Source organism: Streptomyces sp. NPDC001668, assembly GCF_042893155.1.
Taxonomy (GTDB): domain Bacteria; phylum Actinomycetota; class Actinomycetes; order Streptomycetales; family Streptomycetaceae; genus Streptomyces.
Genome location: NZ_JBIAUQ010000002.1, coordinates 399,137 through 455,540, shown reverse-complemented (window position 1 = coordinate 455,540; position 56,404 = coordinate 399,137). Strand labels below are relative to the sequence as shown.

At 72.4% G+C, this 56,404-nt stretch carries 47 protein-coding genes (2 of these 47 cut by a window edge); 18 read left to right on the top strand and 29 right to left on the bottom strand.

Translation table 11 applies throughout. The features are described from left to right. On the bottom strand, nucleotides 1-446 hold the 5' portion of the coding sequence (locus tag ACFYZ8_RS07485; protein WP_388531520.1) for an aldo/keto reductase. Its footprint begins 385 nt before the window's first position; 446 of the gene's 831 nt are visible here — the first part of the coding sequence; the start codon lies at nucleotides 444-446; its stop codon lies beyond the left edge, outside the window. Nucleotides 447-654: 208 nt separating this feature from the next. Between ACFYZ8_RS07485 and ACFYZ8_RS07480 the strand changes: the two genes are divergently transcribed. Continuing rightward, the gene (locus ACFYZ8_RS07480; RefSeq protein ID WP_388531522.1) at nucleotides 655-1,620 is read left to right on the top strand and encodes a TauD/TfdA dioxygenase family protein; all 966 of its coding nucleotides are present in this window, start codon (nucleotides 655-657) and stop codon (nucleotides 1,618-1,620) included. Nucleotides 1,621-1,666: 46 nt separating this feature from the next. Here the strand turns inward: ACFYZ8_RS07480 and ACFYZ8_RS07475 are convergent, their stop codons facing one another. The 4 genes from ACFYZ8_RS07475 to ACFYZ8_RS07460 all read right to left on the bottom strand — a co-directional run bounded on the left by ACFYZ8_RS07475 (nucleotide 1,667) and on the right by ACFYZ8_RS07460 (nucleotide 6,111). Then, complete coding sequence (locus ACFYZ8_RS07475) at nucleotides 1,667-2,398, bottom strand: alpha/beta hydrolase (RefSeq protein WP_359037697.1); 732 nt, start codon at nucleotides 2,396-2,398, stop codon at nucleotides 1,667-1,669. Between the two features lie 70 nt (nucleotides 2,399-2,468). Further along, nucleotides 2,469-3,497 (bottom strand): LLM class flavin-dependent oxidoreductase, encoded by a 1,029-nt coding sequence (locus ACFYZ8_RS07470; protein ID WP_388532124.1) that lies wholly within the window; start codon nucleotides 3,495-3,497, stop codon nucleotides 2,469-2,471. Between the two features lie 91 nt (nucleotides 3,498-3,588). Further along, nucleotides 3,589-5,097 carry a metallophosphoesterase family protein gene (locus ACFYZ8_RS07465; RefSeq protein WP_388531523.1) on the bottom strand — a complete coding sequence of 503 codons (1,509 nt, stop codon included), beginning with the start codon at nucleotides 5,095-5,097 and terminating at the stop codon, nucleotides 3,589-3,591. Nucleotides 5,098-5,217: 120 nt separating this feature from the next. Beyond that, the gene (locus ACFYZ8_RS07460; RefSeq protein WP_359037693.1) at nucleotides 5,218-6,111 is read right to left on the bottom strand and encodes an MHYT domain-containing protein; all 894 of its coding nucleotides are present in this window, start codon (nucleotides 6,109-6,111) and stop codon (nucleotides 5,218-5,220) included. A gap of 237 nt (nucleotides 6,112-6,348) precedes the next feature. Between ACFYZ8_RS07460 and ACFYZ8_RS07455 the strand changes: the two genes are divergently transcribed. After that, nucleotides 6,349-7,131, top strand: coding sequence for an SDR family oxidoreductase (locus ACFYZ8_RS07455; RefSeq protein WP_388531525.1), 783 nt, complete (start codon nucleotides 6,349-6,351; stop codon nucleotides 7,129-7,131). 58 nt (nucleotides 7,132-7,189) lie between these two features. Here the strand turns inward: ACFYZ8_RS07455 and ACFYZ8_RS07450 are convergent, their stop codons facing one another. The 3 genes from ACFYZ8_RS07450 to ACFYZ8_RS07440 form a co-directional block, all read right to left on the bottom strand. Next, on the bottom strand, nucleotides 7,190-7,891 hold the full coding sequence (locus ACFYZ8_RS07450) for a 2-phosphosulfolactate phosphatase (RefSeq protein ID WP_389049760.1): 702 nt from the start codon (nucleotides 7,889-7,891) through the stop codon (nucleotides 7,190-7,192). A 163-nt stretch (nucleotides 7,892-8,054) separates the two neighbouring features. After that, nucleotides 8,055-8,816, bottom strand: a complete 762-nt coding sequence (locus tag ACFYZ8_RS07445; RefSeq protein ID WP_388531529.1) for an ABC transporter permease — start codon at nucleotides 8,814-8,816, stop codon at nucleotides 8,055-8,057. Then, on the bottom strand, nucleotides 8,803-9,687 hold the full coding sequence (locus tag ACFYZ8_RS07440; RefSeq protein WP_388531530.1) for an ABC transporter ATP-binding protein: 885 nt from the start codon (nucleotides 9,685-9,687) through the stop codon (nucleotides 8,803-8,805). Before ACFYZ8_RS07440 ends, ACFYZ8_RS07445 begins: the two co-directional genes overlap by 14 nt. A 45-nt stretch (nucleotides 9,688-9,732) precedes the next feature. On the opposite strand from ACFYZ8_RS07440, the gene ACFYZ8_RS07435 reads away from it, so the two are divergent. After that, nucleotides 9,733-10,434 (top strand): TetR/AcrR family transcriptional regulator, encoded by a 702-nt coding sequence (locus ACFYZ8_RS07435; RefSeq protein WP_359037683.1) that lies wholly within the window; start codon nucleotides 9,733-9,735, stop codon nucleotides 10,432-10,434. Here ACFYZ8_RS07435 and ACFYZ8_RS07430 read toward each other — a convergent pair. Further along, nucleotides 10,412-10,627 (bottom strand): 4-oxalocrotonate tautomerase family protein, encoded by a 216-nt coding sequence (locus ACFYZ8_RS07430; RefSeq protein ID WP_359037681.1) that lies wholly within the window; start codon nucleotides 10,625-10,627, stop codon nucleotides 10,412-10,414. The genes ACFYZ8_RS07435 and ACFYZ8_RS07430 overlap by 23 nt on opposite strands. Nucleotides 10,628-10,770: 143 nt before the next feature. Here ACFYZ8_RS07430 and ACFYZ8_RS07425 point away from each other — a divergent pair, with 143 nt between their 5' ends. Next, complete coding sequence (locus ACFYZ8_RS07425) at nucleotides 10,771-11,634, top strand: helix-turn-helix transcriptional regulator (protein WP_388531531.1); 864 nt, start codon at nucleotides 10,771-10,773, stop codon at nucleotides 11,632-11,634. Nucleotides 11,635-11,704: 70 nt separating this feature from the next. On the opposite strand, the gene ACFYZ8_RS07420 is transcribed toward ACFYZ8_RS07425, so the two are convergent. Next, on the bottom strand, nucleotides 11,705-12,499 hold the full coding sequence (locus ACFYZ8_RS07420; protein ID WP_388531532.1) for an SAM-dependent methyltransferase: 795 nt from the start codon (nucleotides 12,497-12,499) through the stop codon (nucleotides 11,705-11,707). A 139-nt stretch (nucleotides 12,500-12,638) separates the two neighbouring features. Next, a complete protein-coding gene (locus ACFYZ8_RS07415; RefSeq protein ID WP_388531533.1) occupies nucleotides 12,639-13,982 on the bottom strand; it encodes a DEAD/DEAH box helicase in 1,344 nt (447 codons plus the stop codon). Nucleotides 13,983-14,143: 161 nt separating this feature from the next. Here ACFYZ8_RS07415 and ACFYZ8_RS07410 point away from each other — a divergent pair, with 161 nt between their 5' ends. Further along, nucleotides 14,144-16,219, top strand: coding sequence for a prolyl oligopeptidase family serine peptidase (locus ACFYZ8_RS07410; RefSeq protein WP_388531535.1), 2,076 nt, complete (start codon nucleotides 14,144-14,146; stop codon nucleotides 16,217-16,219). On the opposite strand, the gene ACFYZ8_RS07405 is transcribed toward ACFYZ8_RS07410, so the two are convergent. Then, nucleotides 16,216-16,971, bottom strand: coding sequence for a dienelactone hydrolase family protein (locus tag ACFYZ8_RS07405; protein WP_388531537.1), 756 nt, complete (start codon nucleotides 16,969-16,971; stop codon nucleotides 16,216-16,218). The genes ACFYZ8_RS07410 and ACFYZ8_RS07405 overlap by 4 nt on opposite strands. Nucleotides 16,972-17,094: 123 nt before the next feature. Beyond that, nucleotides 17,095-17,715 carry an L-threonylcarbamoyladenylate synthase gene (locus ACFYZ8_RS07400; RefSeq protein ID WP_359037669.1) on the bottom strand — a complete coding sequence of 207 codons (621 nt, stop codon included), beginning with the start codon at nucleotides 17,713-17,715 and terminating at the stop codon, nucleotides 17,095-17,097. Between the two features lie 345 nt (nucleotides 17,716-18,060). Between ACFYZ8_RS07400 and ACFYZ8_RS07395 the strand changes: the two genes are divergently transcribed. Beyond that, entirely contained in the window at nucleotides 18,061-19,593 is a 1,533-nt protein-coding gene (locus ACFYZ8_RS07395; RefSeq protein WP_388531539.1) for a helix-turn-helix domain-containing protein, read from the top strand. A 250-nt stretch (nucleotides 19,594-19,843) separates the two neighbouring features. Beyond that, the gene (locus ACFYZ8_RS07390) at nucleotides 19,844-20,080 is read left to right on the top strand and encodes a hypothetical protein (protein WP_359037665.1); all 237 of its coding nucleotides are present in this window, start codon (nucleotides 19,844-19,846) and stop codon (nucleotides 20,078-20,080) included. Nucleotides 20,081-20,908: 828 nt separating this feature from the next. Here ACFYZ8_RS07390 and ACFYZ8_RS07385 read toward each other — a convergent pair. Next, nucleotides 20,909-21,652 (bottom strand): CbtA family protein, encoded by a 744-nt coding sequence (locus tag ACFYZ8_RS07385; protein WP_388531541.1) that lies wholly within the window; start codon nucleotides 21,650-21,652, stop codon nucleotides 20,909-20,911. 16 nt (nucleotides 21,653-21,668) lie between these two features. Continuing rightward, the gene (locus tag ACFYZ8_RS07380) at nucleotides 21,669-21,887 is read right to left on the bottom strand and encodes a CbtB-domain containing protein (protein ID WP_037712826.1); all 219 of its coding nucleotides are present in this window, start codon (nucleotides 21,885-21,887) and stop codon (nucleotides 21,669-21,671) included. A 251-nt stretch (nucleotides 21,888-22,138) separates the two neighbouring features. Here ACFYZ8_RS07380 and ACFYZ8_RS07375 point away from each other — a divergent pair, with 251 nt between their 5' ends. Next, nucleotides 22,139-22,720 (top strand): histidine phosphatase family protein, encoded by a 582-nt coding sequence (locus ACFYZ8_RS07375; protein ID WP_388531543.1) that lies wholly within the window; start codon nucleotides 22,139-22,141, stop codon nucleotides 22,718-22,720. A 15-nt stretch (nucleotides 22,721-22,735) separates the two neighbouring features. Here ACFYZ8_RS07375 and ACFYZ8_RS07370 read toward each other — a convergent pair whose 3' ends face one another. Beyond that, the gene (locus ACFYZ8_RS07370; protein ID WP_388531544.1) at nucleotides 22,736-23,620 is read right to left on the bottom strand and encodes an alpha/beta fold hydrolase; all 885 of its coding nucleotides are present in this window, start codon (nucleotides 23,618-23,620) and stop codon (nucleotides 22,736-22,738) included. Between the two features lie 120 nt (nucleotides 23,621-23,740). Between ACFYZ8_RS07370 and ACFYZ8_RS07365 the strand changes: the two genes are divergently transcribed. Both ACFYZ8_RS07365 and ACFYZ8_RS07360 read left to right on the top strand, forming a co-directional pair. Next, nucleotides 23,741-25,720, top strand: coding sequence for a BTAD domain-containing putative transcriptional regulator (locus ACFYZ8_RS07365; protein ID WP_388531546.1), 1,980 nt, complete (start codon nucleotides 23,741-23,743; stop codon nucleotides 25,718-25,720). Nucleotides 25,721-25,797: 77 nt separating this feature from the next. Continuing rightward, entirely contained in the window at nucleotides 25,798-28,785 is a 2,988-nt protein-coding gene (locus ACFYZ8_RS07360; protein WP_388531548.1) for a glycosyl hydrolase, read from the top strand. 15 nt (nucleotides 28,786-28,800) lie between these two features. Here the strand turns inward: ACFYZ8_RS07360 and ACFYZ8_RS07355 are convergent, their stop codons facing one another. Next, nucleotides 28,801-29,556 (bottom strand): class I SAM-dependent methyltransferase, encoded by a 756-nt coding sequence (locus tag ACFYZ8_RS07355; protein ID WP_388531550.1) that lies wholly within the window; start codon nucleotides 29,554-29,556, stop codon nucleotides 28,801-28,803. Between ACFYZ8_RS07355 and ACFYZ8_RS07350 the strand changes: the two genes are divergently transcribed. Further along, nucleotides 29,533-29,985, top strand: coding sequence for an NAD(P)H-dependent oxidoreductase (locus ACFYZ8_RS07350; protein WP_359037651.1), 453 nt, complete (start codon nucleotides 29,533-29,535; stop codon nucleotides 29,983-29,985). The two genes, ACFYZ8_RS07355 and ACFYZ8_RS07350, sit on opposite strands and share 24 nt — an antisense overlap. Here ACFYZ8_RS07350 and ACFYZ8_RS07345 read toward each other — a convergent pair. Together ACFYZ8_RS07345 and ACFYZ8_RS07340 are read right to left on the bottom strand one after the other, a co-directional pair. Further along, a complete protein-coding gene (locus tag ACFYZ8_RS07345; RefSeq protein ID WP_359037649.1) occupies nucleotides 29,982-30,695 on the bottom strand; it encodes a response regulator transcription factor in 714 nt (237 codons plus the stop codon). The two genes, ACFYZ8_RS07350 and ACFYZ8_RS07345, sit on opposite strands and share 4 nt — an antisense overlap. Nucleotides 30,696-30,745: 50 nt before the next feature. Beyond that, nucleotides 30,746-32,041, bottom strand: coding sequence for a histidine kinase (locus ACFYZ8_RS07340; protein ID WP_359037647.1), 1,296 nt, complete (start codon nucleotides 32,039-32,041; stop codon nucleotides 30,746-30,748). A gap of 217 nt (nucleotides 32,042-32,258) precedes the next feature. Here ACFYZ8_RS07340 and ACFYZ8_RS07335 point away from each other — a divergent pair, with 217 nt between their 5' ends. Further along, nucleotides 32,259-32,951 (top strand): ABC transporter ATP-binding protein, encoded by a 693-nt coding sequence (locus ACFYZ8_RS07335; RefSeq protein WP_388531553.1) that lies wholly within the window; start codon nucleotides 32,259-32,261, stop codon nucleotides 32,949-32,951. Then, on the top strand, nucleotides 32,948-35,296 hold the full coding sequence (locus ACFYZ8_RS07330; protein WP_388531555.1) for an FtsX-like permease family protein: 2,349 nt from the start codon (nucleotides 32,948-32,950) through the stop codon (nucleotides 35,294-35,296). The genes ACFYZ8_RS07335 and ACFYZ8_RS07330 overlap by 4 nt, the downstream gene beginning before the upstream one ends. A 3-nt stretch (nucleotides 35,297-35,299) precedes the next feature. On the opposite strand, the gene ACFYZ8_RS07325 is transcribed toward ACFYZ8_RS07330, so the two are convergent. Continuing rightward, entirely contained in the window at nucleotides 35,300-36,469 is a 1,170-nt protein-coding gene (locus tag ACFYZ8_RS07325) for an alanine--tRNA ligase-related protein (protein ID WP_388531557.1), read from the bottom strand. Nucleotides 36,470-36,677: 208 nt separating this feature from the next. Next, entirely contained in the window at nucleotides 36,678-37,049 is a 372-nt protein-coding gene (locus tag ACFYZ8_RS07320) for an ANTAR domain-containing protein (RefSeq protein ID WP_388531559.1), read from the bottom strand. 206 nt (nucleotides 37,050-37,255) lie between these two features. Between ACFYZ8_RS07320 and ACFYZ8_RS07315 the strand changes: the two genes are divergently transcribed. Next, complete coding sequence (locus ACFYZ8_RS07315; RefSeq protein WP_388531561.1) at nucleotides 37,256-38,215, top strand: helix-turn-helix transcriptional regulator; 960 nt, start codon at nucleotides 37,256-37,258, stop codon at nucleotides 38,213-38,215. Nucleotides 38,216-38,310: 95 nt separating this feature from the next. Further along, nucleotides 38,311-40,023 carry a hypothetical protein gene (locus ACFYZ8_RS07310; RefSeq protein WP_388531563.1) on the top strand — a complete coding sequence of 571 codons (1,713 nt, stop codon included), beginning with the start codon at nucleotides 38,311-38,313 and terminating at the stop codon, nucleotides 40,021-40,023. A gap of 98 nt (nucleotides 40,024-40,121) precedes the next feature. On the opposite strand, the gene ACFYZ8_RS07305 is transcribed toward ACFYZ8_RS07310, so the two are convergent. From ACFYZ8_RS07305 to ACFYZ8_RS07280, 6 genes are all read right to left on the bottom strand, one after another. After that, entirely contained in the window at nucleotides 40,122-40,763 is a 642-nt protein-coding gene (locus tag ACFYZ8_RS07305; RefSeq protein ID WP_388531564.1) for a cutinase family protein, read from the bottom strand. Nucleotides 40,764-40,844: 81 nt separating this feature from the next. Beyond that, nucleotides 40,845-42,077 (bottom strand): helix-turn-helix domain-containing protein, encoded by a 1,233-nt coding sequence (locus ACFYZ8_RS07300; RefSeq protein ID WP_359037631.1) that lies wholly within the window; start codon nucleotides 42,075-42,077, stop codon nucleotides 40,845-40,847. A gap of 122 nt (nucleotides 42,078-42,199) precedes the next feature. After that, on the bottom strand, nucleotides 42,200-43,123 hold the full coding sequence (locus ACFYZ8_RS07295; protein ID WP_388531566.1) for an alpha/beta hydrolase: 924 nt from the start codon (nucleotides 43,121-43,123) through the stop codon (nucleotides 42,200-42,202). Nucleotides 43,124-43,139: 16 nt separating this feature from the next. Further along, the gene (locus ACFYZ8_RS07290; RefSeq protein ID WP_388531568.1) at nucleotides 43,140-47,117 is read right to left on the bottom strand and encodes a beta-ketoacyl synthase N-terminal-like domain-containing protein; all 3,978 of its coding nucleotides are present in this window, start codon (nucleotides 47,115-47,117) and stop codon (nucleotides 43,140-43,142) included. After that, nucleotides 47,114-48,826 (bottom strand): fatty acyl-AMP ligase, encoded by a 1,713-nt coding sequence (locus ACFYZ8_RS07285; protein WP_388531570.1) that lies wholly within the window; start codon nucleotides 48,824-48,826, stop codon nucleotides 47,114-47,116. The genes ACFYZ8_RS07290 and ACFYZ8_RS07285 overlap by 4 nt, the downstream gene beginning before the upstream one ends. 24 nt (nucleotides 48,827-48,850) lie before the next feature. Continuing rightward, on the bottom strand, nucleotides 48,851-50,392 hold the full coding sequence (locus tag ACFYZ8_RS07280; RefSeq protein WP_388531572.1) for an acyl-CoA carboxylase subunit beta: 1,542 nt from the start codon (nucleotides 50,390-50,392) through the stop codon (nucleotides 48,851-48,853). 513 nt (nucleotides 50,393-50,905) lie between these two features. Here ACFYZ8_RS07280 and ACFYZ8_RS07275 point away from each other — a divergent pair. The 3 genes from ACFYZ8_RS07275 (at nucleotide 50,906) to ACFYZ8_RS07265 (ending at nucleotide 53,703) form a co-directional block, all read left to right on the top strand. Further along, nucleotides 50,906-51,340 carry a DUF485 domain-containing protein gene (locus ACFYZ8_RS07275; RefSeq protein WP_359037621.1) on the top strand — a complete coding sequence of 145 codons (435 nt, stop codon included), beginning with the start codon at nucleotides 50,906-50,908 and terminating at the stop codon, nucleotides 51,338-51,340. After that, nucleotides 51,334-52,926 carry a cation acetate symporter gene (locus tag ACFYZ8_RS07270; RefSeq protein WP_388531574.1) on the top strand — a complete coding sequence of 531 codons (1,593 nt, stop codon included), beginning with the start codon at nucleotides 51,334-51,336 and terminating at the stop codon, nucleotides 52,924-52,926. The genes ACFYZ8_RS07275 and ACFYZ8_RS07270 overlap by 7 nt, the downstream gene beginning before the upstream one ends. A gap of 108 nt (nucleotides 52,927-53,034) precedes the next feature. After that, nucleotides 53,035-53,703 carry a YceI family protein gene (locus ACFYZ8_RS07265; RefSeq protein WP_388531576.1) on the top strand — a complete coding sequence of 223 codons (669 nt, stop codon included), beginning with the start codon at nucleotides 53,035-53,037 and terminating at the stop codon, nucleotides 53,701-53,703. 73 nt (nucleotides 53,704-53,776) lie between these two features. Here the strand turns inward: ACFYZ8_RS07265 and ACFYZ8_RS07260 are convergent, their stop codons facing one another. Both ACFYZ8_RS07260 and ACFYZ8_RS07255 read right to left on the bottom strand, forming a co-directional pair. Beyond that, the gene (locus ACFYZ8_RS07260) at nucleotides 53,777-55,174 is read right to left on the bottom strand and encodes a cytochrome (protein WP_388531578.1); all 1,398 of its coding nucleotides are present in this window, start codon (nucleotides 55,172-55,174) and stop codon (nucleotides 53,777-53,779) included. A gap of 158 nt (nucleotides 55,175-55,332) precedes the next feature. Then, nucleotides 55,333-56,404, bottom strand: the 3' portion of a protein-coding gene (locus ACFYZ8_RS07255) for an arabinogalactan endo-beta-1,4-galactanase (RefSeq protein ID WP_388531580.1). Its footprint extends 50 nt past the window's final position; 1,072 of the gene's 1,122 nt are visible here — the last part of the coding sequence; the start codon falls outside the window, past its right edge; it ends in the stop codon at nucleotides 55,333-55,335.

The window sequence follows — 56,404 nt, the reverse complement described above, 5'->3', positions numbered from 1 at the left end:
CGCTCGATGTGCGCCGGGGTGAAGTTGGAGACCCCGATCGACCGTACGAGGCCGTCCTCACGCAGCTTGATCATGGCCTTCCACGAGTCGACGTACTTGTCCACCCGGGGCAGCGGCCAGTGGATCAGATACAGGTCCACGTACTCCAGGCCGAGACGGGCGCGGGACTCCTCGAAGGAGGCCAGGGTCTCCTCGTAGCCGTGGTGGCGGCCGGGCAGCTTCGTGGTCACGAGGATCTCCTCGCGCGGGACACCGCCGGTGGCCACACCACGGCCGACACCGGTCTCGTTGCGGTAGTTCGTCGCCGTGTCGAGGAGCCGGTAGCCGCTCTCCAGAGCGGTGGCGACCGCCCGCTCCGCCTCGGCGTCGTCCATCGGCCAGGTGCCCAGACCGAGGGCGGGGATCTTCGTACCGTCGTTGAGCGTGTGCGTCGGGATGCTCATCACGTCCGGACCTTCCCTTGACTGCGTTGTCCTTCCAGCCTCACGGATACGGTGACCACACGGGACGTCGTCCGGCTCGTCGGCGTGTCGCACAGGGCCGTCCGCGTCGTGTTCACGTTGCGGGAACGGCCGTGCTGGGCAGTCAACCATGGGTCAGGTGCCTTGCGGGGCGCGGACCTCGGACAGATGCCGGCGGACAGACGGAGCACGCATGACGAGGGACCAGGGCACGGCGGAGCGGGACGCGGGCATCGAGGTGAGCCCGGTGGCCGGGCACATCGGGGCCGAGATCACGGGGGTCGACCTGTCGGCAGAGCTCGACGATTCGGTGGTCGCCGCGATCCGGGCCGCGGTGCTGCGCTGGAAGGTGGTGTTCTTCAGGGGGCAGAAGCTCGACCACGCGGGGCACATCGCCTTCGCCCGCCGGTTCGGCGAGCCCGTCGCGCCGCGCAAGCGGGGCAGCGCCTCGCCCGCGGACTTCCCGGAGGTCGAGACGACCGCCGACCGGCTGGAGCTGGGCGGGAAGTTCGGCATGGAACACGAGGAGTGGCTGGAACGGCGCCGCCACACCCTGCTGCGCGGCTGGCACTGCGACCACGGCGCCCGCGTCGACCCGCCCGCGGCGACGATCCTGCGCGCCGAGTCCGTCCCGCCCTACGGCGGCGACACCCAGTGGTCCAACCTCGCCGCCGCCTACGCCGGACTGTCCGCCCCGGTGCGGGAGTTCGCCGACGGCCTGCGCGTGGAGCACCGGCTCGGCGTCGGCTACCAGCCCCGTCCGGGCGACGACGCCTACGTCCGGCACCTCCTGGACCACCAGGTGGCCTCCCTGCACCCGCTGGTGCGGGTCCATCCCGAGACGGGGGAGCGGATCCTGTGCGTCAACGGCTACTACGTCGAGCAGATCGCCGACCTCTCCCGCGCCGAGAGCCGGGCGATCCTCGACATGCTCCTGGAACAGGCGGTCCGGCCCGAGTACACGGTCCGCTTCCGCTGGGAACCCGGCAGCGTGGCCTTCTGGGACAACCGCGCCACCATCCACCTGGCCCCCGGCGACAACGCCCACCTCGGCTTTCCCCGGACCATGCACCGGGTGATGCTGGCCGGGGACGTGCCGGTGGGGGTGGACGGGAAGCCGTCGGAGGCGATCACCGGCACTGAGGTGGGGCGCTGGTGACGTGGGACGGGCGAGGCCGTGGAGGCGGGAGGACGCGGCGGAGGTGTCAGCCGAGATGCCGGGCGAAGAACCGCAGCGTGCTGTCCCTCTCGAACGCCGGGACCTCACCGTGCCTGCCGGGGTTGGCGTGCAGCGTCTTCTCGGTCGAGGCGAAGGCGTCGAACAGCGCCAGGCCCTGCTCCCGCGGCACTCGCTCGTCGTCCCACTGCACGAGGAACTCCACCGGTGCGGTGATCCGCGCGGCGGTCCCGGCCGCCACCTCGGCACCGGCGAGGCCCAGCACCGCCGCCCGCACCCGGGGCTCGGCGGCGATGAGCGGGACACCGATCACGCAGCCCAGTGACACACCCCAGTAGCCGACCGGGCCGGTGCCCACATGACTGAGCTTCTGGACCGCGGTGAGGACCGACTGCCACTCCGGCACGATCTCGCGGACCACCAGCGCCCGGAAGCCGGCGATCAGGGGGGCCAGGTCCGTACCGGCGGCAAGCCGGTCCTCGTACTCGGTCGCGATCCGGGTGAACTCCTCATGGTCCGGCCGCTCACCGTGGCTGGGCGCGTCGACCGCCACCACGGCGAAACCGCATTCGGCCACGAAACGGTGCGCACGCTCCACGACATCGGGGGTCTTCTTGTGCTGACCGCCGCCGTGCCCCATGGCAATGAGGGGGCGGGGCCCGTCGGCACCCCGTGGAGTCCACAGCACGCCGGGGATGCCGTCGAGGAGGAAAAGCTGTTCGAAGACGCCGTCGGATGACGTCTCAGCCGTGAAGCGCATGGCGTTTTTCGGGCCTTTCGGGGTGCCTGCCGCAGGGGCTTTACGGTGTGATCGCCAGAGGACCGCGTCGCTACACGCCCGGCTGCCACCCCAGCGCAGGGCCCAGCTCGGTCGCCATGTCCGTGAGGATCTGCACGTAGTCCTCGTGCTCGAAGGTGAACGGCAGCGCGAACGCCACCTCGTCCACCTCGCGGAACGCGGCGTGCGCGTGCAGCCGTTCGGCGATCTCCCGCGATGTGCCGACGATGTCCGGTGCGAACATCAACCGCGCCGGGCCCTGCGGTGACGCGGTACGGGGGGTGCGCTTGGCCGCGTACTCCTCGTACTTCGCGCGCTGCTGCGGCGAGGCCGAGTCCGTGGGGATGACGACGAGGCCCTGGGAGACGCGGGCGCCCTCGCCGTCCGGGTGAGCGGCGCGGAAGGCGCGGATGTGCGAGAGCTGGATCTCCGCGAAGTCGTACGGCCCCTCCGGAGCCTCCGCCTTGACGACGCTGCTGGTCAGGAAGTTCATGCCGTGCTCACCGGCCCAGCGCGCCGAGCTGAGGCTGCCGCCGCCGTACCAGAGACGCCGGCCGAGGCCGGGGGAGTGCGGCTGGACGCGGTCCGAGAAGACCTCGAAGCCCTGCACCCCGCTGAAGTCGCTGGCCGGTTTGCCGCGCACGAGGTCCAGCAGTCGCCGCACCCGCTCGTAGGAGAAGTCCTCGGCGTCGGCCGTGTCCGGGTACAGCGCGCCCTTGACCTCGTCGAAGTGCATCGGCGGGCCCACGCTCACCCCCGGGTTGACCCGGCCGCCGGACAGTAGGTCCACGGTCGCCAGGTCCTCGGCCAGCCGCAGCGGGTTCTCCCAGCCGAGCGGGATCACCGCGGTGCCGAGCTCGATGCGGCTGGTGCGCTGCGAGGCCGCGGCCATGACGGCGACGGGGGACGAGATGCCGTACTGGAGATGCCGGTGGCGCAGCCACGCGCTGTCGAAGCCGAGCCGCTCGCCCAGCTCGATGATCTCCAGCGTGGACTCGTGGCCGCGCCGCGGATCCGCCTCGTCGAACAGGCCGATGGTCAGGAAGCCCAGCTTGCGCAGGGGGCGAGGGGTCGGCGGCACGGGCTCCTCCGGAGTGTTTGACATATCAACCAGTGCAGCAGTGCCAACCCGGCCCTCACGCGTGGTGTTCCCGGTCAGCGGGCCTCGCGGGTCAAGTTCGGGTCAGGGGAATGGTCACCTCGTCCTCGACCGGCGGGTCGATCTCCTGGGCGAGGTTGCCGGTGGCCGCGAAGCAGCGCAGCCGCACCGCCTGCGGGGTCACGTCCAGGCGCAGGAAGCACTTGAAGAACGGCGGGCTGTACGTCGCCGAGCTCGGCGAGAACAGCTGGGTGTAGATCTTGCGCACCGGGAGGCGGAACCGTGAGGTGCGGTCGGGGCGGCCGCCCGCGCCCAGGAGACTGGCGATGAGGCGGGTGCGGAAGGTGACGCGGGCCGGCTCGCCCGGGAGGCGGGTGGGCGGGATGCCGAGCCGCTGGGCGATCACCGCGGTGGCCTCGGCCTCGGTGAGCGTGAAGAAGCGGCGCAGGTGCAGGCGGCGGCCGTAGAGCCGGCTGTAGAAGGCCAGGGAGTCGCCGCGCAGGGGATAGCAGCGGAAGTCCTGCTCGGTGACGTTCGCGATCGAGACGTGCGGGATGGTGTGGGTGGCGTGCATGAACGCGCCGCCGCCGCCCGAGACGACGTACTGGATGGTGCGGCCGTCCACGTCGACCGGATAGCGCTGGTAGTTGTGGATGTCGCCGCCTATCGCCGCGACGTAGTGGTGCTCCGCATCGCGCACGATGTCGTCCACCGTGCCGCCGCCCTCGATGGCGCAGGGGTGGTGCTCGCCGTCCACGTACAGCGGCGAGCCCGTGATGAGGATCTTCGGGCGCGGGCCCCGGGAGACCTCGCGCAGCCAGGCGCCCTGTTCGGCGTCGAGCGTCCCCAACAGCCCGGTGTCTATGCCGATGATCCGCAGTGGGCCGGCGTCCACGGCCCAGTACGGGCCGGGCTGGACGGCCTGTTGGGCGGGAGCCGCACGCAACCGGCGTGCCTCGTCGAGGTGTTGGCCGTCGTCGGTGCGTGGCCGGTGCCACAGCAAGGAGCGCAGCCAGGCACGGGTCAGGGGCCGGGGTGCCGGCTCGGGGTCCAGCGGCGGGGCGTCGCCGCAGAAGACGCGCATGAAGGCGCCGAGGTCCTCGTACCAGTCGTGGTTTCCGGGTATCGCGTAGATCGGCGCCGGATAGTCCTGGTACGGCCGGAAGAACTTCGTGCCGTAGTCGTCCGCGCTGCCCACGGGGTAGATGACGTCACTGGCGACGACCGCGAAGCGGGTGTCCTGACCGATCTTCAGCAAGCCCGGTACGACGGCGTACTGGGGGTCGTCGCCCTCGCCGGTGTCGCCGATCACCATGAAGGAGAACGTCTCCGGGTCCTCGCGCCGTATCACCTTGTCGGCGGGTGCGCCGGCCGCCGCGCGCTGGGCCACCCAGCGGCTTCGGGTAGGGCCCGTGGGGTCCCCGAACCAGGAGGCGACCACGCCGTTGCGGGCGGCCCACAGCGTCTTCGGGTTCAGCCAGGAGATCTTCTCGACCTCGGACGGCATCAGCCGCTTGTACTCGCCGAGTCGGGCGGAGCCCCAGCCGGCGCCTTCGGCGGTATCGCGTGAGGAGTCAGACACCGGTGCACCGTAACAACGATCTAGAACGGGCCGGGAAGGGGGAGTGCCGTAGGGCGCGGCCCCCTCCCCGCCGTCACCGGGGCGGTGGGGACGGAAAGGGGGTGGCTCTCGGGGTGGCTCTCACCTCTGCGGGCTGTGCGGTGCGGCCCATTGCGGATCCTGCGCCTGCGGTGCGCGGGCGTGGATCACCCGGTCCTCCTGCTCTTCGAAGAGCGAGCCGGACTGCGGTGCGGTCCGCGCGGATGCGTCGGAGGAGGCGGACGTGCGGTTCCAGTCGCCGTCGCCGAGCACCAGGAGCGGGTCGAACATGACCACCACGCCTGCCAGCAGCAGGAAGATCGCCGGCCCCAGGAGCATGGGCAGCAGCAGCGAGGTGGGCGAGTCACCCGCCCACGACCCGCCGGTGGTGCCGTGCACGTGGACGCTGACCGCGGACATGCCCGTGTAGTGCATGCCCGTCACGGCGATGCCCATGATCAGGCTGGCCCCGAGGCTCGTCAGGAAACCCCGGATCGAGACGGCGGCCCACAGGGCCGCGGTCGCCGCGGCGATCGCGATGAGCACCGAGAGCGCGACGACCGCGGGGTCGTACCGGATCGTGCCGTTGAGGTGCAGCGCCGCCATGCCGAGGTAGTGCATGGCCGCCACGCCGAGCCCGGTGATCACGCCCGCGAAGGACAGGTTCAGGGTGCTGGCGCCTCGATGGCCGACGATGAACACGCCGATGCCCACGACGACGATGGCCACGGCGAGACTGAGGACGGTGAGGCCGGCGTCGTAGCGGATCCGGGTCTCCACGACCTGGAAACCGATCATCGCGATGAAGTGCATCGTCCAGATGCCGCAGCCGATCGAGGCGGCGCCGAGCGCGAGCCAGCCCGCCTTCCACGACTGGTCGCTGAGCAGGGTGCGCACGATGCAGCGCAGCCCCAGGGCCCCTCCCAGGCACGCCATGAGGTAGGCGGCGACAGGGGTCACCACGCCGTAGCGGAACCCGTCGACCGTGCCTTCCATAAGCCAACTCCCCCCAGAGTCCTGGCCGGTTGTGGAGGAAGAGTTACGGCTGGGGATCGCGTAAAGCAAGGCGTTACCGAGGGTAAACAAGGAACTCTCGTGCGGCGTGGTTGAACTTTAGTCACATGAGAGCGAGTTCCGGCCAAGTGGACTCCATGGCCGCGTGTCTGTGCCAGAGTTGAGCGCTTTTCAGGAAAAACAGTGGCTGCTTGGTCGTCGTTCGTGAACGATCATTCCGTGACCACGCGCACCGGACAGCCGCCCTCCCCCGCCCGTCCCCTCGCACTGATCACGGGCGTGGGCCGCACCGTCGGCGTCGGCGCCGGCATCGCGCGACGGCTGGCGGCCTCGGGGTGGGACATCGCCTTCACCTACTGGAACCCGTACGACGCCCGCATGGCCTGGGGCGCCGAGCCCGGCGCGACCGAGGAGATCCTCAGGAGCCTGGCCGAGCGGGGCGCGGCCACCGCCGCGATCGAGGCGGACCTCGCCGACCCCGGGACCCCGGCCCGGGTCTTCGACGAGACGGAGCGACGGCTCGGCTCCGTCACCGCGCTGGTGATGAGCCACTGCGAGTCGGTCGACTCCGGTCTGTTCGACACCACCGTCGAGAGCTTCGACCGGCACTTCGCCGTCAACACACGGGCGACCTGGCTGCTCATCCGTGAGTTCGGCCGCCGCTTCGGCTCGGAACGGGGTACCGGGCGGATCGTCAGCCTCACCAGCGACCACACCGTCGGCAACCTGCCCTACGGGGCGAGCAAGGGTGCCATGGACCGGATCACCCTGGCCGCCGCCCATGAGCTCGCCCACCTCGGCGTGACCGCCAACGCCGTCAACCCCGGGCCCGTCGACACCGGTTGGATGACCGAGGAGGTCCGCGCGCACTGCCTCGACGCCACACCGCTCGGCCGCCTCGGCACCCCGCAGGACACCGCGCACCTGGTGGACTTCCTGTGCTCACGGGAGGGGCAGTGGGTCAACGGACAGCTGCTGAAGAGCAACGGGGGTATGGAGTAAGGCTGTTCCGGGCATCGGGGATCAGTTGCCGCACCTCCGCCGCATCATCGGCGCGACCTCATCCGGCCGGGGCGGGCGCCGGCCTCAGCACCAGCAGGGCGCCCTCCCGTGCCGCGATCATGGCGAACGGGAAGCGGTCGGCCTCCAGACACAGGCCGACGTCGTCCGGGTGGACCCCCGGGTACCCCTTGCGTGCGTCCTCCGCGAGCGCGGCCGCCCAACGGGAGTCCCGCGCGCGGCGGAGATACGGTGCCGCGTCCACCTCGTCGGACTCGACGCGGCGCCCGATGTACTCGGCACACGCGCGATCCTCCTCGGCCCGCCCCTCCTCGCCGGTGACGACGAACGTCACCTCCTGCGCGCCCCGTTCACGCAGGCACCGCGCGGTCGCGCCGGCCACGACGAAACTCGCGCACAGCACCAGGCCGGCGTCGGCCACCGCGAGGGCGCCCACCGTCCCCGCGGTCGTCTTCTGCACGATCGTGCGGCCGGACAGGTCGTGGGTCGCCAGCATGGCCGGGGAGTTGAACACGTCGAAGCCGGGTGCGGGCGGACCGTCCTTGAGGGCCAGCCAGCCTCGGTGACGTGCCTTCAGCTCCAGGGCCTCGTCCTCCGAGGAGGCCAGGACGATCCTCTCGGCGCCGCCGGCGAAGGCCCATGCGGCCACCGTGAACGCGCGGAGGACATCGACGACGACGGCGACGGCGGGAGTCCGCGTCAACTCCGGGATGCCCAGCAGATGAGAGCGCACCCCGCCCATCCTGCCCCAGCTCGGCCGTACGCGTCCGGGAGTCACTGCGCGGGGCCGCCGGCCTACGGCCCGAGCGGTGTCGCGCGCCCGAGCGACCTCCCTGGAAACGGGGTCGTGGCCGACACCTCCAGCCTGAGCCCGGGCCGGCCGGCGGCCTGGCGATCCTGCCTGCCTAGAGCGCCACCACCCGCCCGCTGCGGCCCTGGAGGCGGACCGCGGCCAGGGAAGCGCAGACCACGGCCGCCCCGAAGAGCGTGCCGCAGGCCACCATCGCGGTGCGGAGCTCGCCCGCGAGAGCGGCGCGCAGACCGTGGGCCGCCCAGTAGCCGGGGGAGACCGGGGCCACGTCCGCCACCCACCCGGGCAGGACGCTGAGCGGGACGAGCGCGCCGCCGACGCTGCTCAGGAGCATGCCGCCGATGTCGTAGGCCGCGGAGAGCTCCCCCATGGAGCGGACGAGAACACCGAGCAGTGCCCCGAGGCCGAGCAGTGCGCAGCTCCAGCTGAGCAGGACTCCCAGCAGCAGGATCGGGTGCGGGACGCGCAGTCCGAACACGCACACGCCGAAGCCGACGATCAGGAGCTGCTGGGTGAGCAGGGCGGTCAGGACGGGCACGGCCTTGCCGAGGAGCAGCTCCGCCGGACGCAGGGGCGTACCGCGCAGCCGGTCCCAGGTGCGGCCGAGCCGCTCGCTGAGGATCGCGTTGCCGGAGATGCTGAGCGCGAGCAAGGAGAAGGTGACGAGCGTGCCGACGACCGCCTGTTCGGTGCCGGCCGTGTTCCCCTGGGCGGAGACGTAGAGCGGGCGCAGCAGGGCCATGAAGACCAGCGGCATGATCATCCGGCTGAGCAGCGGGCCGGGTTCGCGCAGCATCAGCAGGGTGTTGTGGCGTATGAGGACACCGAGGCGGGTGGCGGATTCAGGCGGCGTCATGAACCTCGGCCCCCTCGGTTGCCGCGGCCGTCCCGGTCTCCAGGGAGTGGTAGAGATCGTCGAGGCTCGGGCGGTGTACGTCGACGGAGGCGGGCGTCCGGCCGGAGGCGAGCAGGGCCGCCAGGTCGGCGCCGGGATCGGCGGTCGGCATCCGCAGCTCGGGTTCGGCGGGATCGGCGAAGGTGACCCGGAGTTCGCCGGGGAGATGGCGGGTGAGTTCGGCCTGGGTGCCGCGTGCGATGACCCGGCCGGCCCTGGCGAGGGCCAACGTGGCGTCCAGATCGACCAGTTCGGGAAGGTAGTGGGTCGTGTAGACCACGGCGGCACCGGCCTCGGCGCGTGCCCTGACGGCGGCCAGCAGGGCCGAGCGGGTCTCCGGGTCGGCCCCCGCCGTCGGCTCGTCCAATAGCAGAAGGGGCGGAGAGCCGACCATCGCGGTGGCCGCCTGGACCCGGCGGCGCTGACCGCCGGACAGGACACCCACGGGCCGGTCCGCGAGCGCCGACAGCCGAAGCTCCTCCAGGACCCGCGCGATCCCGGCCTCGCGGCGCCGCCCGCGCAGCCCCGCGAGCCCGGCGAGCAGCCGCAGGTTCTGCCGCACCGTGACGCTGCCGTACAGGGCCAGTTCCTGCGGAGCCACCCCGATCAGCCGCCGCGCGGTGCGGCCTTCGGCCAACGCGTCGTACGGCCCGATGCGGATCCGGCCCGCGTCGGGGCGGACGAGGCCGGTGACGATCTCCACGAAGGTCGTCTTGCCGGCCCCGTTGTGGCCGATCAGTCCGACGATCTCGCCCGGTTCGACCGTCAGATCGAAACCGTCGAGCGCGCGGCGGCGGCCGTAGGACTTCACCAGCCCGTGCGTGACGAGCATCCTTCCCCCTCAGGTCTACGGTGTATACGTCTACACTGTAGACCCATGAGTGGCAGGCGGGAAGAGATCCTGGACGCGGCACTGGCCCTCGCGGACGAGCGTGGCCTGGAGGCGGTGTCGATGCGGGCACTGGCCGACCGCGTCGGTGTCACGCCGATGGCGTTGTACCGGCATGTCAAGGACAAGGCGGCGCTGCTGGACGGCATGGTCGGACGCCTGCTGTCCGCACTGCTGCCGTCGGACCCGGCACGGGAACCGGCCTGGGACGAACGGCTGAACGCCCTCGCGTACGCCTGCCGGGAGGTGACCCAGCGTCACCCCTGGGCCGCCCACCTGCTCTTCTCGCGCCCCGCTGTCACCCCGGACGCCGTGCGCGCGGTGGACATCATCTATCTGGCCCTGATCGAGGCCGGGGTCCCGGAGCCGGAGGTGCCCCGCCTGGAGCGGCTGATCAGCACCTTCGTCATCGGCTTCGCCGCCTCCGAGGCCTCGGGCCGCTTCACCCCCGGCACCCTGGACCCGCGCGGCCGCCGCGGCCGGCTCCCCGAGAGCGAACTTCCCGGACACAGCAGGCTCGGACCGTGGCTGGACCTTCCGGTCGACCTCACCGCGGAGTTCGAGGCCGATCTCGCGGACATCCGGCGGCTGGTGCAGGAGGTCGCGCGGGGGAGGGGTGAGGCGGCTACGGCCGCCGCCGGCCACCGCGCCCCTCAGGGCCGAGCGGTCAACTCCCCGCGGTCCGGCTGAGCTCGGCGAGCGTCAGGACGTGGCCGCCGATGCCCCAGCCGCCGTCGGGGACCTCCTCGACGAGGACGAGGGTGGCGGCGCGGGCGCGTTCGCCGTAGAGGTCCACGTAGAGCTCGGTGGTGCGGGTGATGATCTGGTCCTTCTGCTCCTCGGTGAGGGTGCCGGCGGGGACCTTGAAGTTCGCGAACGGCATGAGCGTGCTGCTCCATCTGTGTGGTGGGTGATCGGTGTGCGCACACCACGGTCGTCCGGTGCGGCAGGCGCAGCCAGGGCTGCGTCCACCCTGGGGTCGGCATCCCCTGGCTCCGCCTCCGTCTCCCGCGTGATGATGGCGGGATGAACCTCGCCGAACTCGCCGCGTTCCTGAGATCCCGGCGTGACCGCGTACGGCCCGCCGACGTCGGTCTGCCCACCGGACCGCGGCGCCGGGTCCCCGGCCTGCGACGCGAGGAGGTCGCCCAGCTGGCCGGCCTGTCGGCGGACTACTACACCGAGCTGGAACGCGGAGGCGGCGTGCAGCCCTCCGCTCAGGTGCTGGCCGCGCTCGCCCGGGCGCTGCGCCTCGGCGGCGACGAGCGCGACCACCTGTTCCACCTCGCCGACCGGCCCGTCCCCACCGTGGCCCGGGGCTCCAACGCCCACGCCCAGCCGGCCCTGCTCGGACTGCTCGACCGGCTCGCCACGACACCCGCGCAGATCATCACCGACCTGCACGAGACCCTCGTCCAGAACGAACTCGCCGCCGCGCTGATCGGCCGCGCTCCCACCCGCCGCGGCGCGCCCGGGAGCTTCGTCCACCGCTGGTTCACCGAGCCCGCCTCCCGCGCCGTCTATCCCGCCGAGGACCACCCGCAGCACTCCAGGGCCTTCGTCGCCGACCTCCGGGCCGTGGCCGCCCGGCGCGGCCGTGACACGGAAGTCGCCGGGCTGGTGGCCGGTCTGCGGGCCCGCAGCGAGGAGTTCGCCGCCCTGTGGGACACCCACGACGTCGCCCTGCGACGGATGGACCACAAACGCATCGTCCACCCCTCGCTGGGAGTCGTCGAAGTCGACTGCCACACCCTGTTCAGTGAGGACGCACGCCAGCGCCTGCTGTGGTTCAGTGCCCCACCCGGCACCGAGGGCGCCGCCCAGCTGGAACTGCTCTCCGTGATCGGCACCCAGGACATGTCCGCCGACGACGGGAGCAGGTTGCGGTAGGGGGCCGGCAACGCGGGTCAGCCGCGAGCCGGCTCGCCGCCGCTCTCGCGCGGTCGGCGAACCCGGCCCGTCACGGTTTCCGGGCCAGCCCGCCGTGCTCGGCGACGACCTCGGGGGTGGGAGAGCCGGGCTCCGGGCGCCACTGGGTGACGGAGACGACGCCGGGTTCGACGAGTTCCAGGCCGTCGAAGTACCGGGTGATCTCGTCGACGGTGCGCAGGTTGTACGGGACGGCGCCGCTCTTGTTGTAGGCGTCCTGGGCCTGTTCGAAGACCGGGTCGATGCCGAGCGAGCCGTCGTCGACGCAGAGGTAACTGCCCGAGGGCAGGGCGCCCATCAGGCGGGTGACGATCGAGCGGGCCTGGTCGTGGTCGGCGACATGTCCCAGGATGTTGCTGAGGATGAGTCCGACCGGGCGCTCGAAGTCCAGGGTCTCGGCGGCGGCCGCGACGATACGGTCCGGATCCGTCGCGTCGGCGTCGATGTAGGCGGTCACGCCCTCATGGGTGGAGTAGAGCAGCGCGCGGGCGTGGGCGAGGACCATCGGGTCGTTGTCCACGTACACGATCCGGGACTCGGGGGCGATCTGCTGGGCGACCTCATGGGTGTTCTGGGCGGTCGGAAGACCGGTGCCGACGTCGAGGAACTGGCGGATACCCGCCTCGGAGACCAGGTATGTGATGGTGCGGCGCAGGAAGGCGCGGCTGCCGCGGGCGATGGTGACGATCCCCGGGAAGACGTCGGTGTAGGCGTCGCCGGCCGCCTCGTCGACGGGGTAGTTGTCCTTGCCGCCGAGCCAGTAGTTCCAGATACGGGCGGAGTGCGGCACCGAGGTGTCGATCTTCGGGTGCTCCGCTGCGCTCATGAGTCGGGTCCGTCCTTCAGGCGGGGCGTCGGTCGTTCAGGGCACAACCTATGTCCGAACGTCGGCTGCTCGCCCGGCAGTTCGGATTTCTCGGTTGGCGGGACCTTCGCGTCCGGACGCCGTCGGCAGGCAGTGGCTCTCAGCCGCCGCGACGGGTCCGGGCCGCCCGGCGCGCCTCGGCGAGCTTGCGGGCCTCACCGGCCTTGCGGGACTTGCCCCCGGTGCCGTGGGAGGCGTCCTTGCTGGTGCCCAGCCCGCGGAAGGGGGCGTTGGTGTTCTTGGGCCGCCCGCCGTCGAGCGGGGTGCCGGAGGGGGCCTTGGCCCCGGTGATCCGGCTCAGCGCCGCCTCCCCCGAGCGCACCTGGGTGACGGTCGGCTCGATGCCCGCCTCGGCCATCAGGCTGCTCGTCTCGCGGCGCTGGCCCGACAGCACCAGGGTGACGACCCTGCCGGACTCGCCCGCCCGCGCCGTGCGGCCCGCGCGGTGCAGGTAGTCCTTGGCGTCGGTGGGCGGATCGACGTTGACGACGAGGTCCAGGTCGTCGACGTGCAGTCCGCGGGCCGCGACGTTGGTCGCCACCAGGACGGTGACCTGGCCGTCCTTGAACTGGGCGAGGGTGCGGGTGCGCTGCGGCTGGGACTTGCCGCTGTGCAGGGCCGCGGCGTGGACCCCGCTGGCCCGCAGATGCCGGGTGAGCTGATCGACGCCGTGCTTGGTGTCCAGGAACAGCAGCACGCGGCCGTCGCGGGCGGCGATCTCCGTGGTGACGGCGTACCGGTCGGGGCCGTGGACGACCAGGACATGGTGATCCATCGTCGTGACGGCGCCCGCGGACGGGTCGACCGAGTGGACGACGGGGTCGTTGAGGTAGGTGCTGACCAGCTGGTCGACATCGCGGTCCAGGGTGGCCGAGAACAGCATCCGCTGACCCTCGGGGCGCACCTGGTCCAGCACCTGGGTGACCTGCGGCAGGAAGCCCATGTCGCACATCTGGTCGGCCTCGTCGAGCACGGTGATCCGCACCCGTCCCAGGCGGCAGGCCTTGCGCTCGACGAGGTCGTGCAGCCGGCCGGGGGTGGCGACGACGACCTCGGCCCCGTCCCGCAGCGCGGCGATCTGGCGGCCGATCGACATGCCGCCCACGACCGCGGCCATCCGCAGCCCGAGCGCGGCGGCGTACGGTGCCAACGCCTCGGTCACCTGCTGGGCGAGCTCCCGGGTCGGCACCAGGACCAGCGCGAGGGGCTGCTTCGCCTCCGCGCGCCGCCCCGCCGTCCGGACCAGCAGCGGCAGGCCGAACGCGAGCGTCTTGCCCGATCCGGTGCGCCCGCGTCCCAGCACGTCGCGCCCCGCGAGGGCGTCGGGCAGCGTGGCCGCCTGGATCGGGAAGGGCTCGCGGACGCCGTGTTCGGTGAGGGTGCGCAGCACCGGGGCCGGGAGTGCCAGGTCGGCGAAGGAGACGGGGTGGTCGGGCTGGTCCATGAAGAGCCTTCCGCAAGAGGGGACGTACCGAGGAAGGCCCGGCAGGAAGTCATGAGCGCGCAAACGTTAGACGGTAACACAAAGTGATGGCGGAGGGTGGGTCACGCACGCTTTTATCGAACATACGTTTGTCTCGTGTGGGTGGTGGAAGGAACTCCCGCATGGCGCCCACCACCCTCCCCGAACAGCTCGTCCGCACTTGCCGCTTCACCCGGGGTGTCCCCGAGCGGCTCACCGTCTCGCCCGACGGAGGAACCGTCCTCTTCCTGCGGGGGCGCACAGGCGACGATCCCTCCACCTGCCTGTGGGCACTGGACGTCCCCTCGGGGAGGGAAGAACTGCTGGCCGACCCGCTCCGGCTGCTCGCGAAGGGGAGTTCACCGCGAACGGCCGCCATCGAGGCGTACGCCACCGACGCGGCCTCCGGTGTCGTCGCCTTCGCCCTGGCCGGCGGGCTCTGGAAGCTGGACAGGGGTAAAGGGGAGCCCCGGCGGCTGCCCGCGCTCGGCCCGGTCTCGGATCCCCGGCCCGATCCGACCGGCCGGCACATCGCCTACGTCTCGCGCGGCGCCCTGCGCGTCGCGGAGGCGGACGGCTCCGCGGATCACGCGGTGGCCGAACCGGACGCCCCCGGCGTGGAGTTCGGAACCGCCGTGCACACGGGCACCACATCCCTCGACGGCGTCCGCGGGTACTGGTGGTCCCCGAACGGCGGCCAACTGCTCCTGGCGCGCACTGACTTCACGAAGGTCCGGCCCTGGCCGGCGACCGATCGGACCGGACCGCCGACGTCCCGCACCGCCCTCGCCGGAACCCCCAACCCGGATGTCACCCTGTGGCTCACCGCACTCGACGGCCCACGGACGCCGGTGAGTCGGGACCGGACGGCCTTCGAGTACGTCGTCGGTGCGGGCTGGGACGCACACGGGCCCTGGGCTGTCGTCCAGTCCCGTGACCAGCGAACCGTCCGCTTCCTCGGCATCGACCCGGCCGACGGGCGGACCAGCGTCCTGGACGAGCAGCGCGACACGTGCTGGGTACAGCTCGTGCCCGGGCTGCCCGCCCGCACGGGATCCGGAGCCCTCCTCGCCCATCGCGACCTGCGCGGCACGAGACACCTCACGGTGGACGGAACTCCCGTGACTCCCAAGGGACTTCAGCTCCGGGCCGTGCTCGGCACCGACGGCGACGAAGTCCTGTTCACGGCCTCCGACGACCCCACCGAGACCCACCTGTGGAGCCACAGTCCCGAGTCCGGGCTGCGGCAGTTGAGTTCAGGCCCCGGCGTCCACTCCGGCGCGTCTCGCGGCGGCACCCTGATCAGGGTCACCCGGGACGCCGAGCGGCCCGGCGGGCGAACCGAGGTGCTGCGCGCGGGCGGACCGGCGGTCGCCGTCCTGTCGTACGCCGAACGCCCGGTCCTCGGCCTCCACGCGCAACGGCTCGTCCTCGGGCCCCGGGCGCCGCACGCCCGGCTCCATTTTCCCTCCTGGCACCGCCGGGGCGGCGGCCCTCTGCCGGTGCTGGTCGACTCGTACGGCGGGGCGGGCCTCCAGCGCGTCACCGCCGAGCTGGACTGGCGGGTCCTGCTGTCGCAGTGGTTCGCCGAGCAGGGCTTCGCGGTGCTCACGACCGACGGCCGCGGCACCCCGGGCCGGGGCCCCGACTGGGAACGCGAGGTGTACGGCGACCTGTTCGGGCCCGTCCTCGACGACCAGGTCACCGCCCTGCACGAGGCCGCACGCCGGCACCCCGACCTCGATCTCGGCCGGGTCGCCTTCCGTGGCTGGTCCTTCGGCGGCGCGCTCGCCGTCCTGGCCGTCCTGCGCCGCCCCGATGTGTTCCACGCCGCCGTGGCCGGCGCGGGCGTCGCCGACCAGCGGCTCTACGCCGCGCACTGGCGCGAGCGGTTCCTCGGCCATCCCGACGCCTTCCCGGACCGGTACGACGCCTGCGACCTGCTCCTCGAAGCACCCCGTCTGGCCCGTCCGCTGATGCTGATCCACGGCCTGGGCGACACCAATGTCCCGCCGGTCAACACCCTTCGCCTGTCGGAGGCGTTACGGGCCGCGGGGCGTCCGCATGAACTCCTGCTGCTGCCGGGCACCGGCCACCAGCCGATCGGCTCGACACTCACGGGCGAACTGCTGGACCGGCAAGCACGGTTCCTGCGGCGCCACTTGAGCGTCGAGCCGGCCCGAGTCCCGCCCCGCGACCAGGTGCGGCGTCCGTCCTAGAAGGTGCGCTTGAGCAGGTCGAGCAGCGCCGCCCAGTGCCGCTCGTCGCCCTCGCGGTGGTACGAGGCGGTGTCGGCCTGGGTGAAACCGTGCGGGGCGCCGTCGTAGACCTCGTAGTGGTGGCGGACCCCGGCCTCGGTCAGCGCGGTGGCGAGGCGCTCGATCTGCTCGGGCGGCAGCGACGGGTCGTCGTCGGCGTGACCGAAGTACAGCTCCGCGGTGATGTTCCCGGCCACCAGGTGCGGGCTGTCCGGGGTGTCGGTCGCCAGGCGCCCGCCGTGGAAGCCGGCCGCCGCGGCCACCCGGTCCGGATAGGTGCCCGCGGTGAGCAGCGACAGCCGTGCGCCCATGCAGTAGCCGGTGAGGGCGACCGGGCCGTCGGCGACCTCGGGGCGGTCCGCCAGCCAGCGCAGGTACGCCCCGGCGTCCCGCATGGCGAGCTCGGGCGTCAGCGCCTGCATGACCGGCATGATCTTCTCGAAGATCTCCGGCCGCGCGTCGGGGTCGATGAACTCGGGCAGCTCGAAGACCGGCGCGCGCCCGTGACGGTAGAACACGTTGGGGACGAGGACCGTGTAGCCGGCCTCGGCGAGCCGGTCGGCCATCGACCGCAGCTGCGGGCGCAGCCCGAAGGCGTCCTGGAAGAGCAGAACGGCCGGCCGGGGCACCCCGTCGCCCGGGTGGGCCAGATAGGCGTCCGCGACGCCGTCCTCGGTGGGGATGTCGACGGCGGTTCCCTGTACGGAGGTCATGGGGGTTCCCTCTCAGCGCGTGCGACGGCGAGCAGGTCGCCGACCCGGCGGAGCCGGGCCGGGCACATGGTTGCACGCAGCATCCAACGGGCCGCCGCAGCCCCCTGCCACTTGAGCGCCGCTTTACTCGAAGCGGCTGGTGTCACCCGCGCCGTGCCGGACGATCTCCGCCTCGCCGCCCGAGAAGTCGATCACTGTGGTCGGTTCGGTCCCGCACTCCCCGGAGTCGACGACCCCGTCCAGGACATGGTCGAGACGGTCCTTGATCTCCCAGCCCTGGGTCATCGGCTCCTCCTCGTCGGGCAGCAGCAGAGTGCTCGACAGCAGCGGCTCCCCGAGCTCGGTGAGCAGCGCCTGGGTGACGACATGGTCGGGGATGCGCACGCCGACCGTCTTCTTCTTCGGATGCTGGAGCATGCGCGGCACCTCCCTCGTCGCCGGGAGGATGAAGGTGTAGCTGCCGGGCGTGGACGCCTTGATCGCGCGGAACACGTCCTTGTCGACCCGTACGAACTGGCCGAGCTGCGCGAAGTCCTGGCAGACCAGGGTGAAGTGGTGCCGGTCGTCCAGATGACGGATGGTCCGGATCCGGTCGATGCCGTCACGGCTGCCCAGCCGGCACCCGAGCGCGTAGCAGGAGTCCGTCGGATACGCGATCAGCGCGTCGGACCGGATGCTCTCGGCGATCTGGGAGATGGTGCGGGGCTGCGGATTGTCGGGGTGCACGTCGAAGTACTTCGCCATCCGTCGAGCTTATGCCGTCGACGCACGACGGCGACGCAGGCCGGGGTGGCGCCGACCGGTGCCCGGCGGACCTCCGGCGAGATCGGCCACCGGACGGACAACAGCCGGGCATCCGAAGGACGGGGGAGTGGCCCCGCGCGCCCTCGACGCGCAGACCCCCTGCGGCGTCGCCACCCTTGCCTGGCCGCACATCTCCCCCTGGCCGCACATCTTCCCCTGACCGCACATCTCCCCCCACGCCTTCACCACACCCGACGCCTCCGGCCAGGCACCCCTCCGCCGCCTGTGGGGTAACGTCCCGAGCGGTATGCCATGAAGGGCGCGGCGGGCGGGGAGAAGGGTGACGTGTCAGGTCAGGACGGCGGGCTCGGGGGGAGCCGGGCGGCGGACTCCGGAACCCCGACATGGGCGCACGAACTCCTCGCCCATCTGCGGCCGACGGCGCGTGACGTGCACCGGATCGTCGCCTGGCTCGCGGAGACCGTGAACGGCACGGCCTCGCTCCAGGACGACACCGGAAGCCTCGTCGCCGGAACACGCATGCCGCTGGACGAGGCCCTGGTCGCCGACATCCTCGCCGGACGCATCGCCTCCGCGGCCACCGCCGACGAGGGCAGCCATCTGCGCCTGATACGGGTCGAGCACCCGGGCCCGGCAGCCGGCGGAGTGCTGGCGGTGGCCCGGCCCGAGCCCTTCGACCGGCGCACCTCGGACATCCTCACCCACACCGCCCAGGTCCTGGAACTCCTGTTGCGCGCCCGCGGGACGACGGAGGCCGGGCGGCGCCTGAAGCGGGCCACCTCCGATCTGCGCCTGGCCATCCTGCAGTTGCTCATGGTCGAGGACACCGTCTCGGCGCGCCGGGTCGCCGCGGGACTGTGGCCCGGCCTGCTCGACACCGACACGGCGTGCGTCTACGTCCTCGAAGGGGACGCCGCGGAACGCGACCGGCTCGCCGAGGAGTGCCTGGGCCTGACCGGCGACCGGGCCCTGGTGGTGCGCTGCCCGGCCATGGACGGGCACGTGATCATCGTGGCCACGGGGGACACGGCGGGGGAGGCCCTGCGCTCGCTCGTCGACCGCACCCCGGGCACCCTGCTCGGCGGCAGCGCGTGGCAGAACCTCGCCCGGACCGCCACCGCCTACGGGCAGGCGGTCAGCGCGCTCGCCGTGGCACGCGTACGGCCGGACAAGACGGCGGTGTACGCCGAGCGCAACCACCCCGATCGGCTGATGGACCCGGCCGCACTGCGCGCGTGGACCGCCCGGCTGCTGCGCCCGCTCGACACCCTGCCGCACCACACCCGCGCCGAACTCCTCGCCACCACCCGCCTGGGCCTGGAGTTCACCGCCGTGAGCGCCGCCAAGGTCCTCGGCGTCAGCCGCAACACCGTCCGCGCCCGCATGGAGCGCGTGGAATCCCTGCTGGGCACCGACTTCTCCGACCTGACCGTGCGCGCCACCGTCCACCTGGCGCTGAGCACCCAGGTCAGTCTCGCGGACGGACAGGGCGATCACGGCGGCGCCCGCTCTGACCCGGTCCGGCTGGGCGACCTGCTGGCGGGGCCCGCGTTGGGGACCTGGGCACGGGAGCTCCTCGGCCGCCTGGACAGCGACGCCCGCGATCTGCGCCGTACCCTGCGCAGTTGGATCGCCGCCGGCGGCAACGCGGAGCGGGCCGCACAGACGCTGGCCGTCCACGCCCAGACCGTGCGCGAACACGTCCGCAGCGCCGAGCCGGTCCTGGAGCGCCGGCTGATGGCCTCGGGCAGTGACCTGTACGAGGTGGTCCTGGCCCATCTGGCGACCGGTGACCTCGCACACCCCGTCCTGCTCCGGGACGATCCGGGCCATCCGGACGCATCTGTGCACGGGTGAGTCCTGTGCCGCGCACAGCGGGCATCGACGCGATTCACAAGGGTGCGCAGGTCACGTAAGTTCGACGCACCGCAGGGGGAACGACCGGAACGGGGGACCGGTCGCGCCCCCTGCGACGTTTTCCGAGCGCGGCTTCCGGACGGCCCGGGACGGCCCGATTCCGTGGCCGGATTTCCGGGCCGCTGTGACTGACCCGCGTGCGACGGGTACTCGTCCGGCTCCGGAACGACCACCGCTGGAGGAGGCCGGAATGACCAGCAGCACGGAGACCGGCGGCACGACCGGCACGCCGGACAAGGACTACAACCTCATCTGGTACGTCGAGGCGTGCCTGAACAACGCGCTGCGGCTGGAGAGCTACATCCAGGACGCGGAACGCGGCAAGGACACCGAGGTCGCCGACCTGTTCCGCAAGGCCCAGGCGGACAGCCGCAAGGGTGCCGAGATCGGCAAGGAACTCCTGCGCGCCCGCCTCAACGGCGGCTGACCCGGTAGGTGCGGAAGGGCCGGACAGACGGGTGTCCGGCCCTTCCGTCGTCTCCGTCACGCTGGGAAAACGCCTCGCCGCCCCGAATCCCCGCGCCCTGCGGACCCGGTCATGCCGCCTCCGGTCGAGACCGACGCAGAGTGGAACGGGGTCTTCCACGACGAGACGGCCGTGCGGTGGAGACAGTCGGGCAGTGGCGTCGCCACGGCCGGCCGAGACCGTGGCTCACCACGCGTTCGACCTCGCCGGAGGAAGGCACCCTTCACGGCCCGGCCGAAGCGTGGTTCGGGACGGAGGGCGTCCGGCGCACCCCGGCAGAACAGCCGTGACGGGTCTTCCGTACCCCAGGGCGTAGGCGTACGCCGACCGGAGACAAACAGGCGCGTTGGGGGCACCCTCGTCGGGAGCCTCGCGCCGGTCACGGCGTGCGGCGCGGGCGAGGACCACACCGCCGGGACCCCCGCGCCCTGCGAAGGGTTCCGCCGCGCCCGCCGCGGGCATCGTGGCCCCGGCCCGGATCGAGGTGATCGCCGGGCTGGCCGGCTGCAAGGCCGAGATCCGGATCGACGCGGACGAGCGCGCGAGGGACTGTGCCACCCGCAGCAGGCCGGCTGCCGCATCACCACTTTCCCCGCGGAGAAGTACAAGGAAGCGTGGCTCGACGCGGCCGGTGTCCACGGCGGCAGGTACCTGGTGGACCCGCGCTGGGTGGTCAGCGCCGAGGCGGAACACCTGGAACAGGGCAGGAACAAGCTCGGCGGGACCATACGGCAGCCGCAGGGCGGCCGGTAGGTTCCGCCGGGCGCGCCCCCGGCGGAACCCACTGCGTCAGGCGGCGAGCGCGGAGACCTCGCTCCGGGCCGGCCGTGGTTCGAGGACCCGCTCCGCCAGGTACCCGAACAGCAGCCCGAACGCCGCCCACAGAACGGCCTGGACACCGAGGGAGGCCAGGCGGAACTCCCACAGTTCGGTGGCCGGGAAGCCCTTCGGGGTGTTGTCCCCGGCGGGCAGAACGGCCATCGCCACCCACACCGCGGCGACGAGGGCCACGGCGGCCGCGGTGGAGGCGTTCCAGTTGCCCCAGGCCGGGGCCAGTCTGCGGCCCAGCAGGACGGCGCCGATCCCGAGGAGCACGCTGAGCGCGATCATCAGGACGAACAGGGCGGTCCGCTTGTCGATGGTGTCCGGGTCGCCCACCGCGGGCGGGTTCGCCGGGTACTTGAGGATCGGCACGAGGTAGACGGTAAGGAATCCGCCGAGCGCCGTCAGACCGGCCGTCGCCCGTGCGCCGAACCGGCCGATCCGGCCCAGCGCGAAGCAGAACGCCAGCGCCATGATGCCGCCGATGGCGACCCCGAAGACGAGGACACCGGTGGCCAGTCCGGCGGTGGACTGCAAGGAACGGCTGACGAGTTCCTCACCGTGCTCGTGGGAGCCGGCCTCCTCGAAGGCGATGGCCGCGTCCACCGGTCCCTCCCCGACCAGGTAGGCGAAGACGAAGGCCAGGACACCGGCGCCCAGGCCGGCGAGCATGCCGCGCACCAACAGGGTGCGTACGACCGTGGAGTTCATGGTGGTCCGCCCCGCCTCAGTGGCAGGGGAAGCCGAGCAGGTGGCGTGCGTCGTGCACCCACTCGTGGACGCCCTCGCCGGAGACGAGTGCGGTGGCGCCCTGTTCGGCGCCGACGAAGTACAGCAGGACCAGCATCAGGACGCCGAAGAAGACGGCCCAGGGGACGAGCGCCCGCACCGGCAGCGGGGTGATCGCAGGGGTGGTGGGCGTGGGGGCGGCAGTGGACTGCGCCATGGCGAGACCTCCTCGGGAACAACGCGTCCCGCATCGTGTGGAGCACTCGACGACGGCGTGGGGTCTGACTCACCACCACCTCGTCGGCCGAGGGGTGGCACACAGTGGCGCGACCGTGCCGGGCTTGCACCGGACTTCCGTGGCGCCGTCGTCCTTGTCGTCCCAGATGGTAGGGGCAATACGGGCCGCGGCCAACATGGCGTACGCCACCTACGATGAACCGCCCCCGGCGAATCGACGAAAGGGCCCGCATGACCGTCCGGCTCACCCTGCTGTGCGCGGCCGCGCGTACGGAACGCGAGGTCCGCTTCGGCGACGCGCCCCTCGACGAGCGGGCACTGCACCGGGTACGGGCCGTGGCCGGAACCCTTCCGCGGGCCGCCACCCGCTGCGCGGCACCCTCTCGGCGCTGCACCGAGACGGCCCGGACCCTCGGCTGGGAGTCCGTCGCGCCGCAACCGGCGCTGCGGGACCTCGACATGGGCTCCTGGTACGGCCGCACCCTCGACGAGGTCGCGGCAACCGACACGCCAGGACTGGGCAGTTGGCTCGCCGACCCCGAGGCGGCACCGCACGGCGGGGAGAGCGTGACGCAGCTCTGCGACCGCGTCGCCGGATGGCTGGACGCACTGCCGTCCGACGCCGGACGGGTGCTGGCGGTGGTCGAACAGGCCGCGGCACGGGCCGCCGTGGTGCACGCGCTGGGGGCACCTCGTCAGGCGTTCTGGAGAATCGACGTGCCGCCGCTGTCCACTGTCGAACTCACCGGCCGCGGCGGCCGCTGGAACCTGCGGATGGCCGAACTGCCGCTCGGCCCTCGCCCACCGCGGTGAGATCGTGACGCCGGGTCACGCGCCCCGGAGCACGAGTTCCCGAAGGGCCCGCGCCACGTCCGTCGGCGCCTCCTCCGCCATGAAGTGGCCGCAGGAGACCGTCGTATGACGAAGGTCGTCGGCCCAGGCCTCCCACAGCGCGGTGGCCTCGTAGCCGAGCGCGGCCCCCCAGTCCTGCTGAAGCACGGTCACGGGCATGGTGAGGCGGTTCCGCGCGGCGCGGTCGGCCTCGTCGTGTTCGACGTCGATGCCCGCGGAGGCACGGTAGTCGGCCACGATCGACGGGACCGCCTCGCGGCAGGCACGCAGGTACTCGGCACGGATCCCGGGCGGGATCGCGTCGGGCCGGTTCGCCCACACGTCGAGGAAGTGCCCGAAGAACGCGTCCGCGCTCGCGGAGATCATCCGCTCGGCGAGACCCGGCGGCTGGGCCATGAGATAGAGGTGGAAGGCGACCGCCGCCGATGTGCCGTGCAGGGCGTCCCACATGTCGAGTGTCGGCAGGACGTCCAGACAGGCCAGGTGGGAGACCGCGTCCGGGTGGTCGAGGCCCGCCCGGAAGGCGACCAGCGCGCCCCGGTCGTGCCCGGCCAGCGCGAACCGGGGGTGCCCGAGGCGGCGTGCGAGGGTGACGAGGTCGTTCGCCATGGTGCGCTTGGAGTAGGTGCCGGGGCCGTCCTCGCGCGGCTTGTCGCTGTCGCCGTAGCCGCGCAGGTCGGGGCAGATCACGGTGTGGTCGGCCGCGAGGTCGGCCGCGACATGGCGCCACATGAGGTGGGTCTGCGGGAAGCCGTGCAGCAGGACGACGGGCGTTCCGGTGCCTCCCACGGCCACGTGGAGCGACACGTCCTCGGCGACGGACACGCGCTGGTACTCGAATCCGGCGATGGTGGGCTTCACGACGGGCTCTCCTCGGTCGTACGGCGGGTGGGCGGCATCGGCGTCCGGGCCGGTGGCGCCGGTGAATCCAGCGTCCGGGGAGCGAATGAGCAACGGATGAACGCGTGTACGTTGAGGTGCGTGCGTGTGGTCGAGTTCGGGGTCCTGGGATCCGTGGCCGCCTGGGACGGGACCGGTGAACCGATTTCCCTGAAGGGGCCCAGGCATCGCGCCGTGCTGGCCCGCCTCCTCGTCGCCCGCCGCCGGGTCGTGCCCGTCGCCCGCCTGGTGGAGGACCTGTGGGGGGAGGAGCCGCCCGCGGACGCGGTGGGCACCGTGCGGACCTTCGTCGCCGGGCTGCGGCGCGCGCTGGAACCCGAGCGGCCCCGCCGGGCCCCGTCCCGCCTCCTCGTCACCGAAGGCCCCGGCTACGCACTGCGCGCCGAACCCGCCCGCGTCGACGCCTGGCGGTTCGAGCAGACCGTCGCCGCCGCGGCGGACCTGCCTCCCGCGCAGGCGGTGCCCCGGCTGACCGGAGCTCTGGAGCTGTGGCGCGGCCCCGCCTACGCCGACCTCGCCGAGGAACCCTGGGCGCGCGCCGAACGCTCCCGGCTCGCCGAGCTCCGGCTGACCGCCGTCGAACGCCGGGCCGAGGCGCAGCTCGCCCTCGGTGCCGCCGCCGACGCGGCGGCGGACCTCGACGCCCACGTGACCGAACACCCCTGGCGCGAGGACGCCTGGCAGCTCCTCGCCCTCGCCCTGTACCGCTGCGGACGCCAGGCCGACGCCCTGTCCGTCCTGCGGCGTGCCCGGCAACTGCTGCGCGAGCACCTCGGAGTGGAGCCGGGTCCGCGGCTGAACCGCACCGAACAGGACATCCTTCGCCACGCAGGACACCTGGACCCGGGTCCCTCCGGCACGGCCGCCGAGGTCTGGGCCCAGGCCTCGGCGGCGTACGAGAGCATGCTCCCGCTGCGGGCAGGCACCCGCCTGGAGTCGACCGCGGGGCTGATGCGCGACCTCGCCGTCACCGGGGGCGGCGGCCTGGAAGCGGCACGCAGGCACCGCGCGGCGGCCGTGGCGGCGGCGGAGCAGCTCGGCGATCCGGAACTGACGGCCCGGGTCATCGGCGTCTACGACGTCCCCGCCGTCTGGACCCGCTCCGACGACCCCGCCCAGGCCGACCGGCTGGTGGCGGCGGCCGAACGCACTCTGCTCCTGCTGCCGCCGGGCGCGCACGAGGCGGCAAGGGCCCGTCTGCTGGCCACCGTGGCGGTGGAGTCCCGCGGCGCCCTCCCCACCGGGACGCGCCCCCTCCAGGCGGCCCGCCAGGCCGTGGCGAGCGCACGACGGCTCAACGACGCCGGCCTGCTCCTCTTCGCTCTCAACGGCCTGTTCATGCAGAGCTTCGAGCGAGCCGGACTCGCCGCCCCGCGCGACCGGATCGGCGCGGAGATCACCGAAGTGGCCGCACAGCACGGCCTGTTCACCTACGAGGTCCTCGGCCGGCTGATCCGGCTGCAAGCCCACTGCGCCACCGCCGACTTCACGGCCGCCGACCGGCACGCGGCCGCCGCCGACGCGCTCGCCGAACGCCATGAACTGCCCCTCGTAGCCGTCTTCACCACGTGGTACCGCGCCCTGCGCACCGCGGCGACAGAGCCCCCGCACATCGGCGAGTCCGCGTACCGGGCCGCCGCCAAGTCCCTTGAAGGCGCCGGGATGCCCGGCCTGGAACACGGACTGCTGCCCCTGTCCCTGCTGTGCCTGCGGCTGCACCACGGCCTGCCCGTCACCGCCGACCCGCACACCGACTGGGGGCCCTACGAACCGTGGGCGCGCCCCCTGCTGTTGCTCGCCGATGGGCGCGATCAGGACGCCGTACGCCTGCTGGCCGACGTTCCCTCCCCGCCCGGCGACCTGCTCCAAGAGGCCCTGTGGTGCCTGCTCGCCCGTGCCGCGATCCAGGTGGGCGACCGTCCGCTGATGCGGCGTGCCCAGCGGGCGCTCGAACCCGCCCGGGGCGAACTCGCGGGCGCCGGGAGCGGCTTGCTCACCGCGGGCCCCGTCTCGGACCATCTGGACGCGCTGGCCGCCGCGTTGGCGGCGCACACATCTTGACCTTGTCCGAACCGGAGGCTTAGCGTTCGGGCGTCCACCGCGATTGAAACGATTCAACACCATCTTGGGGCGCCCACATGAATGACGTCATCCCGCAGCGCGGCGGCATGTCCCGGCGCGCGGTCCTGGCCGCCGGACTGACCGCGGGCGCCGTCGCGGCGCTCGGCACGGCGGGCCCGGCCGCGGCTTCGGGGACGACCGCCCACTGGTTCGCGACACCGGCGACGTCCGTACGACCCCGGTTCCGCTGGTGGTGGCCGGACGGTCTCGTGGACCCGGACGAGATCGCCCGCGAGATCGACCAGATCGCGGACGCGGGCTTCGGCGGCGTGGAGATCGCCGCCGTCCACCACAGCATCAAGGACAAGTCGGTCCTGGACACCGCACACCACGGGTGGGGGAGCAGACCCTGGCGGGACGGTGTCGAGTCCGCGCTGCGCCGCGCGACGAGACGGGGCCTCACCGTCGACCTCACCCTCGGCCCCAGCTGGCCCGTGGCCGTCCCCGGCCTCACTCCCGACGACGAGGGCGCCGCCAAGGAACTCGTCCACGGCCGGGCCGCGTTGCCCGGCGGCAGCACCTACCAGGGCCCGGTCCCGCCACCCGTCCACGCCCCTGCCGCCGGCGTGACCCGCCAACAGCTCCTCGCCGTACAGGCCGCCCGGGTCGAGCCCGCGAACTCGACCCGCAAGGAGACCGGCCTCGACCCCGCGAGCGTTCTGGACCTCACCGCGAACGTCACCGGCTCCACGCTGACCTGGACGGCGCCCGAGAGCGGCGACTGGGTGCTCATCTCCTCCTGGGTGCGCGGCTCGGGCCAGCAGCCCGAGTCCGGCCCGCACTCCGCCCCGGCCGCCTACGCCGTCGACCACTTCAGCCCCGCCGGTACGGCCGCGGTCACCTCCTACTGGGAGGACCACCTGCTGACCCCGTCCCTGCGGCGCCTGTTGAAGGCCGCAGGGGGCTCCTTCTTCGAGGACTCGGTGGAACTGGAGACCGACGGCCTGACCTGGACCACCCAGCTGCCCCAGGCCTTCGAGAAGCGCACCGGGCGGCCCCTGCTGCCGTACCTGCCCGCTCTCGTCCTGGACAAGAGCAACCAAGTCTTCGCCTTCGAGGCCCAGTTGACCCGCCAGATCCGGCACGACTTCTGGGAGACCGTCTCCGGCCTCTTCAACCGCAACCACCTCACGGCCCTGCGGGACTGGGCGCACAGCCTCGGCATGACCCTGCGCTCGCAGCCCTACGGCCTCCAGACGGACGCCATCGCCTCGGCCGCCCTCCTCGACATCCCCGAGGGCGAGTCGCTCGGCTTCAAGAACCTCGACGACTACCGCTGCCTGGCCGGCGGCCGGGACATGGCCGGGCGGACCGTCCTGTCCTGCGAGTCGGGCGCCTACAACGGCTCCGCGTACAGCACGACCTGGGACCGCTTCCTGCGCACCATGGGCGGCGCCTACGCGGCCGGCGTCAACCAGACCGTCGTGCACGGCTTCTCCTACGCCACCGCCCCCGGGGTCGCCTGGCCCGGGTTCGCCGCCTTCAGCCCGTACAACGGCACCGCCGGATACGGCGAGTCGTGGGGCCCGCGCCAGCCCACCTGGCGGCACGTCGAGGACATCTCCGGCTACCTGGGCCGGGTCCACCAGGTGCTCCAGAGCGGTACGGCCAGGGCGGACGTCGCGGTGTTCCGGCAGACCGGCTACACCGCCACCGGTATCGGCGCCTCCTGGTTCACGGCGACCGGTGTCCCGCTCGGCTGGAGCCACCAGTTCCTCAGCGGCCCCCTCCTCGACCTGCCCTCCGCCACCGTGTCCGGAGGCCGGCTCGCCCCGGACGGCCCCGCCTACAAGGCGCTGTTCGTCGAGGGCGACTTCTTCTACGGCTCCACCCCGACCCTCGCCGTCGAGGACGCCCGCAAGATCCTCGCCCTGGCCGAGGCGGGGCTCCCCGTGGTCGTGTTCGGCGCCTTCGACCAGGTCCTGACCCCCGGCGTCCCGGACCAGGGCGAGACCGACCGGCTGCGCGACCTCCTCGCCCGGCTGCTCGCACTGCCCCACGTCGTCCGGGTCACCGACAAGGCCGCCGTCGGCGACGCCCTCGCCCGGCTGGGTGTGCGCGCCGACGTACGGCACGCGACCGCGTCCACGCTCCTCAACGCCCACCGGGTCACCGCCGACGCGGACTTCTACTACCTCTGCAACGGCAAGCACGCCGAGACGGTCAAGCCGCCCGTCGCCGCGATCGACCACGACGTCACGCTGCGCCGCACCCACGGCGGCAGGACCGTGCCGTATCTCCTCGATCCCTGGACGGGCGAGGCGACGCGGCTCGCGCGCTACACCGAGGACGGGGACGACTTCACCCTGCGGGTCACGCTCCAGCCGGGGCAGACGATGGTCGTCGCCCTGGGGCGGCCCGGACTCTTCGGCGACCGCCATGGCAACAGCCCTCACGCCGAGGCCGGCGACGCCGACGCGGTGCTGTTCACCGAGCGCGGGCTGACCGTGCGCGCCCGTACGGCCGGTACCTGGACCACACGCCTGTCCCAGGGCCGTACCGTCACCACCAGGACCCCGGCCGTGCCCGCGCCGATCACCCCGGCCCGCTGGGAGCTGGACGTCGAGGACTGGTACCCGGGCCCGGACGCCACCCGCACCGAACGCGTCCGGCGCGGTCTCACGCTCGACACCCTCAGGCCCTGGTCGCAGATACCCGAACTGGCCGACTCGGCCGGCATCGGCCGGTACCGCACCACGGTCACCCTGCCGGCCGGCTGGACGGCGGCCCATGGCGCCGAGCTGGAGCTGGGGCAGGTCAGCGACACGTTCCGGGTCAGCGTCAACGGCCGGCGACTGCCCGCGGCCGACCGGCTCCACCCCGTCGTCGACTTCGGCTCCTGTCTGCGGCGCGGTGAGAACACCATCGAGATCGAGGTGGCGACCCCGCTCATCAACCGGCTCAGGGTCGAGCAGCCCACGGTCTTCGGCGCGGTCGCCCGCCAGGACCACGGTCTGGTGGGGCCGGTGCGGCTGGTGCCGTACGTGCAGGTGGCCGTGGGCTGACGGCCCGGCTGCCGGTCAGGCCGGCAGGCGGCAGTACAGGAACAGATGCGGTTCCGGCGCGGCCGCGGGATGGTCCGGGGTGAACTCCACGGCCTGCTCGTACTCCACCGTCAGACCCGTGTCGCGCATCAGGCCCACGACGTCCGCGGCGGCGAAACTCGTCGCCCGGACAGGCCGGCCCATGAACTCGATCGCCAGGTCCTCCACATCGGCCGGCACGGTGGCCAGCACCAGGCTCCCGCCCGGCCGCAGGGCCCGCACCAGCCGTCCCAGCACCTCGGACTGCTCGGCGCGGGTCATCTGGAGCAGCGAGAAGTACACGCAGACCGCGTCGAACGAGCCCTCCTCCAGCGGCAGTTCACGGATGTCGGCGTGGCGGAACGTGGCCTGCGGCACCTGCCGGGCGGCGAGGCCGACCATGACGGGGGAGACGTCCACCCCCAGCACTTCGTGGCCCGCGGCGGCGAGGGACGAGGCGGTGGGGCGGCCGGTGCCGCTGCCGACGTCCAGGACCCGGCTCCCGGGAGCGAGCCGCCCGAGCAGCCACTCGAGCGACGCCAGGTGTGCCTCGGAACGGGCGAACGCCTTCTCGTACTCCAGACCCAGCGCGTCGAAGACCTCCGCCGCCCGCCGCCCAGTGTTGTCCACGACCTGCTCCCCCCTCGCGGTGTCCCGGCATCGTAGCCCGGCGGCGCCCGGCCGCGGCACGGCTTGCGGGCGAAAGCCGAGGCAGGGCAGGGTTCGACCGTGGCCACTCTGCTGATCGTGCATCACACGCCCTCGCCGAACTGCCAGGCGATGTTCGAAGCCGTCGTCTCCGGGGCCACGGCCCCGGAGATCGAGGACGTCCGTGTCGTACGGCGCGCGGCCCTGTCCGCCACCGCCTCGGACGTGCTGGAGGCGGACGGCTACCTGCTCGGCACCCCGGCGAACCTCGGCTACATGTCCGGCGCCCTCAAGCACTTCTTCGACCAGGTCTACTACCCCTGCCTCGACGAGACCCGTGGCCGCCCCTTCTCCTGCTACGTCCACGGCGGCAACGACGTCACCGGCGCCCTGCGGGGCATCGAGTCGATCACGACGGGACTCGGCTGGCGGCGTGCGGCCGAACCGGTGACGGTCACCGGCGAACCGGGCAAGGCCGACATCGAGGCGTGCTGGGAGCTGGGGGCGACGGTCGCGGCCGGGCTGATGTCCTAGGTGCCCCCGAGCGTTCCCTCCGCGGGACCGCCGGGCGTGATCAGGCCGCTCTCGTAGGCGAGGACGACCGCCTGGACGCGGTCGCGCAGGTCCAGCTTGGACAGGATGCGGCCGATGTGGGTCTTCACCGTCGTGGGGCTGAGGAACAGCCGTTCCGCGAGCTCGGCGTTGCTGAGCCCCGTCGCCAGCAGCCGCAGTACCTCCAGCTCGCGGGGCGTCAGCCCCGACAGGTCCCGGTGCGGGCCGGCCGAGGGCACCGCCTCCTCGCGCCGGGCGAAGCGCTCGATCAGGCGGCGGGTGATCGTGGGCGCCAGCAGGGCGTCCCCGGACCTGACCAGCCGTACGGAGGCCACCAGATGCTCGGGCGTGACGTCCTTGAGCAGGAAACCGCTGGCCCCGGCGGTGAGCGCGGCGTAGACGTAGTGGTCGAGGTCGTACGTGGTCAGGATGATCACGCGGACCTCGCCCGCGGTGTCGTCGGCGAGGATCCGCCGGGTGGCCTCGATGCCGTCCATGCCCGGCATCCGGATGTCCATGAGGACGACGTCGGGGCGGGTCCGCCGGACCGCGGCGACCGCCTCCGCCCCGTCCGCCGCCTCCGCGGTCACCTCGATGCCGTCCGCGGTCAGGATCATCCCGAACCCGGTCCGTACGAGGGCCTGGTCGTCGGCGATGACGGCCCGCAGCCTGTCGCCGTTCGTGCCGGTCATGCCGTTCCCCCGTCTGTCACCGCGGTCGCCTTCCGCCTGGTCGTGGCCGCTCACACCGTCCGCCACGGCACCACCGCGCTGATGCGGAAGCCGCCGGCGGGGGTCGGGCCGGCCGTCAGTGCGCCGCCGTAGACCGCCAGGCGTTCGCGCAGGCCGATCAGCCCGCGGCCGTTCCCGTCGCCGGGCGCCCCGTCGCGGACCGCGCCGCTGTCCGTGACCTCGATCTCCAGGAGGTCGCCGGACCAGCCGACGGTGACGAGGGCCTCGGCTCCGGGCGCGTGCTTGATGGTGTTGGTCAGCGCCTCCTGGACCACCCGGTACGCCGTGAGGTCCACGCCGGGCGGCAGCGGTTCCGGAGGCAGCGTGACGGCGACGCCGACCGGTGTCCCGGCCGCCCGGACCCGGTCGATCAGCGCGTCCAACTGCCCGAGCCCCGGCTGCGGTTCGAGTCCGTCGGCGGAGGAGTCGGCACGGCCCGTGTCCGGCGCGGCCAACAGGCCCATCACATGCCGGAGTTCGGCCATCGCGGCCCGGCCCCCGGCCTCGACCGCGAGCAACGCCTCCTTGGACCGCTCCGGCGCCGCGTCCATGACCTTGCGCGCGGCGCCCGCCTGGATGACCATCACGCTCACATTGTGGGTCACCACGTCGTGCAACTCGGCCGCGATCCGGGCCCGTTCCTCCTCCACGGCCCTGCGCGTCGCCTCCCCGTGCGCCCGCTCCAGCGCGGCGAACCGGTCCCTGCTGGCCGCGAGCCGCCGCCGCCCGAGCCGGACTACACTGGCCACCACCCCGGCCACCAGCAGCACCACCCCGGGGCTCGACCAGCCCGGCAGCACCGGCTGCGTCGAGCGGAAGGCCACCCCGGCGAGGACGGCCGCGACGACCAGGCCGGCCATCGCGCCCGCCCGGTAGCGGCTGTGCATGACGGCGGTGTATGTGCCGATCACACAGGTCAGCACGTTGATCCAGGAGGCTTCGTCGCCGATGGCGAGCGCCGCGCCGACCACCACCGCGAACACGGTCAGCGGAAACCGCCGACGCGCGGCCAGCGGAAGTGCCGAGAGTACGACCAGTGCCCAGGGCTGTGAAGCAGGTTCCTCCATGCCGGGGACGGGCGGCCGGGGCGGGGCGGGCGGCACCGGCGCCCCGTACTCCATCCGCGACACCTGCACCGGCCCGTCGCCGGGATAGCGCGAGGCGACCACCAGCGCCACCACCGTCAACAGCACGGCCAGCACCACGTCGAAGCACACCGAACGCCGTGACAGCGCAGGGCCCTTCGCCTCCGGCCGCAGCGCGAACCGCACCTGCCGTCGCCATCGGCGCAGGTCTTCCGTCCCCATGGGCACATTGTGCGGCCCCGGAACCGGCCGCGCGTCCCTCTGTACGACCAACCTGCCCTCCTGCGGGCGTACTTCGCAGGGATGACCCCCGGCCGGGTCCTCCGTACGGAGGGGCGGTATGTCGGTGCCCCGGCCGACGCGCCCGCCGCCCGCCCGCCCGTACCTTCGCCACGCCGACAAGGACACGACCCGACGACCGACAGGACGGGCACCTCCCATGACCGCAGTGATCGAACTGAAGGGCGTGGCCAAGCGCTACGACAGCGCCGGCGCACCCGCGCTCGGGCCGCTCGACCTCACCGTCGCCCAGGGCGAGGCCCTCGCCGTGACCGGCCCCTCCGGCAGCGGCAAGTCCACGCTGCTGAACCTCGTCGCGGGACTCGACAAGCCGACCGAGGGCACCGTGACCGTCGCCGGGCAGCGGGTGGACCGGCTCGGCGAGCACGCCCTGGCCCGCTTCCGGCGTGAACGGATCGGCATGGTCTTCCAGTTCTTCAACCTCCTCGACGACCTCACCGTCCTCGACAACATCCAGCTCCCGGCCCAGCTCACCGGAACCGCACGGCGCAGGACCGCGGCGCGGGCGCACGAGCTCATGGAGGCGCTGGGCATCGAGAAGCACGCCCGCGCCTACCCCGGCCGGCTCTCCGGCGGTGAACGCCAACGCGTCGCCGTGGCCCGGGCGCTGGTGAACCGGCCCGCCCTGCTGCTGGCCGATGAGCCGACCGGCGCCCTCGACAGCGCCTCGGGCCAGGACGTGCGGGAACTCCTCGTCGACCTGCACCGGGGCGGACAGACCATCGTGCTCGTCACCCACGACCCGGCCCTGGCCGAAGCGTGCGCGAGCCGCACCGTCCACCTCGTCGACGGCCATGTGGCACTCGACTCCCGCGCGGGGGCCGTGCGATGACCGGACCGCTCGTCCGCGTCGTACGTTCCGGGGTGGGCCGGCGTCGGGTGCAGACCGTCGTCATCGCCATCGCCACGATGATGGCCGTCGCGGCGGCCGTGGTCGCCGGTTCCCTCATGGTCGTGTCCAACGGGCCCTTCGACCACGCCTTCGCCCAGCAGAAGGGCGCCCACCTCACCGCCGAGTTCGACCCGGCGAAGGTCACCGCGGCACAACTCGCGGCCACCGGGCGGCTGGACGGGGTCACCGCGAGCGCGGGGCCGTACCCGTCCACCGTCATCGAGGCGACCGACTCCTCCGGCCGCCGGCCCCCGGCCATGACCCTCGTCGGACGCACCGGTCCGCACGCGGACGTGGACGACCTGGACCTCACGTCCGGCCGGTGGGCGAGGAGAACGGGCGAGATCGTGCTGAGCTCCTCCTACGAGGGGCCCGCCTTCAAGGTCGGCGACACTCTGACGGCCTCCGGCACGACGCTCACCGTCGTCGGCTTCGCCACCTCGGCCGGCAGGTCCGCCGACGCATGGGCAACTCCCGCGCAGGCCAGGTTCCTTGCCTCGAAGGAACACCCCGTCACCGGACAGATGCTCTACCGCTTCGACTCGGCGGGCTCGAAGGGCGACATCGCAGCCGACCGCAAGAAGCTCCTCGCCGCGGTCCCGTCCGGGGCACTCCTCGGCACCCGGTCCTACCTCGACACCAAGCGCGCCGCCGACTCGGGCGCCGCGCCGACCATCCCGTTCCTGGTCGCGTTCGGGGTCCTCGGCATCGTCATGTCGGTGATCATCGTCGGCAGCGTCATCAGCGGCGCGGTCGGCACCAGCCTGCGCAGAATCGGCATCCTCAAGGCCATCGGCTTCACCCCGCGCGAAGTCGTCCGCGCCTACGTGGCCCAGGCGCTCGTCCCGGCGACCGTGGGCATCGCGCTCGGAGTCGTCCTCGGCAACCTGCTGGCCGTGCCCCTCCTCGACGACACCGAGCAGGCGTACGGCACCGCCACCCTGTCCGTCGCCTGGTGGGTGGATGTCGTGGTCCCCGCCGGCGCCCTGCTGGTCGTCGGGATCGCGGCCTTCGTGCCCGCGCTGCGGGCCGGGCGGCTGCGCACGGTCGAGGCCATCGCCGTCGGCCGCGCCCCGCGCACCGGACGCGGTCAGTGGGCGCACCGCGCGGCGGGACGGCTGCCGCTGCCCCGGGCGGTGACCTACGGCCTGGCCAGCCCCTTCGCGCACCCGGTCCGTACCCTCGCCATGCTGCTCGCCGTGGCGTTCGGCACGATCGCGGCGACCTTCGCCGTCGGGCTCACCTCCTCACTGAACGAGGTCAACGCGATCCAGGACCCCGAGAACCGTTCCGCGGTCACCGTCTTCACCGGCGGCCCGACCGTCGCGGGCGGCGAGCACGTCCCGGCCCCGGGCACCCCGGAGCCCCAGCCGGCCGACCCGGCGAAGGTGAGCGCCGCCGTCAAGGCGCAGCCGGGCACCGCCTCGTACTACGGCATGGGCCAGCAGGACGCCACCGTGGCCGGGGTCTCCGGAGCCGTCCGCGCGACCCTCTACCAGGGCGACTCAACCCGGGGCGGCTACGCCATGATCTCCGGGCACTGGCTCGACGGCCCGGGCCAGGTCGTCGTACCGGGCCAGTTCCTGGAGACCACCGGCACCGAGGTCGGCGACACCGTGCGCGTGACCGTCGGAAAGGAGACGGCCGCCCTGCGGATCGTCGGCGAGGCCTTCGGCACCTCGGACGACGTGCTGGAGATCCAGGTGAACACCGCGGACTTCCCCGCGACCAGGCCCCAGCTGTTCCTGGTCGACGTGAAACCGGGGGTCTCCGCGGTCGCCTACGCCCAGAAGCTCGCCGAGCAGATCGAGCCCCTGGGTGCCGACGCCCGGGCCAACTCCCCTTCCGAGCACGACAACTTCATCGTCATCCTGAACACGATGGCCGCGCTCCTCACCCTGATGCTCGTCTCCGTCGCCGGCCTCGGTGTCCTCAACTCCGTCGTCCTGGACACCCGCGAGCGCGTCCACGACCTGGGCGTGTGCAAGGCACTCGGCATGTCACCCCGGCAGACGGTCGGCCTCGTCCTCGCCTCGGTGGCCGGCATCGGCGTGCTCGGCGGTCTTGTCGGCGTCCCGGCCGGATACGCGCTGCACGGGTTCGTGCTCCCGGTGATGGGACACGCGGCGGGCACCGAACTGCCCACATCCGTCCTCGACGTGTACGACACCCCGCAGCTGCTCCTGCTGGGTCTGGCGGGCCTTGCCATCGCCCTGCTGGGCGCGCTGCTCCCGGCGGGCTGGGCGGCGAAGGCCCGTACGGCGACGGCTCTGCGCACGGAGTAGCCGTCACTCCTCCCGGCGCAGGCTGAGAACCAAGTCGCGGGGCAGGCCGTGGGTGTCGTGGAGGTAGTCGTAGTCCTCCTCGCTCAGCGGCCCCCGGTAGCGTGGCCCGGACAGCAGCCGCCGACCGCGTTCCAGCAGCGTGTCGAACCGGCGTTCCTCCTCCAGCAGCACGTCCCGCACGAGATCCGGCCCGCAGGTCTGCCGGAAGTGGTCCAGCGTGTGCCGGAGGAGCTCCACCGGCAGGTCGGAGAGGGTGCGGGACGGGTCGTCGCGCCGCAGGGTGGTCAGCAGTCTGCGGACGACGCGGCGCAGGACGTACCCGCGTCCGGTGGTGGAGGGCCGTACCCCGTCGCCGATCACGACGATTCCGGAGCGCAGGTGGTCGCGGACCAGACGCAGCGACGGCTCGTCCAGCTGCCACAGGGGAGGCAGCAGTCGCGTCCAGGGCTCGAACAGATCGGTGTCGTAGACCGAGTCGCGGCCCTGGAGGACGGTGACCAGGCGCTCCAGGCCCATGCCGGTGTCGACGGACGGACGTTCGAGGGGCTGGAGGGAGCCGTCGTCGAGGCGGCGGTACCGCATGACGACGTGGTTCCAGATCTCCACCCACCGCGGGTCCGTGGTGGGGGTGCCCTGAGGCGGGGTGCCGCCGGTCCACACGAAGATCTCCGAGTCGGGGCCGCACGGGCCGACGGGGCCGTTGGACCACCAGTTGTCGTCCCGGGTGAGCTCCACGGGGACCCCCAGCTCCTCCCAGGTGCGCCGGGACTCGAGATCGGGGCCCACCTGCTCGTCACCGCCGAAGACCGTGGCGTGGAGTCTGTCGTGGGGGATGCCGAATCCGTCGCGGAGCAGCTCGTAGCCCCAGCGCAGGCTCTGTGAGTGGCCGTAGTCGCCGAGCGACCACGAGCCGAGCATCTCGAACACCGTCAGGTGGGTGGGGTCACCGACCTCGTCGAGATCGGTCGTCCGCAGACAGCGCTGCACATTGACGAGCCGGCGGCCCCGCGGATGGGGGCGGCCCTCCAGATAGGAGGTGAGCGGGTGCATGCCCGAGGTGGTGAACAGCACCGGGTCGCCGGGCGGTGGCAGCAGGGTGCCGCCCGTGATCAGGTGATGTCCGCGCTCGCGGTAGAAGTCGGTGAAGACGCGCACGGTGCGGTCCGTGTCCATGGCGGGGTCCTTCGGTCTGGTGGGACCGGAAACGACCGCGGGAACAGACGGCGACCAGAGGTCCTGCACCGGCGGTCCGTTTCCGGCCGCCGGGGGAGTGGGGAGGTCAGGCGTCGGCAGCCGGCGAGCTGGTCGCTCGCGCGGCCGCGGTGTGCGGACGGCTGATGATCTCCATGCGGTCAACGGTACGCACAGGCGTCCCGGTTCGTCACTCGGATTTCCCGGACATGGCGCCGCCGTAGCCCATGGACCGCTGTTCCTGCCGGATCAACGACCGGCCTCCGTGCGTCGCGCGGGCCTCGGTCAGCGCGATGCGCAGTGCCCGGCGGAGTTCCGGCGGCAGGCTGCCGGTCCCGGGCCAGCGCACGACGTGCTGGGCGATGTCGCGCAGCTTGGTGTTGGTGCGCTGGGACACGGTCTTGAGGACCTCCCACCCCTGCTCGGGGCGGAGACCGCTGAGGGCGATGACGACACCGATCGCCTGGTCGACGACGGCGTGCGAGACAAGGGCCTGGCGGAGCTGGGCGACTTCCGTCTGAAGTTCCTCGATCTTCTCAGCCGGCTCTTCGTGTTGCGTCATGCACCGCCCTGTCGCCCTCTCCCCCTGCTGCCCGGCGACTCCGGCGGTCACCGTCCGTCCAGCCTGCACGCTCCGGACCACCGGTGACGAGCCGGTGGACGCACACCCTGTGACCTGGAAGGACAGAAAACGAAGCGCCATCCGTAGGTTCGGTGGGTTCGCGGGTATGTGCGAATGAGGAGCAGAGAGTGGGAGGCCCTTGCGCGATGGAGACGCTGACATTCGACAGCGACGATCTGGACCGGACCGAGGAGTTCCTCAGTCACGCCTACGCGAAGATGCGGATCGGCAACGGCAGCCCGGACAGCAGCCGGGCACGGATCCACCGCACCGCCATCGACTCGGTCAGCGTCGACGAGCTCGACCTGGACTTCGACATGAGCTACGCGGTCACCCCGCTGGGCCGGATCTGCCTGTGCCTGGTGCACGAGGGCACCATCGAGGACCACGTCTACCAGGGCGTCTCGGACTCCTTCGGCCCCGGCGACGTGGTGTCCTTCGCCCCGCCCGAGCTGTCCTACGCCGGCCGCATCCACGCGGCCCGCTACAACATCACCATGCTGGACCCGGAGCTGCTCACCCAGGTGGCGGCGACCGGGGACGGCCGGCGCCCCGAACCGGTCCGGCTCACCGGGCATCGGCCGATCAGCCCGGCCGCGGGTGACCGGCTGCGGACGACGATCGGCTATGTGCAGGACCACGTCCTGGCGGACGCCGCCGTCGCCGACCAGCCGCTGGTGGCCTCCACCGCCGCCCAGCACCTCGCGGCGGCCGTCCTGGCCACCTTCCCCAACACCGCGGTCACCGACCCCACCGGCCCCGACCGCCAGGACGCCCACCCCGCCGCCCTGCGCCGCGCCCTCGCGCACATGGAGGACCACGCCGACCGGCCGCTCACCGTCGCGCAGATCGCGGACGCGGCCCACATCAGTGTCCGCGCGCTCCAGTACGCCTTCCGCCGCCACCTGGACACCACCCCGCTCGCTTACCTCCGCCAGGTCCGCCTGTCCCACGCCCACGAGGAGCTGGCGGCCGCCGACCCGGGGAACGGCGCCACGGTCACCGGCATCGCCGCCCGCTGGGGCTTCTCCCACCCGGGCCGGTTCGCCACCCTGTACCGGCACACCTACGACCGTTCTCCGCGCCTCACCCTGCGCGACGACTGAGGCCCCTCTGCGGCTGGTGACAAAGCGTCCACGGGGCCCTGCGTTCTTGTGAGCAACCGCCGGGAGGCGCGGCCCGGCCGCCCTACGGTCCCAGCATGAACACGAGTCGCAGCAGAGGAAGCAGGTGGCGCACCGCAGCGCTGGCGGTGCTGCTGACCACCGGGGCGTTCACCGTGTCGGCGCCGGCCGCCCAGGGAGACAGCGCGAGAACCGAGACGGCCGTGGGCACGAGCGCCGGCGTCACCGAGACCCTGGTGCGGGTGAGAGCCCCGCTGCCGGCGTCCTTCGGGGCCCGGCCCGCGGCGTGCGACTGGCTGTCGTACCTGCGCTACCGGTCCTCGTCGGGGCCCGCGTCCCCGGCCGACGCCGACCGGGTCCTGATCGCCCAGCCGGGCATCCTGGAAGGCGCCGGAGCCTTCGACAGCGTCGCCCGCAACACCGTGACCCGGGCCGCCGAGCAGGGCCGGCACATCGAGTTCTGGGCCCTGGACCGGCGCTCCAACTGCCTGGAGGACCGCACCGGCATCGCCTCCGGCGACCAGCACACCGCAGTCGACTACTACTACCGCGGCAAGCAGGTCCAGGGCCGCACCTTCGCCGGGTTCGTCGGCAACGACCAGCTGGGGTGGATGGCGAAGCTCGGCATCGAGCAGACCGTCCGCGACGAGTACGACCTTCTCACCGCCGAGCTGCCCGACCAGCGGGTCCGCAAGGAGAAGGTGCTGTGCGGCGGCCACTCGCTCGGCGGTGTCATCACCGGCTACTTCGCCGCCGCCGACTTCGACGGCGACCCCGCCACCACCGCCGACGCCGGACACAACCAGTGCGCCGGCTACTTCGCACTCGACACCACCGTCTCCACCTCGCTCGGCGACCTGAGCGGCAGCATCCCGGACGACACCAACCTGCCCGACGTCGGTCTCGGTTACGGCGCCGTCCAGGCCGGACTCGACAGCGGACTGCTCCCGCGCTCCCTGTCCGCGCCCGTCCTGCTCAACCCCGAGACCATGACCCTGCTCGCCATCGCGGGCGTGGGAGCCCTGCGGGATCCGGGCGGCGAGGCCGACCTGCCGGGCTATCTGCCCGCCAACACCAACATCGAGGCCACCAACCGCTTCCTGTTCTCCAAGGACACCGCCACCTTCCTCACCGGCTCCCCGGCGGTGAAGGACTTCCGGCTCACCAACCAGGCGGTGCTCGGCTCGCTGATGGACGACCAGTCCGTACCGCTCGCCTTCCTCCAGAGCAGCGTGGGCTTCTTCGACGGCGGTCCCGTCACCGACAAGAACTTCCCGGCCGCCAACGGGAGTTCGGCGCAGCCCGGCCTCTTCGGCACCGAGTACAAGGCCATCCCGGCCGTGCCCCACGGCCCGCTCTACACCTGGCGGAACTACGACCGTGTCGGCGATCCGGACGACCCCGGGTACCGGTCGTCGGACGGGACGCCGTTCACCGCGGCGGGCAAGGAGGTCACCGACATCCAGGAGCTGGCGCGCAGCATGGCCGCACAGCCGCTGGACTTCACCGAGCAGTACTTCCCGACCAAACTCGTCACCGACCTCGAACTGTCCACCTCCCCGCAGGTGAAGCGGCTCGTCGTGCACCCGGACGGGCTCACCGCCAACCCGACGCTCACGGTCCTCGCGGGCGACGGACTGCTCGCCGGCCGTGTCCCCGCCGACCTGCACCCCGTGGTCGCGGACGGGTACCAGCATCTCGACGTGCTGACCGCGGCGCCGGTACAGAACAACGGCCGGCCCGAGCCGGTGTCCACCGCCCTGACGCAGTTCGCCCGCACACCCCGATAACCGCGACGGGACAGGGAAGGGCCCGGGAGGAGACTCCTCCCGGGCCCTTCCGCACGCCTTACGCCTTACGCCTTACGGCTTACGTCTTGCGTCGACGCTCAGACCTTGCCCGCGGCGAAGGTCGCCGCCGCGTCGGCGTTCGCCGTGTAGCCGAGGTGCGCCAGCGTGTCGTTGCCGCCCGCCTCGCAGACGGGGTCACCCTTCGCGCAGAAGTCGATGGTGCGGCTCTGGTACGTGCCGGTGACGCTCTTGCCGATCGCCCGAATCGGGTTGCCGAACAGCAGCACCGCGGCCACCCGGGACTCCAGCGCCGCCGGAATGGTGGCCACGATGGGACTGCCGACCACCGCACCGGCGCTGCTGATGCCGATGGAGTTGTCGACCACGTTCGCGCCCTGCGAATAACCGACCAGAACAAAGCGCTGGTTCGGACACGCGGCCGCCTGGCTGTTCACGTGGTTCACCAGATCGGCGTTTCCCTGCGCGGCGGACGTGAGGGAAAGGTCCGCGGGGTAGTTCACCTTGTAGCCGGTGACACTCCGGCCCGTGAGTTTCCTCTGCAGGGCGGAGAAGACCGGGTCGCCGACGATCAGGCCGAGATTGCCCGGCTCCAACGTGCCACGAGCGGCGACGACGTCGATGTCCGAGCAGGCCGCGGCGGACGCCGGAGGCGCCGCGACGGTGACCACCGAAGCTCCGCCGACCAGCGAGAGCGCGGCGAGGCACAAGCGAATACGCATGGGGGGATCCTTTGAGGGTGGGGCGTGTGAAACGCCTGTGGAAAGGATGACCCGAACGTATTCGCTTGACCGTGGCCGGTGTTATGGACGGGAATTCAGGAATTCCTCGTTCTTTTGTGCCGTGGTGAGTGCCAGAATGAGATCCAGACGCGAACCGGGATCGTGCAGGGCGTCACCGAAGATTTTCTCCAGCTGACGCAGCCGGTAACGCACCGTCTGCGGATGCACATGGAGACGGGCGGCGACGTCGGGCACATTGCTGCCGCTGAGCAGCCACGCGAGCAGCGTCTCGGCGAGCCGCTCCCGCTGCCCCTCCGACACCGCTTCGAGCGGCGCGAGGGCACGGGCCCGCAGCAGGTCGAGCACGGGCTCGTCGCTGTGCAGCAGCAGCGTCGACAGATGGTCGGAGCAGCGCACCACGCCCTGCCGGGGGAGGATCCCACGCCCCATCAGGCCCAGCGCCCGGGTGGCCCAGCGCAGCGACCGGGCGGCCTGGGCGAGCGGCACCGTCGGCCCGATCGCGGCCGGCCGCCCGCGCAGGGCGAGGCTGAACGCCCGCCCCCCGAAACGCCCTGAGCCGTCCGGGTCGGGTATCAGCATCCGCGGCGGCCGCGACTCCATGTCCACCAGCGCCCCCGCGGCGGCCAGTGGCCAGTCCTCCTCCCGCTGGTCCGGGGCGGCCGCGAGTGCGACCACCGCGACCTGCCTCGGCACCGACCACCGCGCCCCGTGCGCCAGGTCCTGCACGGCGGCCGCCGCGACCGGCCCGTCCCCGAGCAACAGGTCAAGCAGGCGTCTGCGCCGCCGTTCCAGTTCGTCCGTGTCCTGCGAGCGGGCCTCCGCGTACCCGGCCGCCGCCGCCTCGGCGACCTCGTGAACGGTACGGAACGCGATTTCGCCCAGAGCCGACACCACCGCCGAGTCGAGGCCGAGCTCCTCCGCCGTACGGCCCATCCGCCGCCAGGCGTGCAGCCCGCCCACACGCAGCGCGGACTGCAACGCGTCGAGGCTGCGCCCCTCCAGGGCCTCGCCGCGTCCGAGTTCGTAGTACGTCGCCGCGATCTCGTCCCCGTGCCTGCGCGGGTCGGCGATGTGGTCGACGAACAGCGTCAGCGCCTGCACCACACCGGCTCTGAGGTGTTCGCGGTAGGTTCCGTCGGCCGGGCGCGCGTACTCGGGCACCTGACGGCGGACCTCCTCCTCCACCTCGTCTGCGACGTCCGGCAGGTCGGCACGCAGGAGTTCGGCCAGGTCCGGAGGCACGGAGGCGGCCCCGAGGTCCTCCGGAAGACCTCGTGGTGTGGGGGTGGCCAAGGGGGGCCCTCCTTTCACCCGGAAGCGGCTCACCCGCGGGCCGTTGCCCGTGGGACGAGGGGTCAGTCCTGTGTTGGACGGACGTCCCCTGCGTTGCGTTCCGTGTCCCGACGGTACCGACTTCACTCCGGCACCCCCAGCCCCCGCGCAAGCATCGGCCACGACGCGGTGAACTCCTGCTTCCAGTAGGCCCAGCTGTGCCCTCCTCCTGCGTAGAAGTGCGTGGTGACCGGGATGCGCAGCAGTGCGAGCGTGTCGGCGAAGCTGTGGGCGGAGGGCCACAGGGCGCTCTCCAGCGCCTCGGGCAGCCAGTCACCCGTACCCCCGGCCAGCCCGCTGCCGCTGGAGACGTACAGCGAGGTGCCGCGCAGCCCGGCCGCGCGGTCCCGCGGGTTGAAGTCGCGCCAGGTGAGCAGGTTCAGGAACGGATTGCCCCACAGAGAGGCCGGCACCAGGTTCTCGCGGGCCACGATGGCGTCCATCAGTGCGGGCACTCCGGGCGCCATGGTGTCGAGGATCCCGCTGTAGGAGGCCGCCGCGGTGAAAGTGCCGGGGTGGCGGGCCGCGTGGGCCATGGCGCCGTAGCCGCCGGTGGACACCCCCGCGACGACCCGTACCCCGGAGGCCCGGTAGGTGCGGGCGAGCAGGGCCGGGACCTCCTTCAGCTGGAAGGTCTCGTAGTCGGGCCCGCCCCGCCAGGCGCTGGGGATGCCGGTGGGGCCGGCGTCGGGCATCGCCACGATCAGGTTCCGGCCCGCGGTGAAGGCCTCGATGTCCGTCTCCCGCGTCCAGGACGTGTAGTCGTCGTGGGCGCCGTGCAGCAGATACAGCACGGGGTAGGTACGGGTGGGCTCCGCGTCGAAGCCCGACGGCAGGATCAGCCGCACAGGGGCGCTGCGGCCGAGCGCGGCGGACGGCACGGACACGTCGAGGGTGCGGGACCCGAGCGCGGCGGCGGTCCGGGCGCCGAACAGCACGGCCAGACCGGCGCCGGCCGCGGCCTTGGTGACGGTACGTCGGGACACTCCGGTGGTGCGACGGTGCATGGCGGCTCTCCTCGGATCACGTTCGGCGGGTCCCGTCGGCGAGCTCCCGGCCCAGATGGGCGGCGATCTCGTCGACGTGCGGCGGGTCGAGCAGCGACAGGTGGTGTCCCGCGACCGGTACGACGGTCAGGCGCGGGCACACCTCGTCCCAGCCCAGCGCCTGGTCGTCGCGTTCGTAGGCGGGGTCACGCACGGTGTGCGGGGCGGGCTCGGTGGCCCGGTACAGGACCACCCGCCCGTCGTACCGGCCCGGCCGGTGGGCCTCGCCGATCCTCAGGTCCAGGTAGGAGGAGCGCTGGTGCTCCAGGGCGGCGTCCGGTACCCCGGCGGACGCGCGCAGGATCTCCAGCACGGTGTCGATGCGCTCGCGGTCGTCGTCCATCGCGACGAGGTCGTCGTACGGCAGCTCCAGCCGGACCCCGTAGGCGTCGTGGACGTGGCGGGCGAACCCCTCGAAGTGGGCGCGGAGCCGGTCGGACGGTGTCCGGTCGGGCTGGGGGAGGGGCCGTACGGAGTCGATGAGGGCCACGAGCTCCACGTCGCGTCCCGCGGCGGTGAGTTGCCGTGCGGTCTCCTGGGCGACGAAGCCGCCGAAGGACCAACCGCCCAGCAGACAGGGCCCGTCGGGATGCAGGGCGGTGACGGCCTCGGCGTAGCGGCGGGCCTTCCCGGTCACCGTCGGGGTGTCTTCGAGGCGTTCGAGGCCGTACACGGGACGCTCGTCGCCCAGGCGGTCGGCAAGTGCCCGGTAGACGTCGGTGGTTCCTCCTGCGGCGTGCACGAGGAAGAGCGGCGGCCGGGTGCCGGTGACACGCAGCGGGCGTACCGCGCCCGGCCGGACCCGGTCGGCCACCTCCTGGACGGTGGTGGCGCCGAGCAGGTCGCGCAGCGGCAGCTCGACGGCGAACTCGCGCTCCAGGGCGGTGCGGACGCGGACCGCCATCAGCGAGTCAAGGCCGAGGTCGGCCAGCGCGGTGGCGGGGGTGACACGGCCGGCGCTGTGGCCGGTGACGGTGGCGATGTGATGGCACAGGCGGGCGGCGACGGAGGTGTCCTGCTCGGCGCGCACCTCCTCGGCCGGCGCCTTCGTGGACGCGGGAGGGCGGGCCGGTGACGCCCCCCGCCCGTCCGTCCACCAGTGCCGCACATGCTTCCAGCGCGGCGCCGGCAGGTCGACGACCCGCCCGGGAGGCAGCGGGAGCCGTCCGCCCGCGCAGTACAGGGCCCCCACCTGGGCGAGGAAGTCGGCACATCCGTCGCCGTCCCGCCTCAGCGTCCCGATCGCGAGCGCACCGGGCACGTTGTCGGTGACGGCCCGGGCCAGGACCGGGTGGGGGGAGATCTCGACGAAGGCGGTGTGGCCGTCGGCGGCGGCCGCGGCGACGGCCCGGTCCAGGCGTACGGGCCGCCGGAGGTTGGCGGCCCAGTGAGCGGCGTCGAAGAGGGAGTCTCCGCGCGGATCGTCCAGGACGGTGGAGTAGACGGGCACGCGGGGCGCTCTGCCCCCGACGTCGGCCAGGGACGCCGTCAACTCCGCCAGCAGCGGCTCCACTTGGGGCGAGTGCCCGGCACCGACGACCCGCATGGACCGGGCGGCCCGTCCGTGTTCCTCCAGCCACCGCACGAGCCGCGCCACCGCCGGTTCCTCGCCGGTGACGACCTTCTGCCCGGGCGAGGAGTGGACGGCGACGTGCACGTCGGGGAAGTCCCGGGCCAGATCGTCGAGTTCGCTGTCGTGGAGGTCGACGACCGCCATGGCCCCGCCCCGGAGGCGGCTGAGCAGCCGGGCCCGTACGGCGACGATCCGGGCGCCCTCCGACACGTCCAGGGCGCCCGCGCACACCGCGGCGGCCACCTCGCCCAGCGAGTGGCCGATGACGGCGGCGGGCTCGACGCCGTAGGAACGCCACAACTCGGCGAGCGCCACCTGGAGTCCGAACAGCACGGGCTGGGCCACCTCCAGCCGGTCGAGCGCGCTCCCCGACGACAGACGGTCGTACAGGGACAGTCCGCACTCCGCGTCGAGCTTCTCCACGGCGGCGGCGAACGCGGGTTCCTCGGCCAGCAGCCGGCGTCCCATTCCGGCCCACTGGCTGCCGTACCCGGAGAAGATCCACACCGGGCCGGGCCCCGCGAGCTCACGCTCACCGGTCACGACCCGGCCGTGCGGGCGTCCCTGCGTCAACGCGTCGAGCCCGTCGGCGAGTTCGGCGCGGTCCCGGGCGACCACGGCCGCGCGCACCCCTCCGCGGCCCGCCCGTCCGGCCAGCGTGCGGGCCACGTCGGCGGGATGCGCGGCCGCCGTCCTGAGCCAGTCGGCGAGCCGGGCCGCGGTGTCCCGCAGCCGTTCCTCGTCCACGTCGGACAGGAGGTGGAGCCGGGCACCGGGCTCCTCGTCCGGGCGCGGGTGCAGGACGCCGGGCCGCCATTCCTCCAGTACGGCATGGGCGTTGGTGCCGCCGAACCCGAAACCGGAGACCCCGGCGACGGCCGTACCGCCGTAGCGCGGCCAGGGTTCGCCCTCGGTGACCACGCGCAGGCGTACGTCGTCCAGGGCGGTGCCCTCGGAACAGTGCAGGGACGGCGGGATGACGTCGTGGTGCAGGGCGAGCACGGTCTTCACCAGTCCGGCGATGCCCGCGGCGGACTCCAGGTGCCCCAGGTTCGACTTCACCGACCCGAGGAGCAGCGGCTGGTCGGGGTCGCGCCCCGCGCCGAGGACCGCGCCGAGCGCACCGGCCTCGATCGGGTCACCGAGCGGGGTGCCGGTGCCGTGCGCCTCGACGTAGTCGACCTGGGCGGGGGTGAGCCCGGCCCTCGCGTACGCGGTGGCCAACAGGGCTTGCTGGGCGGCCGGGTTGGGGGCGAGGAGGCCGTTGGAGCGGCCGTCGGAGTTGACGGCCGTGGCGCGGATGACGGCGAGCACGCGGTCGCCGTCGCGCTCGGCGTCGGACAGCCGCTTCAGGAGCACGGCCGCGCAGCCCTCACCGCGTCCGATGCCGTCGGCGTCCGGCGAGAACGGCTTGCAGCGCCCGTCCGGGGCCAGGGCGCCCGCCCGCCGGAACGCCATGCTGACGGTGGGGGAGAGCAGCAGGTTGACGCCCGCGGCGATCGCCGTGTCGCTCTCACCGGTACGAAGGCTCACGCAGGCGTGGTGCACCGCGACCAGTGAGGAGGAGCAGGCGGTGTCGACGGCCACGCTCGGCCCGCGGGTGTCCAGCACGTACGCCAGCCGGCCCGCGGTCACGCTCAGCGCGCCCCCGGCCGGCGCCCAGGGGTCCACGGCCGCCGGGTCCGCGCCGGTCAGCGAGCCGTACTCGGGGGCGGAGACCCCGACGAAGACACCGGTGGCGGTGCCCGCCAGGGAGGCGGCCGGGACGGCGGCGTGGTCCAGGGCCTCGTGCACGACTTCCAGGAGGATCCGCTGCTGCGGGTCCATCACGGCGGCCTCGCGCGGGGTGATCCGGAAGAAGTCCGCGTCGAACCCCGCGATGTCGTCCAGGTAGCCGCCGTACGCGGGCGCGTCCTCGGGCGGGAAGGGGGTGAAGTCGCGCCAGCGGTCCTCGGGGACCCGTCTGATCGCGTCGACGCCGTCGGTCAGCAGCCGCCAGTAGTCCGCCGGGCCCTGGACCCCGCCGGGGAGACGGCACCCCAGGCCGATGACGGCGACGGGCTCAGAGGCGACGGGCTCAGAGGCGGCGGGCTCCGAGGCGGTGGACGCCGTGGCGGGCGTCGGTGGCGCGGCCTGCGGGGTCGTACGGCACAGGTGCGCCACCAGGGCCTCCCCGGTGGGCGCCTCCCACAGCAGGGTCGGCGGCAGCTCCCGGCCCGTCAGCCGGGACAGCTCCCCGGCCAGCACGACCGCGTCCCGTGACGACATGCCGAGGTCCGCCAGCGGGCGGTCCATCGGAACCTCGGCGGCTGCCGTCCCGGTCCATACGGCGACCTGCTCCGCGACCAGCCGGCGCACCGCGCTCGCGTCCAGGGCGCTCATGCGGCTCCGCCCGTCGCGTAGACACCCGCCAGATACCGCTCACGCGTGAGCGCCCGCGACACCTTGCCGCTCGACGTCCGCGGCACCGTGCCCGGCGGGACCAGGAGCACATCAGCGAGCCGCACCCCGTGCCGTCCGGACACGGCCGCACGCACGGCCCGCACCAGCGCCGGTACGTCGATCTCGGCGAGGCTCGTGGTCCGCGCGTGCTCGGCCACCACGACCACCCGCTCACCGGAGCCGCCCGGCACCCCGAACGCGGCGAGCCGGTCGCGCCGCACCGCCGGATGCGCGTCCTGGACGGTGGCCTCCAGGTCCTGCGGATAGTGGTTGCGTCCGTCGATGACGATGAGGTCCTTGAGCCGGCCGGTGACGATCAACTGCCCTTCCAGGACCGTCCCCAGGTCACCGGTGCGCAGCCGGCCGTCCGTGCCGAAGACGCGCCGGGTCTGCTCGTCGCGGTTCCAGTAGCCGCGGCCCACGTTGGGACCCCGCACCTGGATCTCGCCGACCTCGCCCTCGGACAGGTGGGCGCCGGAGAGCGGATCGACGATCCGGACCTCCTGGCCCACCGGAGTGCCACAGCCCGCCAGCAGCACGGCCCTCGGGTCGTCGGGCCGCGCGGGCAGCGCCTTGCCCTCGGCGAGCGCGTCCCGGTCCAGGGCGAACCGGCGCACCGGCTCCCCGGGCCGGGCGGCGCTGACGAAGACGGTCGCCTCGGCGAGCCCGTACGACGGGCAGTGGGTCTCCGCCACGAGCCCCTGACCGGCGAAGGCGGCCTGGAACCTGTCGGCCGTGGTGGGACGGACCGGCTCGCTGCCGTTGATCAGCGCGACCACCCCGTCCAGCCGCAGATCCGCCTTCTGCGCCTCGGTCACCGTCGAGGCGCAGTAGTCGTAGGCGAAGTTGGGCGCCGCGCTCAGCGCCCGCGGATGCGCGGACAACAGCCGCAGCCAGCGCGCGGGTTCGTGCAGGAAGGCGACCGGGTCCATGAGCACCGACAGCAGTCCGCGCACGACCGGGGCGGCGACACTGAGGACCAGCCCCATGTCGTGGTACAGCGGCAGCCAGCCGACGCAGGTCACCGGACGGACGTCGGCGCCGTAGGCACCCAGCGCCTGGCGGGCGTTGGCGACGACGTTGGCGTGCCCGATCTCCACACCGGCCGGGGTGCGCGTCGAGCCGGAGGTGTACTGGAGGTAGGCGATCTCCCCTGCGGGCGGCGGCAGTTCCCGCGCGGCGGCATCGGGCACCTGGTCCACGGCGACCACCCGCGCGGCGCTGTCGCCGCACAACTCCCGCACCTCAGCGCCCACCTGACTCGTCGTCACGACCACCGACGGACGCGCGTCGGCCAGGACGGCCGCCAGCCGGTCGCCGTGTCCGGGCAGTCCGGGCGGATACATCGGTACGGCGACCATTCCGGCGGCGAGCGCACCGAGGAACCCGATGACGTACTCCAGCCCCTGGGGGCACAGCACCGCGACCCGCGCCCCCGGCTCGGCCTCCTCGGCGAGCCGGGCGGCCACCGCGCGTACCCGCACGTCCAGCCGGCGCCAGGTCAGGGTGCGGTGGACCCCGCGCGAGTGCGGGGCGGGGTGGTCGACGAAGGTGAACGCCCGGCGGTCCGGGGTGGCTTGGGCCCAGTGCCGCACATACTCCGGCAGACTCCGGAACGCGGGGGCGAGCGGGGGACGGCGGATGTCCATCGTGCGGGTCTCCTCGCGGGGCAGTCAGAGCGGGATGTTGCCGTGCCGGCGCTCCGGCATCGGGGCACGCTTGCCGCGCAGCGCACGCAGGGCACGGCAGATGTGGGCACGGGTGTCGCGCGGGGCGATGACCGCGTCGACGTATCCGCGCTCGGCGGCGAGATAGGGCGTCCCGTGGGTGCTCTCGTAGGCGTCCACGAGCCGGGCCCGCAGCGCCTCGGGGTCGTCGGCGGCGGCGAGTTCACGCCGGTGCAGCACGCCCACCGCGCCCTCGGCGCCCATCACCGCGATCCGGGCGGTGGGCCAGGCGAGGTTGATGTCGGCGCCCAGGTGCTTGGAGCCCATCACCGCGTACCCGCCGCCGTACGCCTTGCGCACCACCACGGTCACCTTCGGCACGGTCGCCTCGGCGTACGCGTACAGCAGCTTGGCGCCGCGCCGGATGATCCCGGCCTGCTCCTGGCGGACCCCGGAGAGATAGCCCGGCACATCGGCGAAGGTCAGCAGCGGAATGCCGAACGCGTCGCAGAACCGTACGAACCGAGCGGCCTTCTCGGAGGCGTCGATGTCCAGCACCCCGGCCGCGTGCAGCGGCTGGTTGGCGACCACGCCGACGGACGTGCCCTCGACGAGGGCCAGCGCGCAGATGATGTTCGGCGCGAACAGCTCCTGGACCTCCAGGAGTTCACCGTCGTCGACGACCGCCCGCAGGATGTCCCGCATGTCGTAGGCCTGCCCGAGCCGGTCCGGCACGATCTCGTCGAGCGGCACGTCGTCGGGCGGCGGCAGCGGGGCGTACTGCGGGGGCCGTTCCAGGTTGTTGACGGGCAGGTACGACAGCAGCTCCCGTACGGTGTCGAGGGCCTCCGTCTCGTCGGCGGCGAGGAAGTGGGCGTTGCCGTTGAGGGAGTTGTTGGTGCGGGCGCCGCCCAGCTCCTCGGCGCTGGTGCGTTCCCCGGTGACGGCCGCGATGACGTCGGGGCCGGTGACGAACATGTGCGAGGCACCGTCCACCATCACGGTGAAGTCGGTGATGGCGGGGGAGTAGGCGGCCCCGCCGGCGCACGGGCCGAGGACGACGGAGATCTGCGGGATCACCCCGGACGCCTGGACGTTGCGGCGCACCAGTTCGGCGTAGAGGGCGAGGGAGACGACGCCCTCCTGGATGCGGGCACCGCCCCCGTCGTTGAGCCCGATGACCGGGCAGCCGGTTCTGAGGGCGAGGTCCATGAGGGCGACCGTCTTCTCGCCGAAGGCCTCGCCCATGCTGCCGCCGAAGACCGTGGAGTCCTGGGAGAAGACACAGACGGGACGCCCGTCGACCGTGCCGTACCCGGTGATCACCCCGTCGCCGTAGGGGCGGTCGGAGTCGTCCCCGGCCGGTCTGGCCCGCACGAACAGTCCGGTCTCGGTGAACGAGCCGGAATCCAGCAGCAGGTCGATCCGCTCCCGGGCACCGAACTTGCCGCGTCTCCTCGGCCGGTCCGCGGCCACGGCCTGCGCCCGGCGCGCCTCCAGCGCGAGGACGCGGTCGGCGGTGCGGTCGGGCAGACGTGTCGTCGTCACCTCTAGTGTCACAGCCACCTCCGAAGTGGCCTTCGAATATGGCAGCGCCTCCGGCGCGGGCCGAGCCCAACGCCGTTCTGTTTGCGCGAGGTGAGTCCCGGGAGGCCGGCCTTAGTCCGCGGGTGACAAGGGCGTGCGGGACGAGGGGCATCACTTGTGCACTGCATTTGAGACAACCTGGCCGGAGGGAAGGTGCAGACCTATTCCTGGGATCGGCCTTTTCGCAGGCTGTGGGATGGCGAGTACATGTATCGAAGCGCGCGAATGAGTCAGCTCCCGGATTCGGTGCGACCGGCCGGTTGATAGTTCAATGGAGGCGCTGCAACAATCCCGGTCCTGGCCGCGTCGCCCCACCCCGGGCCTCCCGGCCGACCGGCCCGCAAGGCTCGTCGTCCAGCGCGCAATTCACATCACGCGAATTTCAGATTCACGAATTCCCCACACGTCCGCACCGCGTATGACTCCGGCATGCCTTGTGATGCGACGACCGGCGCGGCAGTAAAGAAGGTGCAAGTGTCCCGGCACTCCATGGGGCTCGGCGGGCCGCCGTTCCCCGACGAAACAAGCCCCCGACCGGATGACCGGCGATCGGTCCTGCATGAGCCCGCCTATCAGTCGCTGCGCAGCAGCCATCGGCGCTTCGGTGTCCGGGCCACGGCCGTCGCCGTCGGCGGCTTCCTGCTGTACGTCCTGCTGTCCAGCTTTCTGCCGGGCCTGATGAACACCCCCGTGAGCGGCCACCTCACCGTCGGACTGGCGCTCGGTCTCGGGCAGTTCGTGCTGATGGCCGTGATCGTGTGGCGCTACCTCGTGCACATGCGCACCCGGGTCACCCCGGTGGTCCGCGGGCTGCGCGGCCTGGTCCGCCACCACGGGGCCGCCGACCGCGAGCGGGCGGCCTTCGAGGCGCGCACGGCCCCCCGCGGCGAGGAGTACCGCCCATGGTGACGCTCGGCGCCTCCGTCGTGGACCGCCTCAGCCTCCAGCTGACGCTCGTGCTCTTCCTGTCCGTGGTCGTCGTGACCCTGTTCACCGCGTTGCTGACCGCACCCCAGCGCGACGAGATCGGCGAGTTCTACCTCGGCAACCGCACCATGTCCCCGCTGCGCAACGGGCTGGCGATGTGCGGCGACTACCTGTCGGCCGCCACCCTCTTGGGCAGCACCGGGCTGGTCGCCCTGACCGGCTACGACGGACTGCTCTACCTGTGCGGCACCGCCGTCGCCTGGATGATGGTGCTCCTGCTGATCGTCGAACCCCTGCGCAACACCGGCAAGTTCACCCTCGGCGACACCCTGGCGATGCGCCTGACGCGCCTGCGGCGGCCGGTCCGCCTCGCCCTGGCGCTGTGCACGCTGGCCATCACCACCCTGTACCTGGTCGCCCAACTCGTCGGCAGCGTCGCCCTGCTGACCCAGTTCACCGGCGAACCCAGCGCCGCCACCCGCACCCTGTGCGTCGTCGTCATCGGCACCATCGTCATCGTCTACGCCGCCATCGGAGGCATGCCCGGCGCCACCTTCATCCAGGTCGTCAAGGCGGTCATGCTCATCTGCGGCGTCACCGTGGCCGGCGTGATGGTGCTGAACCGCTTCGACTGGAACTTCGAGAACCTGCTCGCCGCCGCCGCGGACAACAGCGGGCAGGGCACCCGGTTCCTGGAACCCGGACTGCGCTACGGAGCCGGCGCCACCAGCAAACTCGACTTCCTCAGCCTCCAGTTGGCGATCGTGCTCGGCCTCGCGGCACTTCCGCACGTGATGATGCGCCTGCTCGCCCCGAAGTCCGTCGACGTCCTGCGCACCTCGGTGGTGTGGGCCATGGGCCTGGTCAGCCTCGTCTGCCTGGCGGCCGGCATCCTCGGTCTCGGCGCCACCGCCGTCCTGGGCAGCGACACCATCGCGGAGAACGACCGCACCGGCAACGCGGCCGTCCTGCTGCTCGCCCACGAACTGGGCGGCGCCGTCCTGACCGCCCTGCTGTCCTGTCTCGCCTTCGTCACGCTGCTCGCGGTCGCCGCGGGCCTCACCCTGGCCGCCGCCTCCTCGCTCGCCCACGACCTGTACGGCGAGGTGATCCGCAAGGGCAGGGCCACGCAGACGGAGGAACTGGCCGTGGCCCGGCTCTCGGCGGCCGTCATCGGCATCCTCGGCATGCTGCTCGCCCTGGTCTCCTGGGGTGCCAACTCCGCGACGCTCGCCTTCCTTGCCTTCGCCATCGCCGCCTCCGCCATCCTGCCGACCCTCGTCTACAGCCTCTTCTGGCGGCGGTTCACCGCGCAGGGCGCCCTCCTCAGCCTCTGCGGAGGCCTGTTCACCTCGGTTCTTCTCGTCGTCTTCTCCCCGGTCGTCTCCGGTGCCTCCGCCTCGCTCTACCCGGATGCCGATTTCGCCTGGTTTCCCTTGCAGAATCCCGGAATCGTCTCCATCCCGGCCGGCTTCCTTCTCGGCTGGCTGGGTTCGATACTGAGCCGTCCCGAAACAAAGGAGACATACGAGGACTTCGAAGTACGCGCCCTTGTGGGAGTCGACTAGCCGATTTCCTCCGACTTCTCCGGGAAGTGTGTGGCGAACACGTGGATATTTCGTCGACAGCCCGGCATGGCTTGCGGCGGCAACTCCCGTGCAGTAATTAGGTGACGTATGAACTTGTTCAACCGTGGCACCATGTTCCGCCGCACGGACCGCACGGAACCCGCCGACGTTTCCCAGCCCCCCACGGGGACGTCGGCCACTGCCACAGCCGTCCTTCCCGACCCGGGACTGGCGGCCCTGACCGGGGAATGGGCCATCGACCCCGCACACAGCAGGATCGGCTTCTCCGTACGCCACGCCATGGTCACCACCGTGCGCGGGGCGTTCCTGGAGTACCAGAGCCGCCTGTACTTCGACGGCCGCGACCCGTCCCGCTCCAAGGCGGAGATCATCATCTCCACCGGCAGCGTCGACACCGGCGTGGAGCAGCGCGACGGCCACCTCGTCGGCCGGGACTTCCTGGACGCCTCGGCCTATCCGCGCATGCGGTTCGCCAGTACCGGCGTGGAGGTCGTCGGCCCCGACGTATATCGGATGACCGGCGACCTCACCATCAAGGCCACCACCCGCCCCGTGGTCCTGGACCTCACCTACATAGGCCATGTCACCGACCCGTTCGGCTACCAGCGGGCGGGTTTCGACGGCACCACCACCATCAACCGCTCCGAGTGGGGCCTGACCTACAGCACCAGGCTCGCCGAGGGCGGTGCCATGGTCAGCGAGAAAGTGCGCCTCCAGTTCGACATCGCCGCGATCCGCACACCTCCGGCCGGCTGACCCGACATCCGCCGCGCACAGTGGGCCACGAACCCGTCCGGGTTCGTGGCCCACTGTGGTGCCGCCGGGGCTGTCAGCGCCCTCGCACCAGCCCCGCCAGATAGCGCCACAGCGACGAACGCGGCCGTACGGCGGACTCCTCGGCCGCGGTCGAGCCGGCGGGGGCGGGGAGGGCCGGGAGCGGGGGCACCGGGAGGGCCGGCGTGCCCGAGAGCGTGTACCGCACCGGGAGGGAGCGCAGCCCGCGCATGAACGGTGAGGAGCGCCAGGGCAGTTGATCGACGGGCAGCGACAACTCCAGCCCGGACAGCCGCTCGAAGAGCCTGCTCACGCCGATCGCCGCCGCGCCCCCGGCCAGTTCCCGCGCCGGGCACTGCCGTGGACCGGCGCCCCAGGACAGATGGGCCCGCGTGCTGATGGTCGACTCGGGGCAGACCTTCCCCGCGAAGGCCGGATCCGCGTGTGCGGCGCCGACCGACACCCACACCGGATCGCCCGCCGCGATGGTGTACTCGCCGAGCCGCATGTCCTTCAGGGGGAACCGCGGCACGAAGTTGATCAGCGGCGGCTTCTGCATCACCACCCGGTTCATGGTCTCCCTGATCAGCCCCGCCGACAGACTGGCGCTGGCGGGGAGGTTCCCGGTGATGACCTCGACGACCGTGTTGGAGATCAGGATGCCGACATGGTCCGAGGTCATCCCGAGCAGCATCATCAGCTCGCGCGACAACTCCTCGACACTCAGGCCGGGATGGGAGGCGAGCAGATAGGAGGGGAAGTCGTCGCCCGGCTCCTTCATCTTCCACGCGCCGAGCTCCGACAGGGTGGCGAGCAGCCGCTCCAGCGCGGGCCCCGCGTCCGGACCCGCGTCCAGCACCCGCCACATGTCCATCAGCGCGTCGTCGTGCTGCGAGCCCGGGAAGCCCAGCAGATGACTGGCGACCATCAGCGGCAGCGGCCGCGCGAACTGCGCCGACAGATCCGCCCACCCGGTGCGCCCGCCCTGCGTGAACAGCGAGATCAGTTCGTCGGCGTCACGGGTGATCTGCGCCTTGAGCCGCTTGGCCACCGGGTGCCGGGGGTCCTGGAAGGGCCGCAGCGCGGTGTCCCAGGCCACCTTCAGCCCGCGGTAGCCCTCACCGCCCTGGATGAGTATGTGGTTGACGTCCAGGGACGGCGCGAGCGGCCAGTCCGCGGGCAGCCGCCCCTCCCTGTGCGCCCGCCAGTTCTCCAGCCCCTTGGGCCAGGCGTGGTCGTCGCGGAGGACCTCGTACGCCTCCTCGTAGCCCAGCACGAGCCAGACGGGCACACCCAGCAGGTCGACCGGCGCGACCGGGCCGTGCGCCCGGCGCAACCGCTCGTACACGATCGCCGGATCCCGTTCGTAGTCGCGGGTCATGAGCGGTTCGAGGCTCATCGACTCCAGCGGCCCGTGACCGGCTGCCGATCCGCTGTTCAGTTGGACCCCCATGGCTTCCTTCCCTCGCTCAGGCGCTACGCCAGAGTAATGTGACCCCCTGCGCTGCCTCCATGGCGGGGGGTGATTATCGGGACGCCCCGGGTGGCCGGCGGGGTGAACGGCGAACGGCACCGCCCGCAGACGGTGCCGTTCCTGGTCCGTGTCGCCCGCTACGGAGTCCACTTGATGTTCGGGTTCACATTGCCGGTCCAGTTGAAGACGGCCATGTTGTCCCAGCCGTTGCCGCTGTTGCTGATGTCGGCCGGGTCCCACCCGTTGCCCTTCACCGCGTACCAGGTGGGCTCCCAGTAGAAGACCCCGATCGCGCCGTTGCTGCGGGCCGCGTTCTGCACGGCGGTGAAGTTGTCCGCCTGGCCCTGCCACGACAGCGGGTAGCCCGAGCAGCCGCTCGTGATGGAGTTGGCGGTGCTGTCCGCGTTGGCCGAGGTGAACGGGTAGGCCGTCTCGGCGATGACGACGTCCTTGCCGTAGCGGGACTTCATGTCGGCCACGACACTGCCCATGTTGGCGATCGTGCCGTGCCACGGGCAGTAGTACGACAGCCCGGTGATGTCCCAGTTGACGCCCTTGGCCTTGATGCCGTCGTAGAACCAGCGGGCGTTGGCGTCACTGTCGGCGTCGGCGGTGTGGATGATCACCTGGGTGCCGCTGTTGCACGCCTTGGTCGCGTTGTAGCCCGACTTGAGCAGCAGGCTGAGGTTGGTGAAGTCGTTGTTGACGACCTTGCCCTCGTTCCACAGCATGCCGACGTTGATCTCGTTGCCGATCTGCACGCTGTCCGGGGTGGTGCCCTGGGACTTGAGGCTGTTGCAGACGTCGTACGTGTAGTTGTAGACGTCGGTCTGCAACTGGCCGATGGTGTGACCGGCCCACGCCGCGGGCTTGTTCTGGTTGCCCGGGTCCGCCCAGGTGTCCGAGTAGTGGAAGTCGACCAGCAGCTTGAGCCCCTTGGCCTTCACCTGCTTCGCGTACGACAGCACCTTGGCCTTGTTGTTGTAGCCGCTGGCGGGGTTGTTCCACACGCGCAGGCGGACGTAGTTGACGCCGAGGCCCTTGAGGATGTCCAGCGGGTCCTTGGCGGTGCCGCTCGCGTCGTAGTACTTGGCACCGAGGTCGAGGGCGCGCTGGGCGGTCGACACGTCGGCGCCGCGCATGGTGAGCGTCCCGGCGGCGGAGGCGCTGGTGGACGTGGTGAGCAGGGATGCGGGCAGGGCGAGGGCC

Excerpts from the sequence above, each read along its gene's own strand:
- ACFYZ8_RS07480 (WP_388531522.1), top strand. The coding sequence starts at position 655 with ATGACGAGGGACCAGGGCACGGCGGAGCGGGACGCGGGCATCGAGGTG.
- ACFYZ8_RS07475 (WP_359037697.1), bottom strand. The coding sequence starts at position 2,398 with ATGCGCTTCACGGCTGAGACGTCATCCGACGGCGTCTTCGAACAGCTT.
- ACFYZ8_RS07460 (WP_359037693.1), bottom strand. The coding sequence starts at position 6,111 with ATGGAAGGCACGGTCGACGGGTTCCGCTACGGCGTGGTGACCCCTGTC.
- ACFYZ8_RS07450 (WP_389049760.1), bottom strand. The coding sequence starts at position 7,891 with ATGGGCGGGGTGCGCTCTCATCTGCTGGGCATCCCGGAGTTGACGCGG.
- ACFYZ8_RS07445 (WP_388531529.1), bottom strand. The coding sequence starts at position 8,816 with ATGACGCCGCCTGAATCCGCCACCCGCCTCGGTGTCCTCATACGCCAC.
- ACFYZ8_RS07440 (WP_388531530.1), bottom strand. The coding sequence starts at position 9,687 with ATGCTCGTCACGCACGGGCTGGTGAAGTCCTACGGCCGCCGCCGCGCG.
- ACFYZ8_RS07435 (WP_359037683.1), top strand. The coding sequence starts at position 9,733 with ATGAGTGGCAGGCGGGAAGAGATCCTGGACGCGGCACTGGCCCTCGCG.
- ACFYZ8_RS07430 (WP_359037681.1), bottom strand. The coding sequence starts at position 10,627 with ATGCCGTTCGCGAACTTCAAGGTCCCCGCCGGCACCCTCACCGAGGAG.
- ACFYZ8_RS07425 (WP_388531531.1), top strand. The coding sequence starts at position 10,771 with ATGAACCTCGCCGAACTCGCCGCGTTCCTGAGATCCCGGCGTGACCGC.
- ACFYZ8_RS07420 (WP_388531532.1), bottom strand. The coding sequence starts at position 12,499 with ATGAGCGCAGCGGAGCACCCGAAGATCGACACCTCGGTGCCGCACTCC.
- ACFYZ8_RS07415 (WP_388531533.1), bottom strand. The coding sequence starts at position 13,982 with ATGGACCAGCCCGACCACCCCGTCTCCTTCGCCGACCTGGCACTCCCG.
- ACFYZ8_RS07410 (WP_388531535.1), top strand. The coding sequence starts at position 14,144 with ATGGCGCCCACCACCCTCCCCGAACAGCTCGTCCGCACTTGCCGCTTC.
- ACFYZ8_RS07405 (WP_388531537.1), bottom strand. The coding sequence starts at position 16,971 with ATGACCTCCGTACAGGGAACCGCCGTCGACATCCCCACCGAGGACGGC.
- ACFYZ8_RS07400 (WP_359037669.1), bottom strand. The coding sequence starts at position 17,715 with ATGGCGAAGTACTTCGACGTGCACCCCGACAATCCGCAGCCCCGCACC.
- ACFYZ8_RS07390 (WP_359037665.1), top strand. The coding sequence starts at position 19,844 with ATGACCAGCAGCACGGAGACCGGCGGCACGACCGGCACGCCGGACAAG.
- ACFYZ8_RS07385 (WP_388531541.1), bottom strand. The coding sequence starts at position 21,652 with ATGAACTCCACGGTCGTACGCACCCTGTTGGTGCGCGGCATGCTCGCC.
- ACFYZ8_RS07380 (WP_037712826.1), bottom strand. The coding sequence starts at position 21,887 with ATGGCGCAGTCCACTGCCGCCCCCACGCCCACCACCCCTGCGATCACC.
- ACFYZ8_RS07375 (WP_388531543.1), top strand. The coding sequence starts at position 22,139 with ATGACCGTCCGGCTCACCCTGCTGTGCGCGGCCGCGCGTACGGAACGC.
- ACFYZ8_RS07360 (WP_388531548.1), top strand. The coding sequence starts at position 25,798 with ATGAATGACGTCATCCCGCAGCGCGGCGGCATGTCCCGGCGCGCGGTC.
- ACFYZ8_RS07355 (WP_388531550.1), bottom strand. The coding sequence starts at position 29,556 with ATGCACGATCAGCAGAGTGGCCACGGTCGAACCCTGCCCTGCCTCGGC.
- ACFYZ8_RS07345 (WP_359037649.1), bottom strand. The coding sequence starts at position 30,695 with ATGACCGGCACGAACGGCGACAGGCTGCGGGCCGTCATCGCCGACGAC.
- ACFYZ8_RS07340 (WP_359037647.1), bottom strand. The coding sequence starts at position 32,041 with ATGGGGACGGAAGACCTGCGCCGATGGCGACGGCAGGTGCGGTTCGCG.
- ACFYZ8_RS07335 (WP_388531553.1), top strand. The coding sequence starts at position 32,259 with ATGACCGCAGTGATCGAACTGAAGGGCGTGGCCAAGCGCTACGACAGC.
- ACFYZ8_RS07330 (WP_388531555.1), top strand. The coding sequence starts at position 32,948 with ATGACCGGACCGCTCGTCCGCGTCGTACGTTCCGGGGTGGGCCGGCGT.
- ACFYZ8_RS07325 (WP_388531557.1), bottom strand. The coding sequence starts at position 36,469 with ATGGACACGGACCGCACCGTGCGCGTCTTCACCGACTTCTACCGCGAG.
- ACFYZ8_RS07320 (WP_388531559.1), bottom strand. The coding sequence starts at position 37,049 with ATGACGCAACACGAAGAGCCGGCTGAGAAGATCGAGGAACTTCAGACG.
- ACFYZ8_RS07315 (WP_388531561.1), top strand. The coding sequence starts at position 37,256 with ATGGAGACGCTGACATTCGACAGCGACGATCTGGACCGGACCGAGGAG.
- ACFYZ8_RS07310 (WP_388531563.1), top strand. The coding sequence starts at position 38,311 with ATGAACACGAGTCGCAGCAGAGGAAGCAGGTGGCGCACCGCAGCGCTG.
- ACFYZ8_RS07305 (WP_388531564.1), bottom strand. The coding sequence starts at position 40,763 with ATGCGTATTCGCTTGTGCCTCGCCGCGCTCTCGCTGGTCGGCGGAGCT.
- ACFYZ8_RS07295 (WP_388531566.1), bottom strand. The coding sequence starts at position 43,123 with ATGCACCGTCGCACCACCGGAGTGTCCCGACGTACCGTCACCAAGGCC.
- ACFYZ8_RS07290 (WP_388531568.1), bottom strand. The coding sequence starts at position 47,117 with ATGAGCGCCCTGGACGCGAGCGCGGTGCGCCGGCTGGTCGCGGAGCAG.
- ACFYZ8_RS07285 (WP_388531570.1), bottom strand. The coding sequence starts at position 48,826 with ATGGACATCCGCCGTCCCCCGCTCGCCCCCGCGTTCCGGAGTCTGCCG.
- ACFYZ8_RS07270 (WP_388531574.1), top strand. The coding sequence starts at position 51,334 with ATGGTGACGCTCGGCGCCTCCGTCGTGGACCGCCTCAGCCTCCAGCTG.
- ACFYZ8_RS07265 (WP_388531576.1), top strand. The coding sequence starts at position 53,035 with ATGAACTTGTTCAACCGTGGCACCATGTTCCGCCGCACGGACCGCACG.
- ACFYZ8_RS07260 (WP_388531578.1), bottom strand. The coding sequence starts at position 55,174 with ATGGGGGTCCAACTGAACAGCGGATCGGCAGCCGGTCACGGGCCGCTG.